This is a genomic window from Flindersiella endophytica, assembly GCF_054779015.1.
The window spans coordinates 173,015-226,918 of record NZ_BAAGYY010000042.1 but is presented as its reverse complement, the minus strand read 5'-3'; the positions used below and the strand labels follow the sequence as shown (position 1 = coordinate 226,918).

The following is a 53,904-nucleotide window of genomic DNA, read 5'->3' as shown; positions in this document are numbered from 1 at the left end:
AGGTGTCACCGCGGCCGGGTTCTGGCACCGCGCCCGGGCGTTCTTCGCCGCCCACGGCATCCACCGGATCACCCGCGTGATCACCGACAACGGCGGCTGCTACCGCTCCGCGATCTTCGCCCAAGCGATCTGTGAAGCGGCCAGGCATCAACGGATCCGACCCTTCACCCCACGCCACAACGGCAAAGTCGAACGCTACCAGCGCATCCTGGCCGAAGTACTCCTCTACGCCCGCATCTGGCAGTCAGAAACCCACCGCACACAAGCCATCCACGTCTGGAACATCCACTACAACTACCATCGACCACACACCGCCGCCGGAAACCAACCCCCAGCCACCCGACTCCCAACCAACGTCACCAACCTCATGACCGGCAACAGCTAGCCCTTATCGGTATCGGCAGTTTCGTCGAAGGGATGCTTCTGGCAGTGCTGGCTGAGCACAACCGCGACCGCGCCGGCTCGATGGAGAAGGCGCCACTCGCGAACTTGATCAATGTCGCGCACGAGGATGGCTGGATCCAGATCGACGCCAAGGAGTTCGCGCACGTCGTACGCGACTACCGCAACCTCGTCCATCCACGGCACCAACTGAGCAAGGGACTCGAGCCGGACCGTGACACCGTGGCTATGTGCTGGGCCCCGGCGCTGGCGGTTTTGAACGACCTTTCCTTGTCGAGAGGATCTGCGTAACCCGTCACTGGCCCGCGAGTCCGGTCGTGGCCACGCCGCGGACGATTTGGCGTTGGAAGAAGACGAACACCACGAGCAGGGGGAGTGCGGCCAGCATCGCGGCGGCGGAGTTCTGGGCGTACTGTAGGCCGTAGCCGCTGCGGACGTTCGCGAGGCCGACGGGCAGGGTCATCAGGTCGGGGTTGCTGGTGACGATGAACGGCCAGAGGAAGTTGTTCCACGCGCCGATGAACAGGAAGATGGACACGGCCGCGAGCACGGGCCGGGACAGCGGCACGATGATCGACCAGAAGATGCGCAGCGGGCCGGCGCCGTCCATGCGGGCGGACTCCTCGAGCTCGCGCGGGATGCCGTCGAAGAACTTCTTCAGGATGTAGACGATCACGGGGTGCACCAGCTGCGGCAGCACGATGCCCCAGTAGGTGTCGACGAGCTCGAACGACACCATCTGCTGGAACAACGGCACGATCAGCAGCTGCCCCGGCACCATGATGGACGCCAGCGTGATCGCCAACAGCAGCTTGCGGCCGCGGAACAACATCCTGGAGAAGCCGTAGGCCGCCAGAGCCGAGATCGCCACCGACAGGACAGTCACGAGCACGGCCACCACGACGCTGTTGGTGAACCAGACGATCAGGTTGCCCTGCTCGATCACCCGCCGGTACGCCTCGAGGTTGAAGGCGCCGTCCGGCAGGATATGCACCGGCACGTGCACGGCGTCCTGCTCGGACTTGAACGAGGTCAGGATGCTCCACGCGAACGGCACCAGCCACAGCGCCGCGAACACGATCAGCGACAGCATGCCGAGCACCCGCCACGGGTTGACGCGGCGGGAGCTGCCGCCTGCCATGCGAGCCCGGGCCGGAGTAGCGCTGACGCCCGGAAGGGCTTCCGCGGTAGTCGTCTGAGTTGCCACTGGCCTACTCCTTACCGGTTACCGGTCACTCGAACGGGAGAACAGCTTGAGCTGGCCAAGCGACAGGATGACGATGACGGCGAACACGAGGTACGAGATCGCCGCGGCGTAGCCGAGCCGGAATCCCGAGAAGCCGACGTCGTACACGTACAGGAGTACGGGCCGGGTCGCGCCGTTCGGGCCGCCGCGGGTCATCAGGTAGATCTGGTCGAACACCTTGAGCGACGCGATCAGCTGCAGCACCGCGATCAGCCCGGTGATCCGGCCGAGCATCGGCAACGTGATCGACCACAGCTGCCGCCACCCGCCGGCGCCGTCGATCGCCGCGGCTTCGTACAGGTGCTGCGGAATGTCCTGCAGGGCGGCGAGATAGAGCAGGTAGTTGAAGCCGAGCGTCCACCACACCGTGGTGATCGCGACCGAGAGCATGGCGTACTTCTCGTCCTGCAGCCACGCCACCCGGTCCAGGCCGATGTTCTCCAGGAACGCGTTCGCCAGGCCGAAGTCGGCGTGGTACATCCAGCCCCAGAAGATGGTGACGACGGTGACCGGCAGCAGGAACGGTGCGAAGAACGACATCCGCCACAGCCACTGGCCGGGGAAGCCGAGATTGGTCAGCAACGCGAACAGCAGTGGGATCACGATCATCGGAACGGTCGTCATGATCGTGAACCACACGGTGTTCCACAGCGTCTCCCACGCCGCCGGGTCGCCCAGCGCCTCGACGTAGTTGGCGAGACCGACGAACTGCACCGGCCGGTCGTTCAGGCTGGCGTCGGTGAAGCTCATCACGAAGCCGGAGATGATCGGCCACACCAGGAACAGCGCGAAGACCACCAGGAACGGCGCGACGAACAGCGAGCCGGAGTTCCAGAGCCGGCTGTACCAGGGAGACCTGGCCGCACTCTTGTCCAGAGCAACAGTTGCCATGTGTTCTGTCCCGTTCTCTACAGCGGGCTTGGGGATTTGATCAGCTTGATGGTCGAGGTCCGGACCTGCTCGATCGCTTGCTTGGAGCTGATCTGACCCAGCAACGCGGACTGCAGGATCTGCTCGGTCTGCGTCTCGAAGCTCGAGCCCGCGCCTGCGAACCAGGCGTCCGGTCCGAGGAAGAGGTTGTCGCCGGCTTCCTGGTAATGCGATTGGGGCACCATCTTGCGGAACTCCTCGGAGTCCCTGGTCGGAAGGTACGCCGGAAGGTGCCCGGCCGTCGCCCAGATCGTGCCGACCTTCAGCATGTGGGCGACGAACTTGTGGGCCGCGACCCGCCCCTTCTCGTTCACGTGTTTCTGGAACGGGAGCACGAAGCTGTGCGAGTCGGAGAACGCACCGGGCTGCTCGAAGATCTTCGGGTACGGCGCGGCGTCGAGCTTGATGTCGGTGTCGCGCAACGTCGCGAGGCTCCACGTGCCGCCGAACAGCACGCCGGACTTCTTGGACACGAACATGGCGTACTGGTCGGAGCCGTCGACCTTGGGGGAGACGGTGCCGTCGTGGACCTTCTTCATGAACTCCAGCGTGTCGATCGCGATGTCGGTGTCGATGGAGAACGCGGAAGGATCGTTGTTCTTCGGGATCGACAGCTTGCCGCCGGACTGGCCGAAGAACGTCCAGAACGTACGCCAGGTGCCGCCCTGGGAGTAGCCGAAGCCCTTGGTCGCCTTGGCCAGTTCGCGTCCGGCGGCGAGGTAGTTGTCCGGAGTGTCGAGCCCGGTGAGCTTGCCCTGGCCGTCGAGGAGGCCGACCTGCTTGCAGAGCTCGGTGTTGTAGAACGCCAGCAGGGGATGGCTGTCGAGCGGGATGGTGTAGAGCTCGCCGTCCCGCGTTCCTTGTTTCCACAAGGCGGGGTTGAAGTCCTGCTCGGTGATGCCGAGCTCCTCCAGCAGCGCGAGGTCGAACGGCTGCAACAGGCCGCCGTCGGTGAACGCCTTCGACCGCGACAAGTGCGCGATGGCGACCTCGGGCGCCCGGCCGCCGGTCGATGCCATCGCGAGCTTGGTGTAGTACGGCTGGCCCCACGACAGCGTGACCGGTTTCAGGTCGATGTCAGGGTTGTCGCGCCGGAACGGGGCGTACATCTCTTGCAAAATTGGGAATTCGCCGCCCTCGAACAGGTTCCAGAACCTGACCTGCGTCTTGCCGGCGACCGACATCACCGAACCGGAGCACGAGCTCAACGTCCCGGCCGTCAGCAGCCCGGCGCCGGCTGCGGCAAGGCCGCCCAGAAAGGAGCGCCGGCTCTGGTGCACGCCTGTCCATGGCATCGGCGCTCTCCTTGCTCGATTGCGTTTTCAACGTTGACAGGCAAGGTAGAGGCAGAGACTTTACGGAGTCAACCGTTTCGATCCGACGGGCTCATCCTGGTCAGTCCGAATGGCCGCTTCTGGTCACGCGTAACTCGGAGGTCTGATCTCTGTCTAGCTAGCAGGACTTTCCTTTGCCAGGGGGCGCTGTGGTCGTCGTTGCTACGTGGAACGTGGAGAACCTGTACCGTCCGGGGACGGAGTTCGGCCCACCGGATGAGGAGACGTATCGCCGCAAACTGAACGCGCTCGCGGCCACGATCGTCTCGATCCGCCCGGACGTGATCGGGCTGCAGGAAGTGGGGAGCAAGGAGGCGTTGGGCGACCTCGTCGAGCTCCTCAGCCCGGAGCTCGGCCTGCTCAACCAGGTCTGCTCGGACGAACCGGACCAGCGCGGCATCCGGGTCGCGGTGCTGACGCGTCTCGACGTCGTCGGCAGCCGCGGCTGGAGCGCGTTCCCGCGGCCGCTGCGTCCGATCCAGGTCTCCGACGACTCGACCGTCGACCGGATGGGGCGGGGAGCACTGCACGTAAGGGTGCTTGCCGGCGGGCAACGGCTGGACGTGATGGTCTGCCATCTGAAGTCGAAGCTGATCAGCTATCCAGGCGGCCGGTTCCAGCCGAAGGACGAAGGCGAGCGCGGACGGTACGCCGTCTACGCGCTCGGGCGGCGGGCGGCCGAGGCCTATTCCGTACGCCGGCTGGCCGATCTGCTGCTTTCAGGTGAGGGTCAGCGCCGCGCGGCGATCGTCCTCGGCGACTTCAACGACGGCATCGAAGCGGCGACGACCCAGGTCGTCCAGGGACCGGCCGGCTCGGAGTTCGGCACCACGGGAGAGGCCCGCCCAGACTCCGGCGACGGCGACCGGTTGTGGAACCTGGCGCCGCTGATCGCCGCGGAGGAACGCTTCTCGCGGGTCTACAAGGGCCGCGGCGAGCTGATCGACCACATCTTCGTGAGCCATCGCCTGAAGGGCACGGTGCAGTCGGTGCGTAGTCTGATCGACCGCCGCCTCCCCTCGATCGACGATGACCCCGCGACCCGCCGCAAGGCCGAGGACTCCGATCACGCACCGATCGTGGCCACCCTCGACTTCGGCTGACCGAGCGCGCCGGCCATCCTTACCAAACCAGGCTCGTCACCAGGTGCCGTTGCGGTGTTCGGTGCCGAGCAGGGTTTCGGCGAGGTCGATGGCGTGCCGGATCGTCTCTTTCTTGTCGGCCGTGAGGCGCTGGCGCTTGCCCTGCGGCCGGTCGTAGCGGTCGGTGAAGGCGAGGACCGCGGCGGCGAGCGTCTCAACCTGGTCGGCGGTCAGGGCTGGGCTGTTGTCGAGGCCTGCCCGCGCGATCGCGCAGTCCGGTGCGTGGAGGGATCCCGAGGGCTCACAGGTGCAGTTCGGGACGGCGCGGATGTGGCGCTGCGTGGTCATGTGACAAACCACGCGGAACGGTCGGACTGGCGTCGCATCCGGCAATTGTGCCTCGTGGGTACGCCTTCGCCCGCGCAGAAACGCCGGGCGGGCGGCACGTGAGCCCTGTCGTTTTGCGTCAGCGACGGCTCAGGGCCGCGCCTTGGCGGCACGGCACCGATGTGCCGCGAGGATCAGCTGCCGGCGCGGGCTCGGTGGGCAGAACGTGAGCGCGGCGAGCGTGACCGACGCGGCCGCGATCAGTGTCGCCGGGTGACCCGCGTGGGTGATCAGGACGCCGGCGACGACCGGGCCGGCCAGCGTGCCGAGCGTCAGAGCGGAGTTGACCGCCGCGAGGCCGGCGGCCGGGTGGTCGGCGAACACCCGTGAACTCCAGATCAGCTGGGCGGCGATCACGCTGTTGTAGAAGACGCCGAACAGGACCGCCGCGAGCAGCGCGGCGAGCAGGCGGCCGGTCGCGAGCCCGAGCGTCGCCAGCGAGGCAGCCAGCAGTGCACACGAGGCGAGGTAGCCCCGGCGCAAGCCGAACCGGGCGAACGCGGCGCCGCTGAACGAGCCCAGCACTCCGGCCGCACCGCAGACGGCGTAGACGATCCGGGCCGGCGTCGGGTCCAGCCCGGCAGCGCGCAGGGCGTCGACGCTGAAGACCCACCACACCGCGCTGCCGGCGCCGATCAGCACAGCGGAGACGAGCAACGGGCGCGACTTGGGGCAGAAGAACCAGGTCCAGCTCAACTGTGGCCGCCGGATCCGCCCGGTCCCCGCCCGGGCGTCGGCGCGCGGAGTGAGCAGGGCCGCCGCCGCGCCGACCGCGATCGCGAGCAGGACGAAGCCGCCCCACGCCAATCGCCAGCCGTCACCGGCGACGATGGCGATGGGCCCGGCGATCGCGACACCCCAGCCGGTGCCCGAGCTGATCGTGGACCACGCGATGTCACGGATGCTCTCCGGAACCTGCCTGGCCACGAGATCGGCGTACGGGGGCAGGGCCAAGCCGGCCGCCGCGCCCGCGACCAGCACACCGGCGGCAAGAACGGGTGCGCTGGTGGCGACCGCGATCGCCGCCATCCCGGTCGTCGCCAACGCGGCGGCGAGCCCGATCGTCACCCGCGCACCGAAGCGGCCGTTCACCCACACCGACCCGATGTTCGCCAGCAGGTACGACAGATAGGTGCCAGAGGAGATCAGGCCCGCGGTGCCAGGTCCGATCGCCAGCTCGGACTGCATCTCCGGCAGCAGCAGCCCGTAGCCGTAGCGGGCCAGGCCATAGCTGACCGCGATCATCGCCGCGCCCGGCACCACCGTACGTGCGGCGGCCGGCCGAGGCCGCGACCGAGAGGGGCGCTGCGAGAGCTCAGTCATCGGCACCCACCACCGTGTGCTCGAGCGGGCATTCCGCGCCGGCCGACGCGCAGGCGGCCCGATCGCAGAGCCGGCACACCCGCAACGCAGGTGACCTGGTGTCCGCCAGCCCGGCGACGACGAGGCCGAGCAGGCGTTCCAGCTCCGCGCGGTCGTCGGCCGACAGCTGTTCGAGCACCTGCGACATCGCCGCCTGCCGTGCTCGCAGGACGGCCCGGGCCTGTCTCCGTCCGGCATGAGTCAACCGGATCCGCCGGCTGCGCGCGTCGATACCCGGCTCCCGCGTCGCCCAGCCGGCGGCCACCAGCCGGTCGAGCAGCCGGGTGGTCCCCGAGCTCGTCAACCCCAGCACCTCACCGAGCGACGACGCCGGCTGACCGGGATGCGCGAGCAGCGTCACCAGCGCCGCCCGCTCCGAGCCGGCCCCCTCCGCGCGAGTCCCCGGCCCGGCCGTGAGCAGCCGATCGGTCAGCGCGAGCGCTTGGGCACCAAGCAAGTTCGCCAAGCGGTTCATCCGTCCAGGTTAAATTCGTTGACTGACGCAGGCAAATAACGGACCAACCAGCAGCGCCCTGCAACGTTTCCGGCGCGGTTGCCGGGCGAACGCCGGGGTACGGCGAAGGCATGGACGACGCCCGTACCGGCGATCAGCTCGCAGCTGTTGCCAGCCTCCAGGAGCTCTCCGTTCTGGTGGCGGAGACCCCAGGCCTGTTCGTGCGCTACTCCAAAGGCCCCGACCACGACCTCGAGCGCACCAGCGTCGACTACGAGAGCGGCCTGGAGCTGCCCGGCCTCTCGGTGAACCGGCTCGACGCCGAAGCCTGGTGGACCCGCTCGATACGCGACTGGCTGGCGCGTCAGCTGTGCCAGTACCTCCATCTGTCCGACCGCGGTGCCGACCACCACGGCTGGATCCTGCGCGGCCGGGTGGTCGGCCGCGGCCCGGACGACGAGCCCCTGGTCGTCGACGTCGAGCCCGTCGCCTACCTGCACGACGATCTGCTGGAAGAGGCGTACGCCTGGTACCAGCAGCGATTCGACGTCGGCCGCAGCTCGGCCTGACCGCCCAGGAAGGAGAAACTCATGAGCGATCCCCACGAGCCGGGCCCGGACATCCCGGACACCCCGCCGGCACCTGACATACCCGAGCCGCCGAACCCAGGCGTTCCGCACGAGCCGCCGGCGCCCGATCTGCCCGACCCCGACCCCGACCGGCCCGAGCCCAAGGAGCCCGGCGAGCCAACGCCGGAGCCCTTGCCGGCAAGCAGTTGGAGCAGGAACGAATAGCCGAACGAGGCGGGGGTACCGCTTGCCGACCCCCTTCCGTGGAGCTCCGCCATGCCGGCCGATCCCAACACCTGGTTGCTCTGGACCCTGCTGGGCGTGGCCGCGATGACGCTCGTCGCGGTCACCGTGGTCCTCGCGTCACCGCCGGCCGGTCGCGGGCGCGGAAAGAAACGCCGGCCGTTGTACGAGATGACCTCCTGGTCGAACGCCGACATGGCCGCCGCCGTTCACCAGGCCTCCGACGAGCAGCTCTGCCGGATCTGGCGGATCACCGGTGACAAGCTGCGCACCGACCGCTTCCCGTCGACGATCGGGATGATCGCGGAGATCCGCCGGCTCGTCCTCGACGAACTGGCCGAACGGGATCCGGAAGGTTTCGCGCGCTGGCTGGCCGGCCGTCCCCACAGCACCGACCCGCAGGTGTACCTCAGAAACTAGAGTCCAGCCGCTTCTGTACGAGGTTCGCCTCGGCGTCCCGGTGCTGGTCCAGGTAGAGGTCGATCGCCTGCTGCAGCACTCTTCGCGAGTCGGTCGTGCGTCCCAGTGCGGCGTACGTGTCGCCGACTCGCACCAGCGTCTCCGGCTGGTCGTAGGTGTGGCCGTGCTCTCGCCACACCGCCAGCGCGTCGTAGAAGTGATCCAGCGCTGTCTCGTGGTCGCCGGCCTGCTGGTGCAGATATCCAAGGCTGTCGAGCGTCGCCGCCACCCCGAGTTGGTCGTCGACCTGGCGCAGCAGTTCCAGCGCCTGCTGGCAGTACTCACGTCCCTTGTCGTACGTGCCGAGCCGCGCGTGGAACCAGCCCACGGCGTTCAACGCGGCAGCCTGTCCTCGTACGTCACCAGTGGCGGTACGGAGATCGAGCGCGAGCGACGAATGGTCCAGCGCCTGCTGGTAGTCGCCGACCCCGCCGTGCACGGCCGCCAGCACGATGTGCGTCTGCGCCTGCCCCACCGGGTCGCGCAGTTGGTGGAACAACGTCAGCGCCTGCCGCAGCTCGTCCAGCGCCTCGGCCCGCGCGCGCAACCGGCCGTGCGCCGTTCCGAGGTTCAGGTGCGCTCGGGCCAGCGAGGCGGGCTCGCCCAGTCGTTGCGCCGCTGCCAGTCCGGCCCGGCACAGCGTCACGTTGTCGTCGTGGTGGCCGCGCCAGACACAGAACTGGACGAGCGTCTGGCTCAGCTGCCACACCAGGCGGTACCAGCCGTGCTCTACGGCGGCATGCTGGGCGGCCAGCAGGCACTGGAGCTCGGCGTCGAACCACGCGATCGCCGCGTCGCGGTCAGGCAACGGCTGTGGGCTGAAGCCGAAGGCGGGCCCGATGTCCGCGCGCCACCCGTAGGGCACCAGGAGCTGGTTACCGGCGTGGGCGGTGTGGATGTAGAACTCCACCAGCCGGCGCAGGGCCGCTTCCGACTCCTCCGGTGGCAGGTCTTCGCGCGCCCGGTCCAGGGCGTACAACCGCAGCAGGTCGTGCATGCGATAGCGCCCGCGCGCGTACTGGTGCACCAGGTGCGCGCTGTGCAGGCCGCGCAGGACGTTGCGGGCCTGGCCCGGTGACATGCCGGTCAGGTTGGCCACCGCGTGCAGGTCGATGTCGGGGCCGGGGGAGAGGCCGAGCAGCCGGAACACCATCGCGGGCTCGGGGTCGAGCGCGTCGTAGGACGAGGTGAAGACGGCGTAGAGGTTGGTGGTGAGGTCGCCAGTGCTGAGCGCCTCCAGCCGGCTGGTCGCCTCGAGCAACTCGTCGGCCAGCTCGGCGAGCGGCAGGGCGGGGTGCGACACGGCCCGCGCCGCGATCACGCCGAGCGCGAGCGGCAGCCCCGCACAACGCTCGAGCAGGGAGTCGACGGCTTCCGGCTCGGCGGCGACGCGCTGCTGGCCGAGCCGCCGGGCCAGCAGGTCCCAGGCCTCCGAACGGTCGAGGACGTCCAGCGACACCGGCCGACCGCCGTACGTCGTGACCAGGCCGTCGAGCTGGTTGCGCGAGGTGACCAGCACGACGCAGCTCGGGCTGCCCGGCAGCAGCGGCTCGACCTGGGTGGTGTCGCGGGCGTTGTCGAGAACGATCAGCAGGCGCCTGCCGGAGGCCAGGCTGCGGTAGAGCCCGGTCTGCGCCTCCAGGTCAGCGGGTACGAGCGCCGGCTCGACGCCCAGCGCGTCGAGGAACGCGCGGATCGCCACGCCGGCCGGCATCGGAGAGCTCTTGGGGTCGAAGCCGCGCAGGTTGACGTAGAGCTGGCCGTCGGGGAAGCGGTCGAGGTTGGTGTGCGCCCACTGCAGCGCGAGCCAGGTCTTGCCGATCCCGCCGGCGCCGCCGATCGTCGCCACCGCCATGGTCTGGCCGTCCTCGACGCTCAACCCGGCGCTGAGCTCCGCGAGCTCACGCGAGCGGCCGGTGAACAGCCGCGGCGGCGCGGGCAGCTGCCGGGGTACGGGAAGAGCGCTGCTCGCCGCGGGCGGCGGGCCGCCGAGCACGGCCTGGCCGGCCGGTGCGCTGAGCCCCGGGTCGGCGACGAGGATCTGCTGGTGGAGCTGTTGCAGCGGCGGGCTCGGGTCGGTGCCGAGCTCGTTGGCGAGCTGGCCGCGCAGCCGTTCGTAGTGGTCGAGCGCGTCGGCGGCCCGTCCACTGCGGTAGAGCGTGAGCATCAGCTGCCCGGCCAGCCGCTCGTCCAGTGGATGGGAGGTCGCGCTGCGGGAGAGCTCGGCCAGCAGCTGGGAGTGCCGCCCCGCCCGAAGCTGCAGGTCGTTTCGCTCGAGTTCGACCGCGAACCGTTCTTTTTCCAGACTGTCCCGGATCGTGTTGAACCACGGAGTGTCGAGGGTCGGGAACGGCTCGCCCTGCCACAGCGCGAGCGCCTCTTCGTAGAACGTCAATGCCTGTTTGTCATCGGAGGAGACATTGCGGGCTTTGCCGATCAGGCTGCGGAAACGGTGCAAATCCACGGTCTCGGGATCGACATTCAGGACATAACCGCCGGACTGCCGGGCGATGCTGACCTCCTCGGCCCCGGCCAGCGACTGCCGCAGCCTGGAAAGGTACGAATAGAGCACGTTTCGGACGCCCTGAGGCGGGTGATCCGCCCAGATCCGATCGACCAGCCGATCGACCGGCACCGCGCGGTTGGCGTCGATGAGCATGACGACCAGCACACAACGCCTTCTGGTGTGGCCGAGATCCATTGGCCGGCCGGCGATTCGTGCCTCGATCTCCCCCAGCAACCGGAACTCCACCGCACCAGGCGGTGAAGCCGTACCCTGCGACACCCGCGACCCCTCACCCTCGCTGCGTGGTGACGACCCCTCGTGTAGTTCCCACGTTCAACGGCAGTCGTTCAGTGCAAGTCTGGACCATCACATCACGTGGGCGTACGGCGGATTCAAGGTTTACGCAAGATTTCCGCACGATCGATGGCGGACCGTGGTGCCCGTGAAGGCTGGGGACGTCGCCTGACGGATCACCTATCACCACTTCGAGCTGCCGCCCAGCGGCCGGGGTGCGGTGGATTCCGGGCGCGTTGCGGAGAGGACCCAGTAGCCACATTCACGGGCAGGACCAGACGTTGTCGCCCCCGGCGGCTGGTCCTGCCCGTACTCGTCTCCAGGTCGCGGCAGCCCGCCGAATTCCGTCGTATTTCGGCGATGGTGATATCCAATTCGGTTTGTGCGTGACGATTTTCCACGATTGATTCCGCCCGATCGATACCGGATTTCCGGCAGGGACGTGGGTCCTGTGTAACAACCTCTTTACAGCCTGCCGCCGACAGGTCTATGGTGCGGGTGGGAGCGCTCCCACGATTTGTCTACGCAGCATCTCCGCACCTCATCCAGCACTTCCTAAATGCCGTGGTCCGGTACGGGCTGTTTGCCCGGCCGCCCGCGTTCTGTGTCCGAGAGGAGAAACCCAGATGGGTCTTCGCTCCGCCCCCGGAGGTAGTGGCACCAGCCTCCGGCGTGGGGTCGTCGCGGTCGCTACAGCCCTGGTTCTGTGCGTCGTGATGGCCGGTGTCGTGGCCAATCAGGCCAGCGCGGCGCCTGGTTGCCGGGTCGACTACGCCGTCAACCAATGGAATACCGGCTTCACCGCCAACATCACCCTCACCAACGTCGGTGACCCGGTCACCAGTTGGCAGCTGGGGTGGACGTTCGCCGGCAACCAGCAGATCACTCAGAGCTGGAGTAGCAGCTACACCCAGACCGGCCAGCAGGTCATGCTGGCCAACGCCGCATGGAACGGCAGTCTCGGCACGAACGCGAGCACCACCATGGGCTTCAACGCCAACTACTCCGGCACCAACGCGACTCCCTCGCAGTTCACGCTGAACGGCGCGGTCTGCACAGGCCAGCCCGACCCGACGAGCACGCCGACGGTGACGCCGACGACACCGACGTCGACGCCGACCACACCCGCGCCGGGCAACCGCCTGAACAATCCGTACCAGGGCGCGCGGCCATACGTGAACCCCGAATGGTCCGTTCAGGCCGCAGCCGAGTCCGGCGGCAGCCGGATCTCCAACCAGCCGACGGGTGTCTGGCTCGACCGGATCGCCGCCATCAACGGCGTCAACGGCGGCATGGGAGTGGCCGCTCACCTGGACCGAGCGGTGTCGCAGGGCGCGACCCTCGTCCAGTTCGTCATCTACGACCTGCCGGGCCGCGACTGTTCGGCGCTCGCCTCCAACGGTGAGCTCGGCCCGACCGAGATCGACCGGTACAAGACGCAGTACATCGACCCGATCGCGGCGATCCTGGCCAGGCCGGCGTACGCGAACCTGCGGATCGTGCTGATCGTCGAGATCGACTCGCTGCCGAACCTCGTCACCAACACCGGCAGCAGCGCGGGTGCGACGGCGATGTGCAACACGATGCAGCAGAACGGCAACTACCAGGCCGGCATCGCGTACGCCCTGCAGAAGTTCGGCGCGATCCCGAACGTCTACAACTACCTCGACGCCGGTCACCACGCATGGCTCGGCTGGGACACCAACTTCGCTCCGACCGCCAACCTGATGGCTCAGACCGCGCGGCAGTCCGGGAACATCAACAACGTGCACGGGTTCATCACCAACACGGCGAACTACTCGGCACTGCAGGAGCCCTACTTCACCATCAACAGCACGGTGAACGGAACGTCGATCCGGCAGTCGAGCTGGGTGGACTGGAACCAGTACGTCGACGAGCTGTCGTTCGCTCAGGGGTTCCGCAACCAGCTGGTGTCGTCCGGCTTCGACTCCAACATCGGCATGTTGATCGACACCTCTCGTAACGGTTGGGGCGGTTCGGCGCGTCCGACCGGTCCGGGACCGATGACCGACGTCAACGCGTTCGTCAACGGTGGCAGGATCGACCGCAGGATCCACGCCGGCAACTGGTGCAACCAGTCCGGTGCGGGCCTCGGCGAGCGGCCGCGTTCGGCGCCGGCTTCCGGCATCGACGCGTACGTCTGGATCAAGCCGCCGGGCGAGTCTGACGGCTCGAGCACGGCGATCGCCAACGACGAGGGCAAGGGCTTCGACCGGATGTGCGACCCGACGTACACCGGCAACGCCCGCAACGGGAACAGCATGTCCGGCGCGCTTCCGAACGCTCCGCTGTCCGGGCACTGGTTCTCGGCGCAATTCCAGCAGCTGATGCAAAACGCCAACCCGGCGCTATAGGAAATAGCCGCGGGGCTGACTGATTAGCGATCCGAGGGCTATCCGAGACGACAAATCCCGGATAGCCCTCGGCTGCTGTCAAGGCCGCTATCCAGTACTGCCAGGACCGCAATGCCTTTTTCCAGGGGTAACCCGGACCCCGAAAATTTCGGAAATGTCCGAACCAGGTCACCCGGCTGGTCAGTTATGCGGGCCGGTCCTACGGTATGGACCATGCGGCCGTCGTTGGGACTTCGTAGGGAATGCCAATGCCGTCAATGAGCAGAAGGACGCTGTTGAAAGGCGCCGTGGCCGGCGGGCTCGGCCTGTCGGGCGGTTCATTGCTGTCAGGTTGCGGCAGTGGCAGTGGAAGCGGCAAGAAACGCCTGCAGTTCTGGGCGTTCACCGACACGCGGATTGCGTGGCAGAAGAAGGCGTTCGAGCTCTACAAGAAAGAGACGGGCGCCGACTTCGAGATCGACTGGATCATCTTCCCGTACCAGCAGATGCACGACAAGCTTCTGGTGACGGCGCAGGGTGGGTCCGGCGGGCCGGATATCGTCGACGTCGAGATCAGTCAGTTCGCCAGGTTCATCAAGGGCGACGTGCTGTTCGTGGACCTCAAACCGAAGTTGACCGAGATGGGGGAATGGGAGAACTTCTACCACGCTTCGGCGACCGACCCCTGGTCCTGGCAGGGCAAGACGTACGGCATCGGCAACGAGCTCAACGCGTGCCTTTTGAGCTATCGCCACGACGTCTGGGAGAAGGCCGGCGTCAGCGCCGAGATCACCTCGCACGACCAGTTCGTCGAAGAGGCCAAGCGCTTCCACGCCGACACCGGCAACTACCTGATCGACCAGGCGTACACCGGCTGGTCCGACTGGTGGATGCTCGCGCTGCAGCAGAAGGGCGGCTTCTTCAACGGCGAAGGGAAACCGACGCTCAACAACGAGGCCGGCATCCGCACGCTGGAGTACATGCAGCGGTCGATCAAGGACGGCTGGTCGACGCTGCGCCCGCTCGGCCAAGCCTACAACGTCGCACTCGAACAGGGTCAGATCGCTTCCCTGCAAGGACCTTCGTGGCAGTTCAGTGGCTTCGTCCAGCAGAACCTGCCGAAGACCAAGGGCAAGTGGCGCCTGATGCCGATGCCCGCCTGGGCCGAAGGCGGCGGCTCGCGGACGGCGACCTGGGGCGGCACCGGCGTATCGGTGTCGAAGCTCAGCGACCACGTCGAGGAGGCCGTCGACTTCGTGGCGTGGGAGCACGCCAACACCGAGGCCGTACTCTTCGACTTCGCCGAACGCCAGGTCTGGCCGACGTATCGCCCGGCGTTCGAGGATCCCAAGCTGACCGAGCCGCTGGAGTTCTTCGACAAACAGGAGGTCGGCTCGATCATCCGTGAGGTCTCACCGGAGATCAACCCGGCCTACAACTCGCCGTTCTGGCCGGAAACCACCGACGCATGCGTCCGGATCGGCCTGACACCGGCGATGCAGAACACCGGAACGGCGCCCCAGCGGGCGTTGACCGACGCGCAGTCCGAAGCGGAGAACATCATCGACTTCGAGACGGCATAGCTACCCGCAGGAGACCTGGAGGATTCACAATGTCGGTGAACGTTGCGCCGGTCCGGGACTGGTGGTGGCGCCGTCAGCGAAAACTCTCGCCGTACTTGTTCATCGCGCCCTTCTTCGTGCTGTTCCTCATCTTCGGGCTGTACCCGATCGTCTACTCGCTCGTGCTCAGCTTCACCAAGGGGTTCGGCTTCGACGAGCGGAGCTTCTTCGGGCTGGGCAACTACGTCCACCTGCTGTCCGATGCCCGCTTCGGCATGGCGATGCGGAACACGACGTTCTACGCACTCGGGAGCATCTTCCTGATCGGTGGGCTCTCACTGCTGCTCGCGCTCGCGATCCACTCGAAGTTCGTACGGTGGAAGGGTTTCTACCGCGCGGCGTTCTTCTTCCCGGTGCTCACCTCCGAGGTGGTCATCACCGTCATCGCGAGCCGCATCCTCGACGAGGACTTCGGGCTGCTGAACACCGGGCTCGGGTGGATCGGCGTCGGGCCGTTCGGCTGGCTGACGGACACCAAGCTGGTGATGTTCGCGATCGTCCTGATCGGCATCTGGACCTGGACCGGCATCAACGCGCTGTTCTGGATGGCCGGCCTGAACGGAATCGACCAGGACTACTACGAAGCAGCTGAGATCGACGGTGCCAGCAAGTGGCAGCAGTTCTGGTACATCACGGCCCCGTTGTTGCGGCCGATCGCGTTGTTCGTCGTACTGCAGGCGATCATCGGCTCGTACAACCTGTTCGCGTTGCCGCTGCTGCTCACCGGCGGTGGCCCGTCGGATGCCTCGCTGACGGTGACGCTGTACATCTACAACCAGGGATTCCAGTTCTTCAACGTTGGCTACGCGAGCGCGATCGCCTATGTCATGACGCTCTTCCTGCTCGTCGTCGCGTGGATCAACATCCGGTTCTTCGGCGGCTGGGCGGCGCCAGGTGAATAGCGACGCTGCTGCGAAAGGTGAATGAAGATGGCCACCGTCACCAAGACCGAGCCGAGCGTCAGCACGCCGCCGCCGTCGCGCCCGCGGATCAGGCGAGGCTGGCTCGTCGGGTTCGTCGTCGTCAACGTCATCCTGATCGGCGGGGTGCTGCTCGAGGTCCTGCCGTACCTCTACATGGCGTTCGGTGCGTTCAAGGTGAACGACGAGATCTTCGGCGAGCCGATCACGCTGTTCCCACGTACCTGGACCGCGGAGAACATGACCGCGCTCGTCCAGGGGTTCCCGCTGCTGCGCTGGGCCTTCAACACGGCCGTCGTGTCGATCGTCGGCACGGTGCTGGCGGTGCTCCTCGCCTCGCTGGCGGGGTTCGCGTTCGCCAAGCACGAGTTCAGGTTCAAGAAGAGCCTGCTGACCATCATGCTGGTGACGATCCTGCTGCCCAGCCAGGTGCTGCTGGTCCCGCAGTTCCAGATCATGCGGGCGTTCGACTGGTTCAACACCTACGAAGGCCTGATCATCCCGCGGGCGGTGACAGCGTTCGGCATCATCCTGATGCGGCAGTACATCCTCGCGATCCCCAACGAACTGCTGGACGCGGCGCGGGTGGATGGCGCGACGGAGTTCGGCATCTGGTGGCGGATCATCGTGCCGCTCGTGCGCCCGGGCGTGGCCGTGCTCGGCATCCTGACGTTCCTCGGCCTCTGGAACGACTTCTTCTGGCCGCTGATCATCACGACCGAGCCGAACATGTTCGTGATCAACCTGGGCATCTCGTCGCTGATCGGACCGTACGACTTCAGATACGGCATGCTGCTGTCCGGCGCACTGCTGGCCTCCCTGCCGGTGATCGTGGCGTTCCTCTTCTTCCAGCGCCAGTTCGTGTCCGGCCTGACCAGGGGAGCACTCAAGTAGCGGCGGATTGCCCTTGGTGAGGGTGCTCCTCAGCGATCTCGGTATGCAGGACCCTTGAGAGGAAGTCACAAACCAACGGGAGGCACCGAGGCCCGGGAGCGCGTCCTCTAGCCTGTACGACTGTCGTGAGACTGATATCCAGCCTCAACGAGCGACGAAGGCAGCTGGAGGGAGTCGATCATGGTTGCTGCTCCGGGCCTGGCGGAGCTGCGTGAAGTCTGTCAGCCAGCCGCCAAGCTGCAGAGCCGTAACGGCGAGCATTGGGCGGGTCGGCTCTACATGCGGGGCATCTCTTTGCGCATGACCCGACAACTGGTGCGCACCCGAGTCTCTCCGGACACGCTGACCTGGACCATGGTTCTCTGCGGTATCGGCGCGGGCGGCGTCTTGCTCATTCCGGGATTGATCGGTGCGGTCCTGGCCGCCTTGCTCTTTCAGCTGTTCCTGCTGTTCGACTGCGCAGACGGTGAGGTCGCGCGGTGGAGGGGCCAGAACAGCGCCACTGGCATCTATGTCGATCGGCTCGGCGCCTACCTGGCTGACGCCGCTCTCATGGCCGGAGCCGGCTTCCGAGCCGCCCAGACCGGAGGCAACATCTGGGTCTCGATCGGCCTGGCAGCCGCACTGGGCGTCGTACTGCTCAAAGCATCGACCGACCTGGTCGACGTGGCCCGTGCGCGCCGTGGACTGGCACCCGCCGACGATGAAGCCGCCCGCCCTCGATCGCAGGGCATCGCCATCGCCCGCCGGCTAGCCTCTGCGCTCAAGGTTCACCGCCTCACCAACGGTATCGAGGCATCCCTGGTACTGCTTGTCGCGGCGTTCGCAGACACGCTGACGCACAGCGGCACGCCCACGCGAGCTGTCGTTGCCGGCTTGGCAGCAGTTACCTGGGTCATGGTCGTGGCTCACCTTGCTTCGATCCTCTCCTCGTCCCGGCTTCGCTGACAAAGACAGATTTGTCTCCACTGCGAATGCGTTGCAGTCGGGGATCGCAGCAGAAGAGGTGCTCGCACCCGGGCGCGCCGAAGAGTTGTAGGGGAGCGGGAGACCAGTTCGATGCGTGATCACCGGTGATGCGCATAGTCGCGGCGAAATGTGCGAAGGCCTGCAGTCATCGAGTGCATCGGGCGTTGGGTGGCGCGGCGGTAGCGAAGTAGCCGGCAGGTCAGCCGCGACGGTTGGCCGTGCGGGCAGCTCGGAGCCGATGCGGCACAGGAGATGGTGCGAATCGGGCACCCGATGCTGCGAGCCATAGTTAGGTAAGGCTAGCCTTGTCTCGTGCCTTGGAAGAACACTCACTGGAACCTGAGTCCTGCCGCTCATCCTGGCCCGGCCCTGAGTCGTCGCGGGTTGCTGGCGGCTGCTGCCGGCGCCGGCCTAGTGCTCGCCGGATGCGGCGCGAGCGGGTCCGAGCCGTCGGAGAAATCTGGTGGTTCGGCCACGTCGGCTGAGCCGGCCGGGCCGTGGAGCTTCACCGACGGGCTCGGGCGGACGGTGAAGCTCGACCAGCGCCCGAGTCGGATCGCCGGCTTGACCGACATCGTCGCGGCGTTGTGGAACTTCGGCATCACGCCGGTCGCCGGGTTCGGCTGGACCGCGATGTCGAAGGACGCACAGTTCGAGGGCATGGACCTCACCAAGGTCGCCGAGGTCGGCGGCACGTACGGCGAGATCAACCTCGAGAAGCTCGCCGAGGCCCGCCCGGAGCTGATCGTGACGTCGGTCTACTCCAAGGATCCGAAGACCCTGCTGTACGGCTTCAAGGACGAGGCACAGCTGAAGCAGGTACGCGCGATCGCCCCGGTCGTGGCGATCCCGGTGGTCGGGTCGGCGCTCGACGTACTGAACGAGACCGCCAAGCTCGCCGCCGCGCTCGGCGTCGACCTCGCGGGTGCGCACGTCACGAAGTCGAAGCGCGACTTCGAGCAGGCCGGTCAGGCGCTGAGGGCGGCGGGCAACAAGAACCTGAAGGTGATGTGCCTCGCGGCGTACGCCAACGAGATCTACCTCGCCAAGGCGCCGGACGAGCCGCGGATGCTGTACTACCAGAGCCTCGGCGTCGACTTCGTGAAGCCGGGCGGCAAGGACTACTACTGGGAGAAGATCAGCTGGGAGCAGGTCGACAAGTATCCAGCTGACGTCATCCTCTACTCGCTGCGCGCCATGGGCCCGGCGGGCCTTTCGAAGCAGCCGACGTTCGCGGAGTTGCCCGCGGTCAAGGCCGGCCAGCTCTATCCGTGGAAGTACGGCTCGCTGGACTACGTCGCCCAGGCCGCGATCATGGCCGAGCTGGCCGGCTTCCTGTCCAGGTCCAAGGTCGTCACTTAGCCAACGTCGCGAGCAGGTCCAGCGTGCGCCGCTGGTCTGCCGCCGAGCCGACCAGCCCGGCGGCGACGTCGGTGGCGCCGGCGTCGAACAGGCGGCGAAGGCCCTGTTCCACAGTGGCTTCGTCGCCGATCAGGCAGACGTCGACGACCTCGGTGAGGCCTTCGCGTTCGAGAACGCCGCGGTAGCTCGGGAGCTGCGCGGCCATTCCGTACGCGTTGTTCACCTTGTCACGTACGCCGCCGGGGTTGTCGGTCACGGCGATGGGGAGGCCGGTGAGGATCCTCGGCGCCGGGCGGCCGGCGGCGGCCTTGGTGATGCTGGGGACGACGTACTCCGCGAGCGTGCGCGGGCCGGTCCATGCCGTCTGGATGCCGTCGGCCTGCTCGCCGGCGATGCGCAGCATGTGCGGCCCGTGCGCGGCGATCAGCAACGGCGGGGCGGTGGCGCCGGGCACCGCGACCGTGCCGTTCGCCTTCAACGTCTGACCTTCGTACACGACCGCCTCGCCGTGCAGTGCCGGTTGCAGAACCTTGACGTACTCCCTGATGTGCCGCGCGGGCTTGTCGTAGGAGTAGCCGAAGTGGCCTTCGACCAACAGCTGGTGGCTGGCGCCGATGCCGAGCGTCAGGCGGTTGCCGGTGAGCGCCTGGACGGTCAGCGCGCGGGCGGCGAGTGTCAGCGGGTGATGGGGGTACGTCGTCACGACCGACGTGCCGAGCTCGATGCCGGGCACGGCCTGCCCGAGTGCGGCGAGCGTGGTCAGCGCGTCCCAACTCAGGTGGTCGCCCATCCAGACGCCGGTGAGGCCGGCTTCGGCCGCGGCGCGCGTCTTCGCAACGAGGTCGTCGAGCGACTGGCCGCGCTCGTCCAGTAGAAGTGAGAGTCGCATGGGAGGTCTCCTGGGTAAGTGGAAGAATAAGCTCCGGTTACTCAGTGACCGTACAGTAAGCGGACGAAAAACGTCCACTTATCGCGGAGGTTTCTTTTGGAACGCCCACTGCGGGCCGATGCCCAGCGCAACCGAGGGCAGATCATCGAGGCGGCGCTGACACTGTTCGCCGAGCAGGGCATCAACGCGCCGATGGAAGAGGTCGCACGCCGGGCGGGCGTGGGGGTCGGCACGTTGTACCGCCGCTTCCCGGATCGGGACGCCCTGATCTACGCGGTCGCGGTGGAGGCGATGCGCCGACTGGCCTCGCTGGCGCGAACCGCGTGGGAGGCATCGTCCGACCCGTGGGACGCGCTGGTCCGGTACGTCCGCGGCTGCGCGGAACTCCGTCCGGGATCCCTCCAGACCGGCCTCGACCCCCGCCTCCACGACGCGATCCGCCAGGACCCGGAACTGGCGGGCGAACGAGCCGAACTGATGGACCTGCTGGGCCGCATGGTGTCGGGCGCACAAGCCGCGGGCGTCCTGCGTGCCGACGTCGGGCCGGGCGACATCATGCTGCTGATCACCCAGCTGACCGGCCTGCTGCCCGACCTCCCAGGACCGATGGTCGACCTGCTGCCCAGCCGCTACCTGGAACTGATGCTCGCCGGCCTCCGCGCCACCGACGCCCCACCCCTGCCCGGCACCCCCATCTCAGGCGAACGCCTGGCCAACCGCCGCGGCTGACCTGCCGGCAATTTCGCTACCGCCGCGCCACCCAACGCCCGATGCACTCGATGACACCAGGCCTTCGCCGATCGCACTCCTCCGAAGCACGGAACTCCAGCGCACCCCGATCTCGGCCCCACCTCCTGTGCCGCATCGGCTCCGATTGGGGCGCCAGGCCGGGGCTACGAGGTGTGCTCGCAACCGGCCGCGCGCATCAGGTCCGCCATCGCCGCCGGCTTGACGAAGAAGCGCCACGGCCGGTCGGAGCCTGCACGGGCTTTGTTGATCCCGACTCGCTCGGCGGTTCGGATCTGCTGCGCCGCGACGCGTACGCCGTGGTCCTCCAGGAACAGCTCGTCGCCGCACAGGTCGGTGCCGTACTGATCTCGGGTGATCTGGAACGACTTGCACAGCTTGCCGGGGGAGTTGGCCAGGGTGTTCGCCGGCCTCGGCTGGTCCCACTGGGAGGCCATCACGTCCACGCCCTCCAGCGGTACGACACCGCGGACGAAGACGACGTCCGGTATGCCCTCCAGGTTCACCACCGCGGCGAACTGGTGCCACATCCCGTAGATCAGGTAGACGTACGCCCGCCCACCGGTCTGCCACATCACCTCACTGCGCGAGGTGCGCTTGTTGCCGTGATGCACGCCGTCGGCGAAGGCCGGGTAGGCCTCCACGTCACAGATCACGCCGGAAACCCGGCCCAGCTCCGTCTGGTGCACCAGCATCTTCCCCAGGAAGGCGCGCACCACCTCGACCGCCGGCGCCAGGTAGAAGGCCTGCTCGAGCCTGCGGCTCTCCCGTGGACACGTACTCACAACCGCTCATCTTGCCCGATCCCCGATCCCCGATCACCGCAGCGCGGACGCGCGCGCCCAAATCAGCTCAGCAGGGCGGGCGCGAGGCGTTCGAGCTGGTCGACCGCCTCCGCGACGCTGGAGTTCTCGGTCGCCGGGCTGACGAGGACGTGGTCGGCGCCGGCGGCGAGTTGCGCCTGGACGCGGTTGGCGATCGCGCCCTCGTCACCGCAGGCGACGAGGGCGTCGATCACGTTGTCGCGGGCTTGCCCGAGGTCGTCGGCGGTGTAGCCGAAGCGGAGCATGTTCTTGAAGTACGGGGACCTCGGCATCGTGATCGCCATGCCGACGGCGTTGCGGGCGATCTCCCGCGCTCGCCCGGCGTCGGACTCCAGGACGACCGCCTGCTGCGGGATCACGAGCTTGTCCGGCCCCAGCACCTCGCGCGCGAACGCCGTGTGCGCGACCGGCGACATGAACGGGTGCGTGCCGTCCGCACGTTCGCGGGTCAGCTCGAGCATCTTCGGTCCCAGCGACGCGACGATGCGTGGAAACGGCACGGGCGGCGGGTTGGTCGCCGCCTCGGTGTCCATCTGCTCGAAGTGTTCCCGCAGGTGCTCCAGCGGCCGCCACTGCTTGCCGACCTGCTCGGCCTGGAACGCGTGCCCGATCCCGACGCCCAGCACGAACCGGCCTGGGTACGCGTCGGCCAGTGTCGCGCCGCCGGCCTGCATGGTGGCGCCGTGCCTCGAGTTGACGTTGGCGATTCCCGTGCCCACGACGATTCGTGAGGTCGCCGCGAGCAGGACGGCGCTCTTGGCGAACGCCTCCTTGCCGCCGACGCCCTCGCCGATCCAGACCGATCCGTAGCCCAGCCGGTCGAGCCGGACGACCTGCTCGCCCAGCACGTCGAGCGGTGTCTGCAGTCCGAACAGCCACACGCCGATCCTGCCGAGTTGGTTCCGCGTCGCCTCAACGACGTCGACGGGCGATGTCATGCCAGTTCTCCTTGAATCGTCGCGATTTCCCGCCACTCCGCGAGCGGCACCCGTCCGGGATCGGTGGTGAGGACCTGTACGCACACGTGGTCGGCGCCCGCGTCGAGGTGCTCGCGCACGCGCTTGACGATCGCGCCGAGATCGCCGCCGGCCACGATGGCGTCGACGAGCCGGTCGCTTCCGCCTGCGGTCAGGTCGGCGTCGCCGAAGCCGAGCCGGCGCAGGTTGTTGGTCTGGTGCTCGGCCAGGCCGAGGTAGCCGCCGACGTGCTGCCGGGCCACCTCTCGCACCTCGGTCGGATCGGACGACAGCACGACGGCCTGCTCGACCGCCAGCAGCGGACCCGCGCCCAGTTGCGCGCGGGCACGCGCGGTGTGCTCGACCGGAACGAAGTACGGGTGCGCGCCCCACGTCCGTGAGGCCGCCAGATCCAGCAGTTTCGGGCCCAGCGCCGCCAGCACTCGAGGCGACGGCGAGGCCGGCGCGGGCGCGACGCCCTGCAGGGCGGCCGAGTCCATCGCGTCGAGATAGGCGCGCATGTCGGTCAGCGGGCCCTTGGAGCCGGGCCTGGCCAGGTGCTCGAAGCCCGGCGACACGGGCTGGGTTCGCGTCCGGTGCCCGCCGAGGCCGAGGACGAACCGGCCTGGATACGCCTCGGCCAGCGAGCGCTCCGCGGCGGCCAGCGAGAACGCCGTGCGCAGGAAGATGTTCGCGATCCCGGTCGCCACCACCGTGCGCCGGGTGGCCGCCAGCAGGAAGGCTGCCTGAGTGAGGGCGTCGCGGCCGAACGCCTCACCGAACCAGATCGTGCCGTAGCCGAGCTCGTCGAGCTCGGCCGCCGTTTCGGTGAGCCGGCCGTGCGGCAAGCCGTCGAACGCGAACGTCCAGATGCCGAGCCGGCCGAGCGATGGTCGTACGGGGGTCATTGGGGATGCCCTTCGGCGAGATAAGCTGAGGTGTCCTCCGGTTACGCCGGCAACCATACGGAGGACCCCTCCGATTTGCAAGAGAGGTCCGGGAGTTTCTTTGCGTGAGCAGACACATACGTCAGGCGAACCCCGTCCGATGCGGGCGGACGCGCGCCGGAACTACGAACGGCTGCTGGCCGAGGCCAGGTCGACGTTCACCGAGCAGGGCGCCGACGCGTCGCTGGAGGAGATCGCCCGGCGCGCGGGCGTCGGCATCGGCACGCTCTACCGGCACTTCCCGACCCGCGAGGCACTGCTCGACGCACTGCTCCGCGACCGGTTCGACGGCCTGTGCGAGCTCGCCCAGAAACTCCTGGCGACGGATCCACCCGACCAGGCGATGCTGACCTGGCTGCACGCGCTCGTCGAGAACGCCAACACCTATCGCGGGCTCACCGGCCAGCTGGTGTCGACGTTGAACGATCCGGAGTCGGAGCTCTACGCGTCCTGCCACGCGATGCGGGAGGCGGCGACGCAGCTGTTCGAGCGCGCCAAGCAAGCAGGGCTGGTACGCGCTGAGGTCAGAGGTCCGGACGTGTTCCTGCTCGCGCACGCCGTGGCATGGGCGGCGGAACAGGTGCCTGGCGACACCGGTGCGACGGACCGGCTGCTCGAGCTGATGTGGGCCGCCCTGCGCGCGTAGGACGGGCCGCATGGGTTGAGGGTGGCCGGCCGGGCAGGCATGGGATGATCGCTCGGTGAGACGGATGGCGATGGCGTTCGGGATGGCCTTGTTGCTCGCGGTTTCGGCCTGCCAGCAGCCGCAGACCGGCAGCGGATCGGAGAACCCGCCGAAAGCAGAGGACCCAGGGCGGGCGAGCATCGAGGCGACGTCCGAGGCGCGGACTCCGTCGCCGAGTCCCACGCCGGCCAAGGCCCCGCCTTCCAAGGCCCAGTTACGCGAACAGCTCACCAAGGGGCTGCAGAAGGCCGTCGACGAGACCCGTTTCGACAAGGTCAACAGCTTCTCCAAGTCCGACCTGCCGGCTGTCGACACCGCCGTCATCCAGCTCGACAAGCAGGGCCGCCCGGTCGCCGCGGCCAACGTGCTGCTGAACGACAAGTACCCCAGCGGCAAGGTCGTCCCGGTCGACGGAAACCTCGCCGCGAAGGGCGTGCACTGGCAGCACTTCGCGGGCGACTGGGGGCAGAGCTCCCGGGTCGACACCATCGGCGACGGCGACGCGAACATCTCGTTCACCTCGCCGTATCCAGCCTCGATCCTCAAGCTGGTGGTCGGTTTCGGCGTGATGCGCCTGGTCGACAGCGGCGAGGTGTCGCTCGACGAGCGCTACACCTACCGTCCCACGTTCAGCACGAGCTTCTGCGGTGGTGGGGGAGAGACCGCGCGGATCCGCGACTGGTTCGACAAGATGATCACAGTCTCCGACAACCACGCGACCTGCGCGATGATCCGGCTGATCCAGCTGCACGGCGCGGTCCGTGCGACCAACTCCGCTTTCCGCAAGCTCGGCTTGACGACGATGCAGTTGGACGGTACGGAGGCCGGCACCGGTCGGCTCTGGCGCGAGATCACGATGACGTCGCTCGACACCGCGCGACTGCTGATGATCGTCAACGGCTCGCCCGGGAAGTTGTGGACCGCGCCGAACGGCAAGCCGGTGGTCGCCGACGAGGTGCTCGGCAAGCAGGCGCGGGAGTTCTTCTACCAGAAACTGTCCGAGCAGGGCCTGAACCAGATGATCTCGACCGCCAACTACTGCGGCCGAACGTATCCCGCGAAGGGGATTCCGCAGCGCGTGCCCGATCGCTGGATCGACAAGGACGACGGCACGGTGGAGGTGAACGGCCGCTACTACGGCGACGACATCCGCTCCTGCAACGCCAAGGCCGAGGTGACGTTCGCCCACAAGACCGGCCTGGTCGCCGACGCCGCGGGTGACGCGGGGATCGTGCGATCGCTGCCGGGCAAGGCTGAACGCAACTACATCGTCGTGGTGTTCACCAACCTCGGCCAGGCCGGCGACCCGAACCGCACGTCGAAGTCAGGCACCTACGGCCCGGCGGTGACCGAACGCCTGGCCATGCTCGGTGCCGCGATCGACAAGCTGGTCACGCAGAACACCGCCGCCGCGGCCGGCTAGCTGGCAGTCAGACACCGCTCTCGGCCAGCCGCGTTCGCACCCTGCCCCAGAACGCGGCCGGGTCGTTGAGGTGCGGGAACTCCTCGTCCGGCACGTCGACGCCGAGGAACTCGCACAGCGGCCCCCAGCCGTCGCCCGGCTCGAACACCAGCAGCCGCTCCGGCGGGATCTCCGCTCGGACCGCCGCGTTGTGCTGCTCGAACGCCCGGATCGCGTGCTCCCGATCGTCGAAGCGGCCACCGAAGAAGCCGTCCCAGATCAGCTTCCGGTGGAACCCGTGCATCGTCATGATTCCCGGGATGTTCTGCCGGGCGACCTCCGCCAGCTCGCTCTCGGTGCCACCGCCGAACAGCTGGTAGATCGTGCCGCGCACGCTGTCGTACCAGCGGGAGGGATCACGGGTGGTCAGGATCAGCTTGGCAGCCGGATAGAACGAGGCCAGCTCGCGCCAGAACGCCGCACCGGGCCAGTCGACGCTCGACGCGTATCCCTCGAAGACGGCGTTCCAGTCGACTGGCTCGCCCTCGGCGCCGGCGACCCACTGGGCCAGCCGGTCCTTGTGGTCGAGCACGTGCCGGCCGTGGAAACAGGGCCCGAAGCCCAGCGTCTCCAGCGCCGCCTTCAGCGAGAGCGTTCCGGTCCGGCCGACACCGACTCCGATGACCTCCATGCGACCCCTTCCCGGTCGAAGTACGTAGCTGCCAGCCGTTGCCGGCGAGCGTCGATGACCATGTACGTCCCGAGCACCAACTGCACGACACTGCGCCAGACGTCCTCCCAGCGATCGCGGATCCGCAGGTACGCCAGCAACCGCCCGCGCCGTCCCGCGTTCACCGGGCACGTACGCGCCACGAGCAGGCATGGTCCCCGGTTGGGGATCGACCGGGTGTGCTCGGCCGTCGACGCGAGCTCGAACCGGCGCAGCACCTCGCGCGCCACGATCTCCATCATCAACGGTGCCACCCCTCGCGCCGGGCAGGGCCGGTTCGCCGTTACCCCGAAGGGGATGTGGTGGGCGTCGCGCGCCGACAAGGTCTCCCAACGCGACGGGTCGAAGCGCTCCGGCTCGCTGAATCCAGCGCTGTGGTACGCGGGATAGTTGAAGCACAGCACGGATCCCCTGGGCAGGGTCGTACGCGCGTCGACAACGATGTCGTCTGTGGTGATGCGATGCGCGACACCGAACAACGGGAAGCACCGCATCGTCTCGTCGATCACGTGGCCGGCGTACGCGCCGCTGACCTCCGACGCCGCGAAGCGCTCCTGCACGGCGGTGTGCTGCGCGAGCGCCAGCAGGAGGTGGGTCATCGCCTCCGACATCTGTACGACCGCGGTGTTGAAGAACGCGCCCTGCAAGTACCACGCCTGTTCTTCCGCCGAAAGCGAGCCAGGCAAGGGATGCACGGTGTCCGTGAGCCGCGAGCGCAGGTAGCGCGTCAGCCGGTCCCGTTTGCGCAGGTGCCGCAGCCCGCAGCACTTCAACGCCGTGATGACGTCGTTGGCGTTCGCGACGATCAGCGCCCGCGCGTGGGCCGGGCAGCGTTCGCCGAACACCAGCTCGTACGACACTTCCGCCCAGATCGGCATCATCAGGTCGCGCAGCCGGACCAGCCGGAGGTCGCGGACATCGAGCTCGTCGAGCACCGAACGTGCGACGCGTTCGGTCAGCTCCGCCACGTCCGGCCGGGGCCGGGCGAGGAAGCGCCGGGTGGCCCGCGCGGCCTCGTCGTAGCGCGGCCCGGCTTCCAGGTGCTCCTGGTGCACCTGCGGACCCGGCGCCAGCCAGTACCAGAAGAGATCCGACAGCCCGGCGCCCGCACTACGCCCGTTGGCCGCCGGATGTTCGTAGACCGCGCGGAACTGGTCGACGCCGACCAGTGGCCCGGGTATGGGGATCCCCTCCGGTCCGTTGACGGCGGCGAAGATGCGTGTCCGCAGGCCGATCACCGCCTGCGGCAACCGGCTCACCATGGGTTGTTCCGCACCAGGTCCGGCGTGACGTCGGATGGCGAGCCGGCACCGCACAGCGCCAACGTGTGCTCGAGCTCGGCCTTCAGGATGTCCAGCACGCGCGTCACGCCGCGTTCCCCGTTGGCGGCCAGGCCCCAGATCGCGGGCCGCCCGATCGCAACGGCGTCGGCCCCGAGCGCGAGTGCCTTCACGACGTCGGTGCCACGCCGGATCCCGCCGTCCAGCAGAAGCGGGAGGCTGCCGTTGACCGCCTCGGCGATCAACGGCAGCTGGTCGATCGTCGCGGGTGCGGTGTCGAGCTGGCGCCCGCCGTGGTTGGAGACCAGGATCGCGTCGACTCCGCGATCCACTGCGAGCCTGGCGTCAGCCGGGTGCAGCACACCTTTCAGGACGATCGGCCGGTCCGTCGTCTCGCGCAGCCAGTCGATGTGCCGCCACGAGATCTCCGGAGAGAGGTCCACCTGCCGGACGTGGCCGCCCCGGCCGTCGACCCGGAGGTTCTCGCACTTCAGGTCCGGCGGCAGGTCGTGGAAGTCGTTACGGTCGCCCCGTTCGGCGCGGCCGAGCGCCGCGCTGTCGGTCGTCACGACGAACGCTTTGCAGCCCGCCGACTCCGCGCGCCGGACGATGGCCTCGGTGAACGCGAGGTCGCGCTGGACGTAGAGCTGGAACCACAGGTGCGGGTCGTCGGCGACCTTGCGGGCCTCGGCGGCGATGTCCTCGATCGCGATCGTCGACAGCATCGCCGAGATCAGGATCGTTCCGGTCGCCGCGGCCGCGCGGGCGGTGGCCAGCTCGCCTTCGGGGTGCGCGAGCTTGTGGAACGCGGTGGGGGAGAGCAGGATCGGCGCGCTGGTCTCGCAGCCCAGCACCGTGGACTCGACCGCCGGGGCGCCCGCCCCACGCAGCACGCGAGGCACCAGCGAGAGCCGGCCGAACGCCGACTCGTTGGCGCGTACGGTCACCTCGTCCTGCGCGCCACCCGCGAAGTAGTCGTAATGGACCGGGTTGAGCACCTGCCTGGCCGCCGGCTCGAACTCTCGCACGTTCCAGAACACCGGAGCTGACGCGGGCGCGGCCGCCGCCGGCTCGGTCGTGGGCGCCTGGGTGACCAACTGCCGGGCGATGAACTCACGCAGCGGCCGGCGGTGCTCGTCCTCATCCGTCCAGTCGTTGTCGAGGTTCTCGGCCAGCCGCAGCACGCCGAACAGCTCACCGCGACGGTAGTGGCGGACGACCGGATGCAGATAGCGGTCGTCGTGCTTGTGCACGTCCTCCCACGCCCGGCCCACGGCGATGTCGAACGGGTCGATCGTGTCGTGGCCCTCGCCGTACTCCAGCGTGAACGTGAAGTAGTCGGCCGCCTCCCGGAACGGCCCGGCGTGGACGTACTGGACCGGAACCTCTTCGTAGTAACGCGCCTGGTCGCCGTCGATCGTGATCAGGTCGCTCATGAAGTGGAACTGTTGCCACAGTGCCGACGTGCGGTTGAGCCGAGCGAGTGCGGCGGTCATCAGCGTCTCGGCGTCGACGGGCAGCTCGCAGTACGGCCACGGGACGTCCTCGTACTTCTCGTCGAGGATGTGCGTCAGCGCGCGGATGCCGTAGCGGAAGCCGTGGATGAACGCGCTGGTGTATTTCTTGAAGTCGCGCGACTGGGTGAGCGTGCCGGCGAAGTAGAGGCCGGGGATGTTCACCGACTCCCACTCGTGCGTCAGCTCCGGGAAGCGGTCGCGGATCGTCAGGTTGGGCCGGCAGCGCTCGCCGAAGATCGACGCGTCCATCCGGAATCCCGTGCAGGCGATCACGCGGTCGTAGACGAAGTGCGCGGTGTCGTCGCGACGCAGATAGCTGACCGACACGTCGTACCTGCCGTCGGGTCGCTGCTCGATCCGGTCGATCGTGCAGTCGAGCACGGAGTTCTGCGTCTTCAGCTGGTAGGTGTCGAGGAAGTTGTTGTTGACGGCGCGCAGGTGCCCGATGAAGTGCGTACGCCAGGCGAACTTCAGCGAGCTCGGGCCGGCGATGTGGATGACCGCGGCGTTCTCGTTCAGGTTGTCGGCGGTCTCGAACGCCGAGTTTCCCTTGCCGATCAGCAGGACGCGCTGGTTGGTGAAGCCTTCGGGCTCGACCGGCATCTGGTCGTAGCGCTCACAGCTCTCGATGCCGGGAATCGCCGGAACGTACAGGTCGGTGAAGCCGGTCGCGACGATGACGCGTTTCGCCTGATATGTCCGGCCGGTGTGGTCGGTGACAACGAAGTCGCCTCCGGCGTTCGCGGGCCGGTCGACGTCGACGACCTTCGAGTCGTAGCGGATGCGCAGCGTGTGGGCGGCGGCGAAGTCGTTGAGGTACTGGATGTAGTCGTCGGCCTGCGGGAAGTAGAGCCCGGTGTAGCGGGTGAAGCGGAGCTCGGGATCGTCGCTGAGCAGGGAGTTCCAGTCCCAGCGCAGGTTGAGCTCGGGGTCGTCGAAACCCGTGTTCGGCTTGTTGATCGAGATCATCTGCCGGTGTCTCGGGTACATCCTGAAGAACGTGCCGGCATCGGAGCCCGCCTCGAGGACGAGGTAGTCGCGGCCGGCGCGGTCGAGGAAGTAGCCGAGCTGGAGTCCGGCCGGACCCGCGCCCACAACCAGGTAGTCGACGTTCGTGCCCATCTACACCCCCAGGTCGGATCCCTGCGTGCCAGACGAGTACTCCCACGTATCGCGGGTCCGAACGGTTCACTCACACCCTTGGGGGGTTTCGGTACCTGTGATCCAGGCGAGGTAGCTCCGCACCAGCGCACGTTCCTGCGGGCTCGGACCGGGCTGGTCGGCGGCACCGGACGCGAGCTGGTCGCGCATCGTCCGGCGCGCCCGCTGGAGCAGGCTGTTGGCTGACGGCACGCTGCAGCGCAGCCAAGCCGCCGTCTCCTTCGCCGACCAGCCGAGCACGTCCCGCAGGATCAGCACCACTCGCTGCCGCGCGGGCAACCGGCGGACGAGCAGCAGCATCAGTACCTCGGTTGCCGCCCTGGAGCACGTCGCCGCGTCCGGCTGGACCTCTGCGGGGAGTGCGGGGTCCATGGCCGGCGGCCACCCACGCAGCCGCGGCCGCCGGCTGCGCGACACCAGTTCGTTGCGCCAGGCGTTGTTCGCGATCTGGTACAGCCAGCTGCGGAACGTGGAGCGGTTCTCGAACGCCGGCCAGCCCCGCCAGGCTCGCAGCAGCGTCTCCTGGACCAGATCCTCCGAGTCGTCGTAGGAGCCGAGCAGGCGGAAGCAGTGCGACCAGAGCTCCCGCCGGTGCCGGGAGACCAGGAGGGCGAACGTCGTCTCGTCGCGGATGGCCAGCGTGTCCATGCCTTCGAGGCTCGCGGTAACCAGCCGCCGGGCGCATCACGCGGATTCGTTATTCAGCGGTGCGGAGCTCGTTACTTCGGCGCGGATGTGATGATTCTCAGGTGATCGGACGTGTGAGCAGCCCAGTCTTCGTCGGCCGCGCGGCCGAGCTGGCCGAGCTTGCCGCAGCGTACGAGGATGCCGCCGAGGCCGCCTCGGTCGTGCTGATCGGCGGCGAGGCCGGAATCGGCAAGTCCCGGCTGATCGCGGAGTTCGGCACGCGGGTGCGCGACCGGGGCCCGCGCATCGTCGAGGGTGGCTGCCTGGAGCTCGGCTCCGACGGCCTGCCGTACGCACCGTTCGTCGCCGTGACGCGCAGGCTCGTCCGCGACCTCGGCCCGGAGCGCGTCGCCACCATGCTGCCGGGAGGCGTCCGGAGCCTCGCCCGCTGGCTGCCCGAGCTGACCGCCGGCGTCGCCCTGGACGGCCTGACCGGCGAGGACGGCGGCAAGCCGCGGTTGTTCGAGGAGATCCTGACGCTGCTGGAGCAAGCGGCCGCCGACCGTCCGCTGGTCGTCGTCCTGGAGGACCTGCACTGGGCGGACGCGTCCAGCCGTGAGCTGCTGGTGTTCCTGGTCCACAACCTGACCTGCCCGGGAGCGCTGCTGCTCGGCACGTACCGATCGACGCTGGAAGCCGCCCATCCGCTGCGCCCGCTGGTCGCCGAGCTCAGCCGCGCGCCGCGGGTCCGGCTGCTGGCACCCGCTCGGTTCGGCCGGGCGGAGGTCGAGCGGCAGCTGGCCGGGATCCTGGAGGACCGGCCGGAGCCGATGCTCGTCGGCCGGATCCTCGACCGTAGCGAGGGCAACCCGCTGTTCGTCGAGGCGCTGGTCCAGGCCGGCGAGACGACCCCGGAGACCGTACGCGAGCTGCTGCTCAGCGGGCTGTGGGTGATCCCTGACCAGAGCAGGCAGCTGCTCCGCGTGGCCTCGGTCGCCGGCGGCCAGTTCGGGCACGCGCTGCTGCCGGCCGTGACCGGGCTCGACGGCCACGTGGTCGACGACGCGCTCCGCCCGATCGTCGACCGGCAGCTGCTGGTGCCCGCGGGCGACGGCTACGCGTTCCGGCACGCGCTGATCCGGTCGGCGGTCTACGAAGGCCTGCTGCCCGGCGAACGGACCCGGCTGCACGCCGAGTTCGCGGAAGCGCTGGTGGCCAGCCCGGCTCTCGTACCCGAAGGCCGGGCGCCGGCCGAGCTAGCGAACCACTGGTACGCCGCAGGTGCGCACCGGCAAGCGTTGGTCGCGGCCTGGGAAGCCGCCGAGTCGGCGCAACGCTCGCTGGCGTACGACGAACAGCATCGGATGCTGGAGCGCGTGCTGGAGCTGTGGCCGCTGGTGGGCGATGCCGAAGTGCGGCTCGGCGTCGACCGGGCGACCGTGCTGGTGCTCGCCGCCGACGCCTGCCTGTTCGGCGGCAACGGCGAGCGCGGCCGCGAGCTGGCCACGGCGGCGCTGGCCGAGATCGACGCGGAAGCCGAACCGATGCGTGCGGTCGAGGCGCTGGAGCTGCGCGGCCGGATCGAGCATCGGATCAGCGGAGGCGGCGGCGAGGATGTCGAAGCCGCGCTGCGACTCCTGCCGGACGACCCGGACCTGCCCGCCAGAGGCCGGCTGATCGGGCAGCAGGCCCACCTCGCGCTGCTCGCCGGCGACTACGAGGGCACCCAGGATCTCGGCAAGGAGATCTGGCGGATCGCGGAGCAGACGGACGACGTTGGCCTGCGGTACCGCGCGCGGATCGTGCTGAGCATCTCGATCGCCGCGTCGGGTGACTACGAGCAGGCACTCGGCCTGCTCGCCGAGGCCCGGCAGCTGGCGCAGAGCTACCGCAACCCGGACCAGCTGCTGACGGCGATTCTGTACGAGAGCGCCGTTCTGGGCATGTTCGTCGGTGACTACGAACGCGGCGCCGTGATCACCCGGCCGGCGGTCGTCCAGGCGAGGCGGGTCGGCATGGCCAGCATGCGAGGAACGATGCTGGCTGCCAACCTGGCGGTCTGCCTGTTCGCGATCGGCGAGTGGGAGGAGCTGGCCGAGCTGCTGGCGGAGTCGCTGACCTGGGCGCCACCGCCGCTGTACCGCTGCAGCCTGCTGATCTGGCGGATCGAGCTGGCGACCGCGCGCGGCGACCTGACCGCGGCCGCGGCGGCGGCCGAGGAGTGCGCCGCGATCATCGAGGAGCACCCCGAGACCGGGCGGATGCAGGCAGGTCACCATGCGCCCCGGCTGCGGTTGGCTCTCGCCGAAGGCGATCTGGCGGCAGCCGCGAAGGCGCTGTGGCATGCGCTGGCCGATCCGGAGCTGATGGGCCGGACCGAGCAGGCCTGGGAGCTGATCGGGATCGGATGCGACATCCGGCTCGCGTTGCTGGCCAAGGCGGGGCGAGACGAGAACGCCGGGGCCGAGGCGGACCGGCTGGCGTCGGAGTTGGCCGCCGTCAGCCGCCGGGCGCCCGCGGCGACCCTGTGGGAGCGGGCGTGGCAGTCGAAGTACCTCGCCGAGGTGAGCGAGGGCGACCAGGTGCGGCCGGCCTGGGAGGCGGCCGTGGCTGCCTGGCGGGAGATCAGGATGCCTTACTGGCTGGCGGAAGTGCTGGTCCGGGCGGCGCGGGCGGACCTGGAGGCCGGTGACCGTTCGGCCGCCCGGGCGAAGTTGGGTGAGGCGGCGGAGACCGCGGACCGGTTGGGGGCGGTGCCGCTGGCGTATGAGGTCGAGCAGCTGGCGGCGCGTGCTCGGTTGACGTTGGCTCCGGATGCGGGGTCGGCTGTGTCTGCGGGGCGGCAGCATGGCCTGACGCCGCGTGAGCTGGAGGTGCTGCGGTTGCTGGCGGCTGGGCGGAGTAACCGGCAGATCGCGGGGGAGCTGTTCATCTCGGCCAACACCGCGGGTGTGCATGTGTCGCGCATCCTGACCAAGCTCGGCGTGACCACACGTACGGAGGCGGCCGCCCTCGCCCATCGCGAGAACCTCTTCGACGGTTGAGCCCCCTGGCGGCACGCGGTCCGTACTCTGTTCGACAGCTGAGCTTTCGACGGCTTACGACACGGTGGTGCGCACCAGCCAGCCGGGGTGGTCGGTGTGGTCCATGCCGATCTCCTCGCTGGAGCCGAACGGCAGGTCGTTGGTCGCCATGATGTGCTGGACGTCGCCGTCTCCCTTGCGGTACCAGCCGGCCGGCACGCAGTCCTGGACGTTAGGGCTGCCCTGGTACTTCAGGTTGAGGTCACCGCCGACGACACTCGGGTGGACGGCACCCTCGTAGTCCCAGACCGCCGGGACGACCGAGCTCATCAGGTACTCGCACTGGGCCAGCGCGACCGAGCCGGCGCCGCTGGCCAGGTGGGTGGTGCAGGCGTAGTAGTTGCCGAGCGCCGCCGTGCACAGCCAGGCGCGCAGCTCGTTGGAGTCGGCCCGCTGGTCGGGATAGATGTCGCCGAACGCGTCGAGGCCGGTCCACTGGTCGGCCGGTACATGGCCGAGAACGCCGATGCCGTACTGATCGCCGTTGGCGCACTGGTACGGCGCGTTGGTGGCCCGGTTGAACGCCGGCATGAACGCCCAGAACGTCCAGTCGGCGGGGTACATCTCTGCCATCGACGGGAACAGGCTGACCTCCACGTCGGCCCGGCACACCTCGTTCAGCGTCACGACGTCGGGCAGCTTGCTGGTGATGACGTCGTACCCTTCGGGGATCGACTGGCCGTCCTCGTAGCAGCCCGCCAGTCCGCTGTTGCAGAGGTTCAGCTGCAGCACCCACATCGGATAGCCGGGCGGCAACGTCGCCGGCGACGGAGCGGCGGCCCGTTTCGGGGCCGCGGAGCCCTTGCTGACAACGAGGTTCGGACTCGGCAGCGCCTTGTCCGGCGCGGCCGACGCGGCGGGCGGCAGCAGGAGCGCGCCGAGGCAGGCGGCGATCATCGAGCAGGCGAACAAATGGCGCAAACGCATGGTTTCCCCTCCCTTGCCGGGCAATGGAAGAACGCGACCCGGCCTGTTCGCAGTGTCGGTAACTCGACGGGAGATTTGCACGGGGGTGGCCACAAGTTGCCGCGTTGGCCAGAACCGGAAGGCGACGGTAGGTATCGATCGAAATTCGATGGGTTCACCAATTCCGGCGTTGCGCCGGAAACGCTGCCGCAATAGCGTCCGGAACAAGGCCGGGAGAGCGCTTACCAGTCGCTTCGGAGAGGGTGGAAATGAGAACGCGAGCTCGACCCTGGAGGCTACGCAGGACCCTGGCCATCGCCGCTCTGGCCGCGGTCGGCGCCACCGGCTCACTGGCCGGAGGCCCGGCGTTCGGCATGACACCGCGAGCGGATCGCCCAGCCACGCAGACCAACGCAGCGGGCGCCGGCCGGTCGGCAGCGGCACCGGGCGACACCGCCCGGCTCAACCGTGGCGTGATCAGTCTCCGCCACGGCAACGGCAACTTCATCAGCTGGCGCCTGCTGGTGAGCGACCCGGACGGCGTCGCGTTCAACGTCTACCGCGACGGTACGAAGGTCAACCGGACGCCGATCAGCAAGGGAACCAACTACGTCGACGCGGGCGGACCGGCCGGCGCGAAGTACTCCGTTCGCCCCGTCGTGCAAGGCGTCGAGCAGGTCGCGGCCGCGTCGGACCCGGACGAGTCGATCGGCACGCTGGCGACGTCGATGGACGTGCCCCTGCAGATTCCGGCCGGGGGGACGACACCGAGCGGCGAAAATTACACCTACACCGCCAACGACGCCAGCATCGGAGACCTCGACGGCGACGGCCAGTACGAGATCGTCCTGAAGTGGGATCCCACCAACGCCAAGGACAACTCGCAGTCCGGCTACACCGGAAACGTCTACATCGACGCATACGAGCTTTCCGGCCAGCGCAAGTGGCGGATCAACCTCGGCCGCAACATCCGCGCGGGTGCGCACTACACGCAGTTCCAGGTCTTCGACTACGACGGCGACGGCCGCGCCGAGGTCGCGATGAAGACAGCCGACGCGACGATCTCCGGCACCGGCCAGACGATCGGCAACGGCAGCGCCGACTATCGCAACTCCTCGGGGTACGTCCTGTCCGGGCCGGAGTACCTCACCGTCTTCAGCGGAGTCAACGGCGAGATCCTCGCGACCACCAACTACATCGTGCCCCGTGGCACCGTTTCCAGCTGGGGCGACTCCTACGGCAACCGCGTCGACCGGTTCCTGGCGGGCACGGCGTACGTCGACGGCTCGCACCCGAGCATCATCATGGCGCGCGGTTACTACACCCGCAGCGTCGTCGTCGCGTGGGACTACTCCAACCGCACGCTGACCCGCCGCTGGACGTTCGACAGCAACAGCTCCACCAACGGCTCGGCCTGGACCGGCAAGGGCAACCACCAGTTGTCGATCGCCGACGTCGACAACGACGGCCGCGACGAGATCATGTACGGCTCGATGGCCGTCGACGACAACGGCGCGGGCCTGTGGAACAACAGCACGCACCACGGCGACGCGTACCACGTCAGCGACTTCATCCCGTCCCGCTCGGGTCTCGAGTTCTTCAAACCGGACGAGTCGACCGGTGATCCGGCGGACTACGTGGGTGACGCGCGGACCGGCCAGATCATCTGGCAGTCGGCGTCCTGTGGTTGCGACAACGGACGTGGAGTCGCGGCTGACGTCTACGCGGGCAACGCGGGCGCCGAGGTCTGGTCGTCGGCGGTCGGTGGGCTGCGCAGTGCCACCAACGGCTCCCAGGTCGCCAGCCGTAAGCCAGGCTCGACGAACTTCGTGATCTGGTGGGACGGCGACGTGCAGCGCGAGCTGCTCGACAGCAACCACATCGACAAGTACGGCACGGGCGGCGACACCCGCCTGCTGACCGGTGACGGCGTGACGTCCAACAACGGCACGAAGTCGACTCCCGCGCTCCAGGCCGACATCCTCGGCGACTGGCGCGAGGAGGTCATCTGGCGGACGACCGACAACTCCAGGTTGCGGATCTACTCCACGACCGACTCCACGAGCATCAGCTGCCGCAGCCTGATGCAGGACAGGCAGTACCGCGAGGCGGTCGCCTGGCAGAACACGGCGTACAACCAGCCGCCCCATCCGCGCACCGCCGGACCGTGCTGAGGAGGGAGCGAGGATGCACCTGTCGATGGACAGACTGCAGCCCAGCCGGCGCGCGCTGCTCAAGGGCGTCGCGCTCGGCGTGAGTGCGCCGCTGCTGGCCGCAGGTGCGAGCACAGTGCTGGCTCCGGCCGCACAGGCGCTCGCCAAGCAGAGCAGGATTCCGCGCTTCGTCACCGACGCCGGCGCCTACACCGGCAACTTCCGTGAGTCAACGAACTTCTGCGTACGTTGGGGCGATCTGGTCGATGTCGTCACGTGGGGGCGGAACAACCGCGGCATCGACGACTATCCGGCCTACATCCTTGAGAAGATGGAGGCGACCTGGACGTACTTCCGGGACACCGCGCGCTTCATCGACCCCGACCTGCAGTCGCCGGGCAACCAGTACCGCGTCAACCTCTACCTCGGTGGCAGCTGGCGGAACGACTTCATGCCGCCGGCCAACTGGGCCGGGACCGACGAGATCGGGCTCGGGCACATCTGCCTGCCGTACGACAAGATCTGGGATCTCTGGGTCGAGGGACACGAATACAACCACGTCCTGCAAAGCTATGCCTGCCAGCTCAACCGCGCGCAGGGGCGGGGCGGCGGCTTCGGCTACGGCAACCCCTACTCCGGGCGCTTCTGGGAGGCGCACGCCAACTTCATGGCGCGGATGCGGCGGCCCGAGGTCGTGATCGGGTCGGGTTACTTCGGCAGCCGGCACCACTATCGCTGGCTCGACCAGATGACGTACTACGGCGACTGGCTGCTGCTCAACAAAATCCGCGACACCTACGGCCTCGACCAGATCCACCGGCTGTGGTACGAAGCGCAGCAGGGCGAGCATCCGATCCAGGCCATCAAGCGGCTCTACGGGCTGAGCCATCCGCAGTTCGCCGAGCTGATCGCCGACTACGCGCGTCGTAACGTCGTCTACGACTACACCGACGCGGCCGCGATCCGCAGCGACGTGTGGCGCGGCACGTCGACGTACACGCCGAAGTACACCGTCTCGCTGGACTCGCTCGGCTCGGGCAACTTCCGGGTGCGGCAGGCCAACACGGTCCAGCAGTACGGCTACAACCTGATCCGGCTGCAGCCTTCGCAGGCCGGCGGCCAGGTGACGGTTCGGCTGACGGGCACCGTGAACCCGGGCATCGGCTCGGACTGGCGGCTCAGCTTCGTGGCCGTACGCAGCAACTTCGGCGTGCGGTACAGCCCGATCCACGGACCGAACACGGACGCGTCGTTCGCGCTGCAGAGTGGTGAGTCGTATCTCATGCTCGCAGTGGCGGCGACACCCTCGGTACACGTCAACTATCGCGAGGGCGCCACCATCGACACCTATCCGTACCAGCTCAATATCCAGGGCGCGACGCCTGTGGCCGGGACGACGTAGCACCGCCAGAAGGGTGTCGATGCCGGTCTTCGCGGATCGGTATCGACACCCTCGGTCTGTCTGCGGCTGCGCTCGGTCTGTCAAGCTTCCGGTATGGCCGAGCAGCAGCTGGATGGCGGGATCGCGAACGCGGGCCAGGTTGTCCGTGTCGGTCGGCATGTTCTTCGTCCTTCGAGTCCGCACTCGGGTTCGATTCACGCCTTCTTGCGGGCGGTGAGGAACGCCGGATTCGAGGGTGCCCCGACACCGGTCGGCATCGAGGAGGACGGACGCGAGCGCCTGGTGTTCATCGAGGGCGAAGTCCCGGTGGCGCCCTATCCGGACTGGAGCCAGTCCGACACCGCACTGGCCTCGATCGCCCGGCTGCTGCGCGGGCTGCACGACGCCGCGCGCGAGTTCGACCCTCGGGGTCTGAGCTGGAACGACAGTCTGGCTGACCCTGCGGGTGGGTCGCTGGTGTGTCACAACGACGTGGAGCTCTCGAACGTCGTGTTCCGTGATGGTGTCGCTGTTGCGCTGCTCGACTTCGAGTTCGCCGCCCCTGGCCGTCCCGTCTACGACGTGGCTCAGCTTGCCCGGCTCTGTGTACCGATCGAGGACGACTTCGACCAGGAGCGGATCGGCTGGCGGCCGGCCGATCGGCCGGCGCGGTTACGACTCGTCGCCGACGCCTACGGACTGGATAGGGACGGCCGGGTGGAGCTGCTTGCCGCCGTGGACGATGCCCTGTCCCGCATCGAAGCAGCCGCGCGGCGCAGCCTCGATGTGGGTGACCCGAACACCGTCGCGATGATGAACCGGAGAGGAGGCATCGAGAAGTTCGACCGCCGGCGCCGCTGGTGGAGCGCCCACTACGAGCACTTCGCCGCCGCCCTTGTCTGACCAGGCCCTCATCCGTTTACCCGCGCACCCTCTGGAATAGATCGTCTAGAAGGGTGGCTCCTCGAACGGGATCAGGTGGGTGGGCTCGATGGGGTAGGAGTGGCCGTGGGGTCCGACGAGGCGGTAGCCGGGCCGGCCTGGTTGTAGCCGGTGTGCGGGGATGGGCTGGTCTTGCCAGTCGCCCTTGTTCTTGTCGCGGTGGTGGGTGCGGCATTTGGGGCCACCGGTGTGGAGGTCGGTGGCGCCCTGTCTACATCGCTCGGTGCGGTGGTCGATCTCGCAGTCGATGGAGGGCTTGTCGCAGGTGTACCAGTCGCAGGACGGCCGGGTGATCTCGACCAGTTCGCGCAGGCGGCCGCGGAAGAGTCCGCCGAGTTGGTGGACCTGGATGATCCGGCCGCTGCGCGGGTCGGTGACCACGACCTCGTAGTCCATGTGCGGGTTGTCGAGGTTGTTGCGGGCGATCCGCTCGGCCACATGGTGGGTGATCGCACCCACCCACGTCAGGCTCGAGTTGCCGCTGGACGTGCCGAGCAGTTCCCTCAACGTCGTCACCAACATCACCCGCCCCGACGGCCTTCCCGATGGCATCTCCGGCGCGTTCGACGCGGCCTGCCGGTCGGACTGGGCCTGCTGACCGGCAGGTTGAGCGGACTGCCGGCTGGGGCAGGCGATGAGGTTGGCCGTGCCCGAGAGCAGAGAGGCGGCGATGTCGGCACGCAACTGCGGCATGGCCCGCTCGTCACCCCGGCGTTTGGCGACCCTGGCCAGAGCGTTCACGTGGGCGTAGGCCTCAGCTGCCTGATCGGCGGGCAGGTTGGTCACGCTGAGGTCGGCGGTGGAGTCCTGCGCGGCGGTCACACTGAAATTGCGGTCATCGACCAGCTTGTCATGTCGCTTCTGCGCACCCTCGGGGTCGACCCGCAGCACTTCCCGCTCCACCCGCTTGCGGACCTTGTGCCGCGGCCGGCGCATCCCCTCGGCCGCACCTTGGCGGATCCACCGCAGCACAGCGGCCTCGACCCGCCGCCGCGCCAACAGGTCACTGGCCAGCACGGCAGTGCCGTCGGCGATCTCCCGCGCGACATCGGCCTCCAGCTCACCGGCATCCAGCGCGTGCAGGGTCTCGGTCAGGTCCTGACCCAACTCCTGGGCCAGGCCCACGTGGTTGTCGGCACGATGCCGCGACCAGCCACACGCCGCTTCCAGTTCACCGGCGGCATGGTCCTCGGGATAGTCCAGCCGTGCAGGCGGAGCGTCCTCGAAACCAGGCGGGCACAGCAGCAGCTCCTGCGTCGCCCGCAACCCGGCCGCTTCCAAATGCGCGACCTGCCGCCGCACCGCCGCCACGAAATCCACCAACTGGTAGCCGTTCAGCTCTCCCAGCCGATCCTGAAAAGACTCCACCAGCACGGCCAACTCCACACCAGGCTTCAGATCCGGCAGCATCTCCAATGCCGCTGGACCGGTAAGAACTGCCGTGCTGGACATACCCTAATTCTACGCCAACTGGGCGTATTCGACCATATATTCGAAATAGGTCAGATCCTCTGAATCGAACGACGACGCGCGAACGCATCGGCGAGCGCCTGGCCCTGCGCCTGGATCAAGGTAGGTACTCCCCGCGCAGTTTCCGGATCAGCGATCGATCACGTCCTTCAGCCTGGGGCCGGTGTCGAGGTACGTGACGGGTGCGCCCGTCACCTCCTCCACCTGGTCGATCAGGCGTTTCACCTGCTGCGTAACGGCTTCCCCGCTACGAGCCCCGCGCATGGCGGGGTCGTAGTGGTCGCAGAAGGTCAGGGCGATCTGGGTGGGGCCGTTGAGCATCGTGGCGTAGTCCAGCAGCTCCCAGTCGATCCGCTCGGCCTTGCGGCGTGGGCGTCCGGTGTTGACGCCGTACTCCGCGATGCCGCGGCGCTCGGCTTCCACAGCGCTCATCTCGTACGGCAGCGGCCCTTCACCGACTCGGCTCGGCATCGCCTTGACGACCATGACGACATCGCTTGCCAGCCGCCAGTTCAGGCCAACGTCGTCCATCGCGGCGGCGGCGGTGCAGTTGTCCGCGGTGGCGCAGGGATAGTCGGGGCTGAACGCGAGCGACAGCATGGTTCCCTGCGAGCCTTCGACCAGCACAGTGTCGCGGGCCGCGGTCTGGTTGACCAGCCGGGCGACGTCGGTCGTGTACGGCTGGAGCCGGTCGTTGTCCTTGGCCTGCTGGGCTTTCCGCAGGACGAAGTCGGCCCGGGCCGCGCCGACGCCACTGCACGTCGAGCCGATCGTCTCGGTGAAGTGCGGGTCGGAAAGCTCGGCCTTGATGTGGTCGGGGGAGATGACCGCGCAACGGCCGTCGACGACGACTCGGTCGGCCAGCCCGTAACGTTCGACCTCGTCGGCGAAGATGTCCGGATCGACGAGCACACCCGACCCGACCGCGACTCGCGTGCCGGGGTTGAGCCACGCCGTCGGCAGCTGCCTGGCCTTGACGAGCGTTCCGTCGTCGAGCGTGACACTCGCTCCGGCGTTCGTGCCGACTCCGGCGCGGACTGCCAACGGTGGCTTGTCGCGCTGGGCAAGATGCGCGCAGAGCTTGCCCTTTCCGGAGTCGCCCCACATGGCGTCCACGATGATGACCGCTCCCATCGCAACCCCTCTCAGTTGCTGTGCAGCTCGTCGACGGTCGCGGCGTCGGCGCCGAAACCAACGACGGACATCAGGGCGGTGGCCTGCTCGGGCGGCAGCAGCCGGGCCCGGAGATCCACCAGGTGCGGGCCGAACCTGGCTTCGAGCTCGGAACGCAGCTCGGCGAAGATCGCTGCCAGGTAGGCCTCGTCGCGGATCAGCTTGTCCACGACGCGCAACAGTGCGGGATGTTCGGTGTAGACGGCGCCGGCCGGCTCGTCGAGCGAGGCGATCAGCGCGGTACTGGAGTCGACGGAGAGCGTGAGCAGGTGGCCGCCGACGGTCTTGCTGGGCGGCTCGTGGTGGTAGACGTCGACGCCGGCCTCCGGCTCCGAGAAGTCCGTCGGTGCTTCGCCGAAGACGTTCACCACGACCTGACGGCCGGAACGTGCGGCCGTACGCAGGGGCTCGCCGAGCCAGGCCAGGTCGTCGGCCCAGAGACAGACGGCCACCCGGTCTCGTGCGTCGGCGGCGAGGGCACTGGCGCGTTCGATCACGGCGTCGCGACCGCGCAACGTCCAGAACGCGGCGGGCTCGGGCCGTTGCGCGATCGTGGCGAGCTCGGCGACCAGCGCCTCGCAGCGTTCGGTGGTCTCGCGCCTGATCCGGCCGAGTACGGCGGCCGGCGGCTGCGCGACGAACCGGGCGGGGGAGTCGGTGACCTGCTCGACGACGCCACGGTCGACCAGGGCGGCGAGCACCTGGTAGACGTTCGCGCGCTGCAGGCCCGCCAGCTTGGCCAGCTCGTATCCGGTGGCGGACGGGCGCTGCAGCGCGGCGACGTAGACCCGGGCCTCCTGCGAGGAGAACCCGACCTCGACAAGTCGGTCGATCACGTACGCCGAGGCTACGCGATGAGTAGTAGCTTGCGCAACTACTATCGACCAGACGGCTTGCCGGCCAGCTCGGCGAGGTACGGCACGAGGTCCGCCGGGCTGGGCATCGCGCGCAGCTCCTCGCGTACCTCCGCTGCCGCTGTGGCCAGCCCGGCATCGGTGAGCAGCTTGTGAACGAGGTCCGGGCTCAGGTCGCTGTCCCCGATCGCGAGGCCGCAGCCGCGCTTGGCGACGGCTTGGGCGTTGGCGGGCTGGTCGGCGCCGCCGGGGATGACGATCTGCGGGAGCCCGGCGTCCACCGCGGTCAGGACCGTGCCGGCGCCACCGTGGTGGACGATCGCGTCGCTGGTGGCGAGCAGCGAGCCGAGCGGGACCCAGCCGACCGGGCGTACGTTGTCCGGAAGCTCACCGAGCCCCGCGGCGTCGACGTCGCCGAGCGCGATCACGAACTCCGCGTCGATCACGCGCGCGGCCTCGATCACCGGGGCCAGCTTGCCGAGCCCGCCTGCCTTCGGGATGACGGTGCCGAGCGTGACCGCCACCCGCGGCCGGTCGATCTGCTCGAACAGCCAGCCGGGAAGCACGCCGCCGCCGTTGTACGGCACGTACCGCAGGTCCACCCGCCCGCTCGAGTCGACGATCCGCATGCTCGGCGGAGCGACGTCCAGCCAGGCGGCCGGTAGCTCCGTCGTGGCGAGCCCGTGCCGTTCGTTCGCGCCGGCCATGCCCGCCTTGAAGAGCTCCTGGTGCTCTTCGCTGTGCATGAAGCCGAGCCCGTGGAGTACGGACGGCACGCCGAGCTTGGTGGCCACCAACTGGCCGGCGCCCGAACCATGGGGTGGGTAAACGACGAGGTCCGGCCGCCACTGCTCGGCAACCGCGAGGGCGCGGTCGGCCATCTCGTCGCTGTAGAAGGTGAAACCGCCGAACCTGGGTGGTGACGACCCGGCGCCGGGGCCGCCTCCGGCCGGCCGGTCGGCGGCCTTGCCGATCATCGAGTAGAACTTCTCGACGTCGACCTCCGGCGCGCAGTCGACGACCGGCAACCCGGCCGCGGCGGCGTTGCCGGCCGCCTGCCCACAGGTGGCGACGAGCACGTCGTGGCCGGCGGCTCGCAGCCCATGAGCCAGCGAGATGACGGGGTAGAGCAGGCCGTAGAACGGCGGCGTGGTGAACAGGATGCGCATGATGAGACCCCCAGAGTCGCAGAAGTGAAGATGCCTCCCGATATCTCGACGATATATCGGGAGGCATCGTTGGTCAAACCACTTGCCGGGAGTGTGCCGTCATCCTTCACGCCCGAGGTGACGGCGGCAACCAGATTGCTTTGGCGGGATCGGGCCGCCTGTTTCGGCAGAATGAGGGCGTGGACGAGAACAGCGCGAGCGAAGAGACGTGGAAGCGGGAAGCCGCCGCTCAAGAGGAGGCGTGGAGGCAGCACGCCGCTGCCCAGGAGGAGGCGTGGAAGCGGCATGCGGCCGCGCAGGACACCTGGTGGAAGCAGCGGATGCTGGGCCAGCAGGAGGAGATCCTCCGGCAGGACAACCTGATGTACGGCGGGTTGATCGCGATCGGCATCGTCATGATCCAGCCGTTCCTCGCGCCTGGAGCCGCGCCGGTGGAGCTGGCCGGCAAGATCTGCGTGATCGCCTTCGCTGTCGCCATCCCACTGCTGGCGGCGCTCGTCGTGCTGAACCGGCAGGAGATCTTCCGGAAGCGTGCTACCAAGTCCGGTCTTGTTCTCGTCGCGAAGAGTGTTGCCCTGGGAGTCGGGTTCCTCGGTGTGGTCGCCGGGTTCTGGCAGATCCTGCCGCTCGCCGGCATCGGGGCTCTGGTGTTCGCGTTCATCGGCTTGTTCGTCCACTCCGCCGGCTACACCCGGGTGGAACAAGACGACGCCGAAGGGACCGAGAGCCCCGAGTCGTAGCCCAGCCTGCGGGCCGGAGGTCAGTAGCCGCGCTGGACGTCGATGACGCCTTCGAGGGGCCAGCCGGCGATGCGGCGGCGTACGTTGTCGCGTACGCGGTCGGCGAGGGCGGGCACCAGCCGGCCGAGCGGGTTGGCGGAGTGCGGGGTGATCAGCGCGCGCGGCTCACTCCACAGCGGGTGGCCGTCGGGCAGGGGCTCGGGGTCGGTGACGTCGAGGCCGGCGCCGGCGATCTCGCCGTCGCGCAACGCCGCGACCAGCGCGTCGGTGTCGATCAGCGAACCGCGGGCGATGTTGACCAGCCAGGCGTGCGACGGCATCAGCTTCAGCTCGCGAGCGCCGATCAGATGCTTGGTCTCCGGCGTCGAAGGCGCGCCGATCACTACGAAGTCGGACGCCGACAGCAGGTCGTCCAGGCGGTCGGGCGTCCACGTCTCGGCGGCACCGGGCACGGGCGTGCCGGAACGCGTGATCGCGAGCACCCGCGAACGGAACGGCGCCAGCAAGCCGATCAGCGTGCGGCCGATCCCGCCGCAGCCAACGATGCCAACCGTGCGGTCGAACAACGTGCCGGACGTGACCCGGCTCCAGGTCTGCTGCCGCGCGAGCTGGTGCAGGTGCCGTGCCCCTGCGAGCATGAGCGCGAGCGTCTGCTCCGCGCAGGTCTCGGCGTAGCTGCCGGCCGCGCTGGTGAACACCTTGCGATCGCTGAACGCGCCGGCGGCGAACCAGCCCTCCACACCCGCGGACTGCAACTGCACCCACGTGATGCCGTCGTGGTCGATCGTCGCGAACTCCGCGGGCGAGCCGCCGTACCACACGACCGCCTCCGCCGCGGCCGGATCGTCGACCACCTGTCCGCCGGCGGACGTGACGGCCTCGATCAGTTCAGGAGTGTGCTTGGGCCCGATATAGATCTGCATGGCCTCATTATCCCGGTGCGGCGTGCATCCGTATGCACCCGCCAGGTTACGCGGCCAGGTCGGCCACGAACACGCAAAGTATGTCCGGGGGGGTATATCGAGAACCGAACGCGACGCTGTTGACCGGTCTACCTGCCGCCGACCGGCGAGTGACCGCGGTACGACTGCGGTGAGACGCCTGCCAGCTTGCGGAACGTACGGCTGAAGTACGCGCGGTCCTGGAAGCCGACCCGGCGAGCCACCGTCTGGATGCTCTCGTCGCTGTTGCGCAGGCGTTCCTTGGCCCGCTGGATGCGCAGCCGGTTGAGGTACTCCCAGGGCCCGATGCCGTACTGCCGGTGGAACATCCGGCTGAGATAGTCCTCGCTGATGCCCGCGGCGGCCGCGATCTGCCGGCGAGTGAGCGGTCGCTGGTAGTGCCGGTGGAGGTAGCCGACCGCACGCCGGACGAGCTGTCCGGTCTGCGCCGGTACGTCGGCGCCGCGCAGCAAGCGGTCGACCAGGGCGCCGGTCTCCTCCGTCGACAGGATGCCGGCACCGGCCAGGACGACGTGGTTGAACGGCTCCGCGCGTCCGATCTCGGTGGCGTCGAACGAGCTCGCGCCGAGCACGAGTACCGGAACGTCCTGCAGGCGTTCGTCGCAGCGCATCCGGTCGAGTACGTCGAAGGCTTCCATGTCGGGCAGCGGATGTGTCAGGACGACGACGTCCGGAAACTCCTGCGACAGGGCGAACAGCGCGGTGGCGCCATCGGCGGCCAGGACGATCGGCCGGCCCGGCTGCCGCTGCTCGAGCGCCGAACGCAACTCGTCCTGCCGCTTGGGTGTGTCGTCGACGATGACGACGGACCCCTGCGTGCGGGCCGGCCGGAGCAGTTCGAGCGTCGAGGCGAGGTCGTGCCCACGTGCGATCGCGACCGATGACGGTGGCTCGTACAACAGGAACGGGGTGTGCCGCAGCCGCGGATCGTCGAGCAGGCTCCGGACCAGCATCCACTCCAGCGGATCGGCTCCGCTGCTGTCCCAGACGACCGCGCCGGGTTGCCCGCCCTCGAGGCAGCGCCGCAGCTCCTCCTCACCGCGCGGTCGCTGGACGGCCCGCCCGCCGAGGTCCACGTCGCTGTCGCCCACGAGCACGATCCCGCCGTACTGGGCGGTGGTCGGCGCGAAGCCGTCATGTGGTGTCGGGAACGGCAGGCAGACCACGAACGTGTCGCGATCCGGCTCGCGTTCCAGCGTGATCGAGCCACCGTGCAAGGCGATCACCCGCCGCGCGATCGTCAACCCGAGCGACCTGCCCTGTCCGGTGCCGAGCCGGCTGATCGCGAACGGCTCGAAGATGTCGTCGGCCACCTCGGCCGGGATCGCCGACTCGGTGAACGAGAACCGGATCGCGAGCCCAGCGGGTTCGGCGTGGGCCGTGACCGTGAGCTGCCCGGTCGGCGCCAGCCGGTCGGCGGCCCCGAACACGTTGATCAGCGCACGCCTGGTCCGGGCGAGATCCGCGCGAACCAGCGGCAGGCGTTCGGCGACGTCCGGCTGCCGCCCGCCGAACAACTCACGTAGCAGGGCGGCGGGGTCGAACAACACGGTCTCGAGGTCGAGCGCCTCGATCTCGGCGTGTGACAGGTCCAGCAGGTCGTTGATGACGTCGAGCTGGTGCTCGGTGTTGGCGTGGATGTCCTTCAGGAGCTCGGAGAACGGCTCGACGGGGCTCGATACGGACGCCTGCGCCGCCTGTGCCTCCGACGTACGCCGCAGGATGTGCTCCAGCGGTGTCCGCAGCTCGCCGCTGACCGCTGTGAGCAAGCGCGACTTGACGCGATCCGCGCGCTCGGCCTGGTCGCGCGCGGCCAGCACCTCCTGGTAGAGCCGGATCCCCTTCAGCGCCGCGCTCACCTGGTCGCCGATCGCCCGGAAGATCGAGCCGTCCTTCGGACCGGCCTCCAACAACGCGAAGCCGAACTGCTCCGGGCCGACGTGCAGCGGCTCGACCACCAGCTGGTACGAGCGATTCGCGGGCAGCACGCCGTCGGGCACCAGCAGCTCGGCGGCGTACGGCGGCAGCGCCGGCCGGCGGATCCGGCTGCCGTCGTGGACGAACCGGAGCCGCACCAGCGGGCGCGGGCCCTTGCCTTCGTACGGACCGCCTTCGTACAAGGCGAGATAGCAGCTGGTCACGCCGACCGACGGCAGGTGCTGTGCGAGCGCGTCGGTCAGCAGCTCGATGCTCGTCGCGGTCAGCAGCGCGGTGCCGATCGCGCGCAGGTTGCGGGCGGTGTGCTCGTACTGCCAGCGGTCGTAGTCGAACGGCCGGCGGGCCGGCTGCACGGCGTCGGCCGGGCAGCCGCAGGAGCGCCGGACGACCAGGGGAGTGGTGATCCTCGACCCGCCGGGCACCGCGCTGCCGGTCACCCGCGCGGCCAGGATCTCGACCGCGCGCTCGCCGAGCTGGTCGAACGGCATCGCGACCGACGTCAGCGGCGGATCGACCTGCCAGGCTTCGGGCGAGTCGTTGAAGCTGACCACGGCCACCTGTTCCGGCACGGCGATCCCGCGGTCGCGCAGCAGGCGCAGCGCGTCGACGGCGAAGAAGTCGCTGCAGGCCACCAGGCCGTCGAAGTCGCGGCCGGCGCGCAGGCCGCGGGCGTCCAGGATGACCTGGGTCGCCGCGATGCCCGCGTCCCGCCGGAAGTCCGCCGGCGCGGAGACCAGCCGGGGATCGAACGGGATGCCGTGCCTGGCGAGCGTGTCGACGTACGCCCGGTAGCGCTCGGACGTGACGGGGTTGGCGGTCGGGCCCTTGATGAACGCGAGCCGGCGCCTGCCGTGCTGCTCGATGAGATGCGAGATCGCCTCGCACATGCCCCGGTAACTGTCGAGCGTGAGCGTCTGGTGGTCCTCCAACTGCCGGTTCAGGCTGATGACGGGGAGTTCGCGCATCCGGCGCAGCAGCCGCCCGGAGGTGCCGGAGTCGCCGGCGGAGTCGCTGGGCAGGCCGATCGCCGAGCTCCAGCAGATCAAGCCGTCCAGCCGGTGTGGGGAGACGAGGTCGTAGGTCTGGTTCCGGTCCACGCCGGCGCCGATCTCGTCACCTGGCAGGCAGACGACGTTGATGTCGTGGTCGCGCGCGGCCCGGACGATTCCCGACCACAAGGTGGCGCCGACCCCGAGGTGGATGTTGGCCGTGAGCAATCCGAGGGTGGGGCGGCGCTCGGGACACGACGCGTTCTGGAGAGGCACCTTGTACGAAAGATAATGCAATACCGGTACACGTTGAAGAGCTTCGGACGTACTGAATACACAAGGAAAACCGGGGAGGTCCGCGAGACTCGGACACTCCCCGGCTTTCGTCGATCGGCTGTCGAACTGGACCCGGTTAGTCGACTCAGCCGACCTTGCCGACGCCAGCGCCGGCGGTCACAATGCTCTTGACGCTGCTCGCGGAGTCCATCGAGTAGCTGTACGGAATGCCGTTGACGCTGCCGCTGGCCGCGCACGTACCAGAGTTGCTGAAGAAGTTGTTGCGCTGCACCAGCTTGCCGGCCGGCGAGGAGCCCTGACCGAGCTCACACGGGCTGTCGGTGTTCTCGAAGTAGTTGCCCTCGACCAGCACGCCGGCCTCCATCGTGGAAGCCACGCCGTAGGACCCAACCGCGTCGTAGTAGTTGTTGTAGACGTGGACGGGGTTGCCGAACCGGACCCGCGGGTGGCGCTGGTTCGAGCCGTCGAACCAGTTGTGGTGGTACGTCACGCGCAGGTGGCCACGGTCCTGGCTGCCGTTGTCGTCGGAGTGCCCGAGCAGCGCCGTCTTGTCGCTGCCGACGAAGCGGTTCCACGAGACCGTGATGTTGTCGGAGGCCCGCTTGATGTCGACGGAGCCGTCGTGGCCGGTGCCGAACGTGTTGTGGTCGATCCAGATCCTGGTCGAGCCGTCCTGGACGTTGATCGCGTCGTCGGACCAGCTGCGGAAGTTGAGGTTCTGGATGATGACGTTGCTGACACCGTCGATGTCCAGCCCGCCACCGCCCTGGATGCCGGAGCCGGAGCCCACACCGATGATGGTCTTGTTCGAGGCGACGTCCTGCATGCCGCTGATGGAGACCATGCCGGAAACTCGGATGACGCGGGCGTCGCCGGCCTGCATGTTGCTGATCAGGGCCGAGCCAGTGGTCACCGTGACCGCCGACGCGCCACCACCGCCTGTGGTACCCGCGCCGAACCCGGTCGGCGAGCCGACCGCCATCGCGCCGTCGTTCGAGCCGAAGCTGACGGCGGTCACCAGGGCGGCGGCGAGCACGAGCCCACCGGCTACCCGAAACGCGGCGATCTTCTTCTGCATGCTAAAGCTCCGTTCTGCGGAATCGAGCATCGAAAAGCGCTATCGAAATGGCGCCTGCTTTCATTAGCTGGTAAACGCTTGCCAGTGCCACCCTTCACTGGGTCGAACGACTTCAGCGTAAGTCGGCGAACATGGATAATCGCGTACGGTATGTGGACTATTACGTACTCTCGGCCCCTGTGATCGGGCCGGGAAGAATCCGGTCGTCGAACACGTTCGAACCAGACATGGCAAGCGATGAGCGACGTGTGCCCCTGTCGGTCCTGGAGCTGGCGCCCGTGGGTACGGGCCAGACCAGCACCGACGCTCTGCGAGCGGCGACCGAGTTGGCGCAGCGGGTCGAGGATCTGGGGTATCACCGGTTCTGGGTGGCCGAGCACCACAACATGCCCGGCGTCGCCTCCACCAGCCCGGGCGTGCTGATCGCGCACGTCGCCGGTGCGACGCGCTCGCTTCGGGTGGGCTCGGGTGGCGTGATGCTGCCCAACCACGCGCCGCTGGTCGTGGCCGAACAGTTCGCGATGCTGGAGGCACTGCACCCTGGCCGGATCGACCTCGGGATCGGCCGGGCGCCGGGCACGGACCCGAAGACGGCGGCGGCGCTGCGTCGTACGCCGGAGGGACTCGGAGCCGAGGACTTCCCGCGCGAGCTGGACGACCTGCTCGCACTGCTCGGCGATCCGACCCGGCCGGCACCGCGGGAGCTCACGCTCGCCGCGACGCCGGTGCAGACGTCGGCGCCGTCGGTCTGGCTGCTCGGGTCGAGCGGCTACTCCGCGCAGGTCGCGGGGCTGCTGGGACTGCCGTTCGCGTTCGCCCACCACTTCAGCGCGCAGAACACCGAGCCGGCGATGGAGCTCTACCGCAGCCGGTTCCGGCCTTCAGAGGCGCTCGCCGAGCCGTACGCGATGGTCACGCAGGCGGCCTACGTGGCCGGCACGCGCGAGGAGGCGGAGCGGATCGCGCTGCCGGCGCGGCTCACCCAGCTGTCGTTGCGGACCGGCAAGCCGCGCGCGATGCCGAGCCTCGAGGAAGCGGTGGCCCACGAGTGGACCGACCAGGAGCGCGAGCTGCTGGCCGCCTGGCCCAGCCGCCCGGCGATCGGCAGCCCGGACGAGGTCGTCGCGGAACTGACCGACCTGGTGACGCGTACCTCCGCGGACGAGCTCATGGTGACGACGATGACGCACGGCCTGGCCGAACGCGTACGCAGCTTCGAGTTGCTCGCCAAGGCATGGGCTTCCGAATCGCGGTGAGTTCCCTGTAACACCGTCTTGATCAAGGCCTCATTGCGGCGCAACCTCCCGACTATTTCCTGGCTAGCGGTATCGGGCTCGGAGAGGTGGAGGGGCAGCATGGGAAGACCTGTGACGCGGCGGAACTTCTTGCAGGCGGTCGGTGTGACGGGCGGTGCCGGCGTCCTCTACAGCACGATGGGTGCGATGGGCCTGGTGCCGACGGCGGAGGCGGCACCGCCGGCACCGGCGTTCCAGCCACCCAAGCCGTCGGACTTCTCGCTGGGCGGACGCTCGCCGAATTCGGTCCTCGTGCTGGGTGCGGGCATCGCGGGCCTCACGACGGCGTACGAGCTCGGCAAGGCGGGTTACCGCGTGCGGATCCTGGAGGCGCGCAACCGCCCGGGCGGCCGGAACTGGACCATCCGTGGCGGCACGGTCGAGACCGACCTGGACGGTCACACGCAACGCGCGCGGTTCGCCGGCGGTCAGTACATGAACGCCGGCCCGGCCCGGATCGCCGGGCACATGGTGACGTTGGACTACTGCCGCGAGCTCGGCGTGCCGATCGAGATGTTCGGCAACCAGAACGCCGACGGCTACTACTACAACGAGAACGCCGGTGCCCTTTCGAGCCGGCCGATCCGCCACCGGATGGCAAAGGCCGACGTCTACGGCTATGTCTCGGAACTCTTGTCGAAGGCGACGGATCAGGGCGCGCTGGACGCCTACCTGACGGCCGAGGACAAGCAGCGCCTGCTGGAGTTCCTGAGCGGCTTCGGCTCGATCGGTGGCAAGGTCGCCGGCGACCCGGCGGCGAGCTTCGCCTACTCGGGCACGGATCGCCGTGGCTACGACATCGAGCCGGGCGCGGGAACACAGCCGGGCACGCCGTACCTCACGCCGTACTCGCTGTCCGATGTGCTGGCCAGCGGCCTCGGCCGCTACTTCTCGTTCGAGTTCGGCTACGACCAGGCCATGCTGATGTTCCAGCCGGTCGGCGGGATGGACCGGATCCCGTACGCGTTCGAGCGCGCCGTCGGCAAGGAGAAGATCACGTACGGCGCTGAGGTGCGCTCGATCACGAGCACCGGTGCCGGGGTCGAGGTGGAGTACGCCGGGCCTGACGGCCGGCTCCGGCTGGCGAGGGCCGACCTTTGCGTCTGCACGATTCCGCCCCAGGTGCTGAAGAAGATCCCCTCGTCCTTCTCCGCCACGACAGCGGCTGCGCTCGCGTACCCGGTGCCGGCGAGCGTCGGGAAGATCGGGCTGCAGTACGGCAGGCGGTGGTGGGAGGAGGACGAGCACATCTACTCCGGCATCACCAACACCAACCTGGACCTGTCGACGATCTGGTACCCCTCGTACGGCTACTTCGGCTCGAAAGGTGTGGTGATCGGCTACTACAACTTCGGCGGCAACGCGGAGACGTACGGCAAGCTGACGCCGGCCGAGCGCGAGGCGCGGGCGCTGGCACAGGGCGCCAAGATCCACGGCAACGCATACCGCGAGTCCTTCGAGACGTCGTTCTCGGTGGCCTGGCACCGGACGCGTTACAGCGAGGGTGCCTGGGTCTCGTGGCCGTCGCGGACGAGTGGACACTACGAGCATCTGCTGGAGCCGGATGGCAACGTCTACTTCGCCGGAGACCATCTGAGCTACTACATCGCCTGGCAGGCGGGTGCCATAGAGTCGGCGCGGAAGGCGGTGACGGATCTGCACACCCGCGTGCTGTCGAGCTGACGGGCAACCTTTTACGGGCTCCAGGCTGTATATCTCGCGACCGAGTTCCGCGAGAGAGGGGTCCGATGTCAAGCGACGAGCGGTTCCGCGAGTTCGTGCTGAGGCGTTCTCCTTCGCTGCATCGGACCGCCTATCTGCTGACCGGTAACTGGGAGACCGCACGCGACCTGGTGCAGACGGCACTTGCGAGGGCATGGGTTCGGTGGAGCCGATCGACGTGGCCGGACCTGCCCGAGCTCTACGTCCGTCGCATCATGGTCACTACGTACTCGAACTGGTGGCGCAGGCGATGGCGTGCCGAGATTCCGACCGGCGAACTGCCGGAACGGCCGGACGCCAAGGACGCCTACGCCCAGGTCGACCTGCACACCTCTGTTCGCACGGCATTGGCGATGCTGCCGCACAGGCAACGCGCGATCGTCGTCCTGCGCTACTTCGACGACCTCACCGAGGCCGAGGTAGCGCGGCTGATGGGCTGCTCGATCGGCACTGTGAAGAGTCAGACTGCCAAGGCTTTCGCGAAGTTGCGGAGCTCCCCGGGCCTGTCCAACCTGCTCAGCTTCACGAAGGAGACCACCTGATGAGCCCGGACATCGACAGGGACGAACAAAGGTTTGCCCAGCTGTTGCGGGAGTCG

General features: G+C 68.4%; 47 protein-coding genes (1 of these 47 running past the window's edge). 23 read left to right on the top strand and 24 right to left on the bottom strand.

Annotated features, from left to right (window positions below; genetic code table 11):
- Positions 1-385: integrase core domain-containing protein (locus ACYVF6_RS43205; RefSeq protein WP_460531890.1), on the top strand; the 385-nt coding region annotated here is incomplete at its 5' end.
- Here the strand turns inward: ACYVF6_RS43205 and ACYVF6_RS43200 are convergent.
- The 4 genes from ACYVF6_RS43200 to ACYVF6_RS43185 all read right to left on the bottom strand — a co-directional run bounded on the left by ACYVF6_RS43200 (position 382) and on the right by ACYVF6_RS43185 (position 3,873).
- On the bottom strand, positions 382-579 hold the full coding sequence (locus tag ACYVF6_RS43200; RefSeq protein ID WP_460531886.1) for a hypothetical protein: 198 nt from the start codon (positions 577-579) through the stop codon (positions 382-384). The genes ACYVF6_RS43205 and ACYVF6_RS43200 overlap by 4 nt on opposite strands.
- 118 nt (positions 580-697) lie before the next feature.
- Positions 698-1,609 carry a carbohydrate ABC transporter permease gene (locus tag ACYVF6_RS43195; protein WP_460531883.1) on the bottom strand — a complete coding sequence of 304 codons (912 nt, stop codon included), beginning with the start codon at positions 1,607-1,609 and terminating at the stop codon, positions 698-700.
- An 18-nt stretch (positions 1,610-1,627) separates the two neighbouring features.
- Entirely contained in the window at positions 1,628-2,539 is a 912-nt protein-coding gene (locus ACYVF6_RS43190) for a carbohydrate ABC transporter permease (protein WP_460531880.1), read from the bottom strand.
- Between the two features lie 17 nt (positions 2,540-2,556).
- Entirely contained in the window at positions 2,557-3,873 is a 1,317-nt protein-coding gene (locus ACYVF6_RS43185) for a type 2 periplasmic-binding domain-containing protein (protein ID WP_460531877.1), read from the bottom strand.
- Between the two features lie 188 nt (positions 3,874-4,061).
- Here ACYVF6_RS43185 and ACYVF6_RS43180 point away from each other — a divergent pair, with 188 nt between their 5' ends.
- Positions 4,062-5,015, top strand: a complete 954-nt coding sequence (locus ACYVF6_RS43180) for an endonuclease/exonuclease/phosphatase family protein (RefSeq protein ID WP_460531875.1) — start codon at positions 4,062-4,064, stop codon at positions 5,013-5,015.
- A gap of 36 nt (positions 5,016-5,051) precedes the next feature.
- On the opposite strand, the gene ACYVF6_RS43175 is transcribed toward ACYVF6_RS43180, so the two are convergent.
- From ACYVF6_RS43175 to ACYVF6_RS43165, 3 genes are all read right to left on the bottom strand, one after another.
- A complete protein-coding gene (locus tag ACYVF6_RS43175) occupies positions 5,052-5,342 on the bottom strand; it encodes a hypothetical protein (protein WP_460531872.1) in 291 nt (96 codons plus the stop codon).
- A gap of 129 nt (positions 5,343-5,471) precedes the next feature.
- Positions 5,472-6,704: an MFS transporter gene (locus ACYVF6_RS43170; protein WP_460531869.1), complete on the bottom strand. Its 1,233-nt coding sequence runs from the start codon at positions 6,702-6,704 to the stop codon at positions 5,472-5,474.
- A complete protein-coding gene (locus tag ACYVF6_RS43165; RefSeq protein ID WP_460531866.1) occupies positions 6,697-7,218 on the bottom strand; it encodes a MarR family winged helix-turn-helix transcriptional regulator in 522 nt (173 codons plus the stop codon). The genes ACYVF6_RS43170 and ACYVF6_RS43165 overlap by 8 nt, the downstream gene beginning before the upstream one ends.
- Positions 7,219-7,328: 110 nt before the next feature.
- On the opposite strand from ACYVF6_RS43165, the gene ACYVF6_RS43160 reads away from it, so the two are divergent.
- From ACYVF6_RS43160 to ACYVF6_RS43150, 3 genes are read left to right on the top strand one after another with little or no spacing between them, the layout of a single operon-like run.
- Positions 7,329-7,766, top strand: coding sequence for a DUF6098 family protein (locus tag ACYVF6_RS43160; RefSeq protein ID WP_460531863.1), 438 nt, complete (start codon positions 7,329-7,331; stop codon positions 7,764-7,766).
- A 21-nt stretch (positions 7,767-7,787) separates the two neighbouring features.
- A complete protein-coding gene (locus ACYVF6_RS43155) occupies positions 7,788-7,991 on the top strand; it encodes a hypothetical protein (protein ID WP_460531860.1) in 204 nt (67 codons plus the stop codon).
- A 51-nt stretch (positions 7,992-8,042) separates the two neighbouring features.
- Positions 8,043-8,429: a hypothetical protein gene (locus ACYVF6_RS43150; RefSeq protein WP_460531858.1), complete on the top strand. Its 387-nt coding sequence runs from the start codon at positions 8,043-8,045 to the stop codon at positions 8,427-8,429.
- On the opposite strand, the gene ACYVF6_RS43145 is transcribed toward ACYVF6_RS43150, so the two are convergent.
- Positions 8,419-11,253 carry an AfsR/SARP family transcriptional regulator gene (locus tag ACYVF6_RS43145; RefSeq protein ID WP_460531855.1) on the bottom strand — a complete coding sequence of 945 codons (2,835 nt, stop codon included), beginning with the start codon at positions 11,251-11,253 and terminating at the stop codon, positions 8,419-8,421. The genes ACYVF6_RS43150 and ACYVF6_RS43145 overlap by 11 nt on opposite strands.
- 641 nt (positions 11,254-11,894) lie before the next feature.
- Here ACYVF6_RS43145 and ACYVF6_RS43140 point away from each other — a divergent pair.
- The 6 genes from ACYVF6_RS43140 (at position 11,895) to ACYVF6_RS43115 (ending at position 19,389) form a co-directional block, all read left to right on the top strand.
- Complete coding sequence (locus ACYVF6_RS43140) at positions 11,895-13,643, top strand: glycoside hydrolase family 6 protein (RefSeq protein ID WP_460531852.1); 1,749 nt, start codon at positions 11,895-11,897, stop codon at positions 13,641-13,643.
- A 257-nt stretch (positions 13,644-13,900) separates the two neighbouring features.
- Complete coding sequence (locus ACYVF6_RS43135; RefSeq protein ID WP_460531849.1) at positions 13,901-15,205, top strand: ABC transporter substrate-binding protein; 1,305 nt, start codon at positions 13,901-13,903, stop codon at positions 15,203-15,205.
- A gap of 29 nt (positions 15,206-15,234) precedes the next feature.
- A complete protein-coding gene (locus tag ACYVF6_RS43130) occupies positions 15,235-16,146 on the top strand; it encodes a carbohydrate ABC transporter permease (RefSeq protein WP_460531846.1) in 912 nt (303 codons plus the stop codon).
- A 27-nt stretch (positions 16,147-16,173) separates the two neighbouring features.
- Positions 16,174-17,058: a carbohydrate ABC transporter permease gene (locus tag ACYVF6_RS43125; protein WP_460531843.1), complete on the top strand. Its 885-nt coding sequence runs from the start codon at positions 16,174-16,176 to the stop codon at positions 17,056-17,058.
- A 180-nt stretch (positions 17,059-17,238) separates the two neighbouring features.
- A complete protein-coding gene (locus ACYVF6_RS43120) occupies positions 17,239-18,006 on the top strand; it encodes a CDP-alcohol phosphatidyltransferase family protein (protein WP_460531840.1) in 768 nt (255 codons plus the stop codon).
- Between the two features lie 333 nt (positions 18,007-18,339).
- Positions 18,340-19,389 carry an ABC transporter substrate-binding protein gene (locus ACYVF6_RS43115; protein ID WP_460531837.1) on the top strand — a complete coding sequence of 350 codons (1,050 nt, stop codon included), beginning with the start codon at positions 18,340-18,342 and terminating at the stop codon, positions 19,387-19,389.
- On the opposite strand, the gene ACYVF6_RS43110 is transcribed toward ACYVF6_RS43115, so the two are convergent.
- Positions 19,382-20,278: an LLM class oxidoreductase gene (locus ACYVF6_RS43110; protein WP_460531833.1), complete on the bottom strand. Its 897-nt coding sequence runs from the start codon at positions 20,276-20,278 to the stop codon at positions 19,382-19,384. The genes ACYVF6_RS43115 and ACYVF6_RS43110 overlap by 8 nt on opposite strands.
- A gap of 96 nt (positions 20,279-20,374) precedes the next feature.
- Here ACYVF6_RS43110 and ACYVF6_RS43105 point away from each other — a divergent pair, with 96 nt between their 5' ends.
- The gene (locus ACYVF6_RS43105; protein WP_460531830.1) at positions 20,375-21,007 is read left to right on the top strand and encodes a TetR/AcrR family transcriptional regulator; all 633 of its coding nucleotides are present in this window, start codon (positions 20,375-20,377) and stop codon (positions 21,005-21,007) included.
- Positions 21,008-21,171: 164 nt separating this feature from the next.
- Here ACYVF6_RS43105 and ACYVF6_RS43100 read toward each other — a convergent pair whose 3' ends face one another.
- From ACYVF6_RS43100 to ACYVF6_RS43090, 3 genes are all read right to left on the bottom strand, one after another.
- A complete protein-coding gene (locus ACYVF6_RS43100) occupies positions 21,172-21,810 on the bottom strand; it encodes a DNA-3-methyladenine glycosylase (RefSeq protein WP_460531827.1) in 639 nt (212 codons plus the stop codon).
- Between the two features lie 62 nt (positions 21,811-21,872).
- A complete protein-coding gene (locus ACYVF6_RS43095) occupies positions 21,873-22,787 on the bottom strand; it encodes an LLM class oxidoreductase (protein WP_460531824.1) in 915 nt (304 codons plus the stop codon).
- Positions 22,784-23,713, bottom strand: a complete 930-nt coding sequence (locus tag ACYVF6_RS43090; RefSeq protein WP_460531821.1) for an LLM class oxidoreductase — start codon at positions 23,711-23,713, stop codon at positions 22,784-22,786. The genes ACYVF6_RS43095 and ACYVF6_RS43090 overlap by 4 nt, the downstream gene beginning before the upstream one ends.
- A gap of 139 nt (positions 23,714-23,852) precedes the next feature.
- Here ACYVF6_RS43090 and ACYVF6_RS43085 point away from each other — a divergent pair, with 139 nt between their 5' ends.
- On the top strand, positions 23,853-24,398 hold the full coding sequence (locus ACYVF6_RS43085; protein WP_460531818.1) for a TetR/AcrR family transcriptional regulator: 546 nt from the start codon (positions 23,853-23,855) through the stop codon (positions 24,396-24,398).
- 64 nt (positions 24,399-24,462) lie between these two features.
- Positions 24,463-25,860 carry a serine hydrolase gene (locus ACYVF6_RS43080; protein WP_460531898.1) on the top strand — a complete coding sequence of 466 codons (1,398 nt, stop codon included), beginning with the start codon at positions 24,463-24,465 and terminating at the stop codon, positions 25,858-25,860.
- A 7-nt stretch (positions 25,861-25,867) separates the two neighbouring features.
- On the opposite strand, the gene ACYVF6_RS43075 is transcribed toward ACYVF6_RS43080, so the two are convergent.
- The 4 genes from ACYVF6_RS43075 to ACYVF6_RS43060 form a co-directional block, all read right to left on the bottom strand.
- Positions 25,868-26,530 (bottom strand): sulfotransferase family protein, encoded by a 663-nt coding sequence (locus tag ACYVF6_RS43075; protein ID WP_460531816.1) that lies wholly within the window; start codon positions 26,528-26,530, stop codon positions 25,868-25,870.
- Entirely contained in the window at positions 26,482-27,831 is a 1,350-nt protein-coding gene (locus ACYVF6_RS43070) for a cytochrome P450 (protein ID WP_460531813.1), read from the bottom strand. Before ACYVF6_RS43070 ends, ACYVF6_RS43075 begins: the two co-directional genes overlap by 49 nt.
- Positions 27,825-30,488 (bottom strand): alpha-hydroxy-acid oxidizing protein, encoded by a 2,664-nt coding sequence (locus ACYVF6_RS43065; protein WP_460531810.1) that lies wholly within the window; start codon positions 30,486-30,488, stop codon positions 27,825-27,827. Before ACYVF6_RS43065 ends, ACYVF6_RS43070 begins: the two co-directional genes overlap by 7 nt.
- A gap of 66 nt (positions 30,489-30,554) precedes the next feature.
- Positions 30,555-31,175, bottom strand: a complete 621-nt coding sequence (locus ACYVF6_RS43060; protein WP_460531807.1) for a sigma-70 family RNA polymerase sigma factor family protein — start codon at positions 31,173-31,175, stop codon at positions 30,555-30,557.
- 113 nt (positions 31,176-31,288) lie between these two features.
- On the opposite strand from ACYVF6_RS43060, the gene ACYVF6_RS43055 reads away from it, so the two are divergent.
- Positions 31,289-34,198 (top strand): helix-turn-helix transcriptional regulator, encoded by a 2,910-nt coding sequence (locus tag ACYVF6_RS43055; RefSeq protein WP_460531804.1) that lies wholly within the window; start codon positions 31,289-31,291, stop codon positions 34,196-34,198.
- Between the two features lie 54 nt (positions 34,199-34,252).
- Here the strand turns inward: ACYVF6_RS43055 and ACYVF6_RS43050 are convergent, their stop codons facing one another.
- The gene (locus ACYVF6_RS43050; RefSeq protein WP_460531801.1) at positions 34,253-35,164 is read right to left on the bottom strand and encodes a hypothetical protein; all 912 of its coding nucleotides are present in this window, start codon (positions 35,162-35,164) and stop codon (positions 34,253-34,255) included.
- 248 nt (positions 35,165-35,412) lie between these two features.
- On the opposite strand from ACYVF6_RS43050, the gene ACYVF6_RS43045 reads away from it, so the two are divergent.
- The 3 genes from ACYVF6_RS43045 to ACYVF6_RS43035 all read left to right on the top strand — a co-directional run bounded on the left by ACYVF6_RS43045 (position 35,413) and on the right by ACYVF6_RS43035 (position 39,580).
- Complete coding sequence (locus ACYVF6_RS43045; RefSeq protein WP_460531798.1) at positions 35,413-37,317, top strand: rhamnogalacturonan lyase; 1,905 nt, start codon at positions 35,413-35,415, stop codon at positions 37,315-37,317.
- A 25-nt stretch (positions 37,318-37,342) separates the two neighbouring features.
- A complete protein-coding gene (locus tag ACYVF6_RS43040) occupies positions 37,343-38,698 on the top strand; it encodes a DUF6055 domain-containing protein (protein ID WP_460531795.1) in 1,356 nt (451 codons plus the stop codon).
- Positions 38,699-38,911: 213 nt separating this feature from the next.
- Complete coding sequence (locus tag ACYVF6_RS43035) at positions 38,912-39,580, top strand: phosphotransferase (RefSeq protein ID WP_460531792.1); 669 nt, start codon at positions 38,912-38,914, stop codon at positions 39,578-39,580.
- A gap of 45 nt (positions 39,581-39,625) precedes the next feature.
- On the opposite strand, the gene ACYVF6_RS43030 is transcribed toward ACYVF6_RS43035, so the two are convergent.
- The 4 genes from ACYVF6_RS43030 to ACYVF6_RS43015 form a co-directional block, all read right to left on the bottom strand.
- On the bottom strand, positions 39,626-41,071 hold the full coding sequence (locus tag ACYVF6_RS43030) for a 13E12 repeat family protein (RefSeq protein ID WP_460531789.1): 1,446 nt from the start codon (positions 41,069-41,071) through the stop codon (positions 39,626-39,628).
- Positions 41,072-41,218: 147 nt separating this feature from the next.
- The gene (locus ACYVF6_RS43025; RefSeq protein WP_460531786.1) at positions 41,219-42,223 is read right to left on the bottom strand and encodes a P-loop NTPase family protein; all 1,005 of its coding nucleotides are present in this window, start codon (positions 42,221-42,223) and stop codon (positions 41,219-41,221) included.
- Positions 42,224-42,234: 11 nt separating this feature from the next.
- Entirely contained in the window at positions 42,235-43,098 is an 864-nt protein-coding gene (locus ACYVF6_RS43020; RefSeq protein WP_460531783.1) for a TrmB family transcriptional regulator, read from the bottom strand.
- 41 nt (positions 43,099-43,139) lie between these two features.
- Positions 43,140-44,285: a glycosyltransferase gene (locus tag ACYVF6_RS43015; protein WP_460531780.1), complete on the bottom strand. Its 1,146-nt coding sequence runs from the start codon at positions 44,283-44,285 to the stop codon at positions 43,140-43,142.
- A gap of 179 nt (positions 44,286-44,464) precedes the next feature.
- On the opposite strand from ACYVF6_RS43015, the gene ACYVF6_RS43010 reads away from it, so the two are divergent.
- Positions 44,465-45,025, top strand: coding sequence for an APC family permease (locus ACYVF6_RS43010; protein WP_460531777.1), 561 nt, complete (start codon positions 44,465-44,467; stop codon positions 45,023-45,025).
- A gap of 20 nt (positions 45,026-45,045) precedes the next feature.
- Here the strand turns inward: ACYVF6_RS43010 and ACYVF6_RS43005 are convergent, their stop codons facing one another.
- From ACYVF6_RS43005 to ACYVF6_RS42995, 3 genes are all read right to left on the bottom strand, one after another.
- On the bottom strand, positions 45,046-45,948 hold the full coding sequence (locus ACYVF6_RS43005; RefSeq protein ID WP_460531774.1) for a D-isomer specific 2-hydroxyacid dehydrogenase family protein: 903 nt from the start codon (positions 45,946-45,948) through the stop codon (positions 45,046-45,048).
- Between the two features lie 128 nt (positions 45,949-46,076).
- Positions 46,077-49,190, bottom strand: coding sequence for a substrate-binding domain-containing protein (locus ACYVF6_RS43000; protein WP_460531771.1), 3,114 nt, complete (start codon positions 49,188-49,190; stop codon positions 46,077-46,079).
- A 145-nt stretch (positions 49,191-49,335) separates the two neighbouring features.
- Positions 49,336-50,289, bottom strand: coding sequence for a pectate lyase family protein (locus tag ACYVF6_RS42995; RefSeq protein WP_460531768.1), 954 nt, complete (start codon positions 50,287-50,289; stop codon positions 49,336-49,338).
- Between the two features lie 248 nt (positions 50,290-50,537).
- Between ACYVF6_RS42995 and ACYVF6_RS42990 the strand changes: the two genes are divergently transcribed.
- The 4 genes from ACYVF6_RS42990 to ACYVF6_RS42975 form a co-directional block, all read left to right on the top strand.
- On the top strand, positions 50,538-51,545 hold the full coding sequence (locus ACYVF6_RS42990; RefSeq protein WP_460531765.1) for an LLM class flavin-dependent oxidoreductase: 1,008 nt from the start codon (positions 50,538-50,540) through the stop codon (positions 51,543-51,545).
- Positions 51,546-51,644: 99 nt separating this feature from the next.
- Entirely contained in the window at positions 51,645-53,267 is a 1,623-nt protein-coding gene (locus ACYVF6_RS42985) for a flavin monoamine oxidase family protein (protein WP_460531762.1), read from the top strand.
- A 65-nt stretch (positions 53,268-53,332) separates the two neighbouring features.
- Positions 53,333-53,848, top strand: a complete 516-nt coding sequence (locus tag ACYVF6_RS42980) for a SigE family RNA polymerase sigma factor (protein WP_460531759.1) — start codon at positions 53,333-53,335, stop codon at positions 53,846-53,848.
- Positions 53,848-53,904 carry the start of a hypothetical protein gene (locus ACYVF6_RS42975; protein WP_460531756.1) on the top strand. The gene runs 930 nt beyond the window's last position, so the window shows 57 of its 987 coding nt (coding positions 1-57); its start codon is at positions 53,848-53,850; its stop codon lies beyond the right edge, outside the window. Before ACYVF6_RS42980 ends, ACYVF6_RS42975 begins: the two co-directional genes overlap by 1 nt.

What these genes read in the sequence shown, in the direction of transcription:
- ACYVF6_RS43045 (WP_460531798.1), top strand. Translation starts at nt 35,413, where the DNA reads ATGAGAACGCGAGCTCGACCCTGGAGGCTACGCAGGACCCTGGCCATC.
- ACYVF6_RS43135 (WP_460531849.1), top strand. Translation starts at nt 13,901, where the DNA reads ATGAGCAGAAGGACGCTGTTGAAAGGCGCCGTGGCCGGCGGGCTCGGC.
- ACYVF6_RS43080 (WP_460531898.1), top strand. Translation starts at nt 24,463, where the DNA reads ATGGCGATGGCGTTCGGGATGGCCTTGTTGCTCGCGGTTTCGGCCTGC.
- ACYVF6_RS43125 (WP_460531843.1), top strand. Translation starts at nt 16,174, where the DNA reads ATGGCCACCGTCACCAAGACCGAGCCGAGCGTCAGCACGCCGCCGCCG.
- ACYVF6_RS42980 (WP_460531759.1), top strand. Translation starts at nt 53,333, where the DNA reads ATGTCAAGCGACGAGCGGTTCCGCGAGTTCGTGCTGAGGCGTTCTCCT.
- ACYVF6_RS43050 (WP_460531801.1), bottom strand. Translation starts at nt 35,164, where the DNA reads ATGCGTTTGCGCCATTTGTTCGCCTGCTCGATGATCGCCGCCTGCCTC.
- ACYVF6_RS43190 (WP_460531880.1), bottom strand. Translation starts at nt 2,539, where the DNA reads ATGGCAACTGTTGCTCTGGACAAGAGTGCGGCCAGGTCTCCCTGGTAC.
- ACYVF6_RS43165 (WP_460531866.1), bottom strand. Translation starts at nt 7,218, where the DNA reads ATGAACCGCTTGGCGAACTTGCTTGGTGCCCAAGCGCTCGCGCTGACC.
- ACYVF6_RS43175 (WP_460531872.1), bottom strand. Translation starts at nt 5,342, where the DNA reads ATGACCACGCAGCGCCACATCCGCGCCGTCCCGAACTGCACCTGTGAG.
- ACYVF6_RS43025 (WP_460531786.1), bottom strand. Translation starts at nt 42,223, where the DNA reads ATGGGAGCGGTCATCATCGTGGACGCCATGTGGGGCGACTCCGGAAAG.
- ACYVF6_RS43185 (WP_460531877.1), bottom strand. Translation starts at nt 3,873, where the DNA reads ATGCCATGGACAGGCGTGCACCAGAGCCGGCGCTCCTTTCTGGGCGGC.
- ACYVF6_RS43085 (WP_460531818.1), top strand. Translation starts at nt 23,853, where the DNA reads ATGCGGGCGGACGCGCGCCGGAACTACGAACGGCTGCTGGCCGAGGCC.
- ACYVF6_RS43095 (WP_460531824.1), bottom strand. Translation starts at nt 22,787, where the DNA reads ATGACATCGCCCGTCGACGTCGTTGAGGCGACGCGGAACCAACTCGGC.
- ACYVF6_RS43040 (WP_460531795.1), top strand. Translation starts at nt 37,343, where the DNA reads ATGGACAGACTGCAGCCCAGCCGGCGCGCGCTGCTCAAGGGCGTCGCG.
- ACYVF6_RS43155 (WP_460531860.1), top strand. Translation starts at nt 7,788, where the DNA reads ATGAGCGATCCCCACGAGCCGGGCCCGGACATCCCGGACACCCCGCCG.
- ACYVF6_RS42985 (WP_460531762.1), top strand. Translation starts at nt 51,645, where the DNA reads ATGGGAAGACCTGTGACGCGGCGGAACTTCTTGCAGGCGGTCGGTGTG.
- ACYVF6_RS43065 (WP_460531810.1), bottom strand. Translation starts at nt 30,488, where the DNA reads ATGGGCACGAACGTCGACTACCTGGTTGTGGGCGCGGGTCCGGCCGGA.
- ACYVF6_RS43130 (WP_460531846.1), top strand. Translation starts at nt 15,235, where the DNA reads ATGTCGGTGAACGTTGCGCCGGTCCGGGACTGGTGGTGGCGCCGTCAG.
- ACYVF6_RS43090 (WP_460531821.1), bottom strand. Translation starts at nt 23,713, where the DNA reads ATGACCCCCGTACGACCATCGCTCGGCCGGCTCGGCATCTGGACGTTC.
- ACYVF6_RS43060 (WP_460531807.1), bottom strand. Translation starts at nt 31,175, where the DNA reads ATGGACACGCTGGCCATCCGCGACGAGACGACGTTCGCCCTCCTGGTC.
- ACYVF6_RS43200 (WP_460531886.1), bottom strand. Translation starts at nt 579, where the DNA reads ATGGACGAGGTTGCGGTAGTCGCGTACGACGTGCGCGAACTCCTTGGC.
- ACYVF6_RS43015 (WP_460531780.1), bottom strand. Translation starts at nt 44,285, where the DNA reads ATGCGCATCCTGTTCACCACGCCGCCGTTCTACGGCCTGCTCTACCCC.
- ACYVF6_RS43070 (WP_460531813.1), bottom strand. Translation starts at nt 27,831, where the DNA reads ATGGTGAGCCGGTTGCCGCAGGCGGTGATCGGCCTGCGGACACGCATC.
- ACYVF6_RS43160 (WP_460531863.1), top strand. Translation starts at nt 7,329, where the DNA reads ATGGACGACGCCCGTACCGGCGATCAGCTCGCAGCTGTTGCCAGCCTC.
- ACYVF6_RS43005 (WP_460531774.1), bottom strand. Translation starts at nt 45,948, where the DNA reads ATGCAGATCTATATCGGGCCCAAGCACACTCCTGAACTGATCGAGGCC.
- ACYVF6_RS43075 (WP_460531816.1), bottom strand. Translation starts at nt 26,530, where the DNA reads ATGGAGGTCATCGGAGTCGGTGTCGGCCGGACCGGAACGCTCTCGCTG.
- ACYVF6_RS43150 (WP_460531858.1), top strand. Translation starts at nt 8,043, where the DNA reads ATGCCGGCCGATCCCAACACCTGGTTGCTCTGGACCCTGCTGGGCGTG.
- ACYVF6_RS43120 (WP_460531840.1), top strand. Translation starts at nt 17,239, where the DNA reads ATGGTTGCTGCTCCGGGCCTGGCGGAGCTGCGTGAAGTCTGTCAGCCA.
- ACYVF6_RS43110 (WP_460531833.1), bottom strand. Translation starts at nt 20,278, where the DNA reads ATGCGACTCTCACTTCTACTGGACGAGCGCGGCCAGTCGCTCGACGAC.
- ACYVF6_RS43030 (WP_460531789.1), bottom strand. Translation starts at nt 41,071, where the DNA reads ATGTCCAGCACGGCAGTTCTTACCGGTCCAGCGGCATTGGAGATGCTG.
- ACYVF6_RS43170 (WP_460531869.1), bottom strand. Translation starts at nt 6,704, where the DNA reads ATGACTGAGCTCTCGCAGCGCCCCTCTCGGTCGCGGCCTCGGCCGGCC.
- ACYVF6_RS42995 (WP_460531768.1), bottom strand. Translation starts at nt 50,289, where the DNA reads ATGCAGAAGAAGATCGCCGCGTTTCGGGTAGCCGGTGGGCTCGTGCTC.
- ACYVF6_RS43140 (WP_460531852.1), top strand. Translation starts at nt 11,895, where the DNA reads ATGGGTCTTCGCTCCGCCCCCGGAGGTAGTGGCACCAGCCTCCGGCGT.